This window comes from Mucilaginibacter sp. UR6-11 (genome assembly GCF_020880695.1).
Lineage (GTDB): Bacteria > Bacteroidota > Bacteroidia > Sphingobacteriales > Sphingobacteriaceae > Mucilaginibacter.
This window is the reverse complement of record NZ_JAJIWO010000010.1, coordinates 57,672-115,342: the sequence shown is the minus strand read 5'-3', so window position 1 is coordinate 115,342 and position 57,671 is coordinate 57,672. Positions and strand designations below refer to the sequence as shown.

General features: G+C 43.3%; 54 protein-coding genes (2 of these 54 cut by a window edge). 36 read left to right on the top strand and 18 right to left on the bottom strand.

Annotation, left to right across the window (positions count from 1 at the left end; translation table 11 throughout):
* The 4 genes from LJ658_RS18950 to LJ658_RS18935 form a co-directional block, all read left to right on the top strand.
* Nucleotides 1-51, top strand: the end of a protein-coding gene (locus LJ658_RS18950; RefSeq protein WP_230548124.1) for an RNA methyltransferase. The gene continues 480 nt to the left of window position 1, outside the view; 51 of the gene's 531 nt are visible here — the last part of the coding sequence; the start codon falls outside the window, past its left edge; its stop codon occupies nt 49-51.
* Nucleotides 52-99: 48 nt separating this feature from the next.
* Nucleotides 100-759, top strand: a complete 660-nt coding sequence (locus LJ658_RS18945) for a YdeI/OmpD-associated family protein (RefSeq protein ID WP_230548123.1) — start codon at nt 100-102, stop codon at nt 757-759.
* 91 nt (nt 760-850) lie between these two features.
* The gene (locus LJ658_RS18940; RefSeq protein ID WP_230548122.1) at nt 851-1,222 is read left to right on the top strand and encodes a BlaI/MecI/CopY family transcriptional regulator; all 372 of its coding nucleotides are present in this window, start codon (nt 851-853) and stop codon (nt 1,220-1,222) included.
* Nucleotides 1,219-2,643, top strand: coding sequence for a M56 family metallopeptidase (locus LJ658_RS18935; RefSeq protein WP_230548121.1), 1,425 nt, complete (start codon nt 1,219-1,221; stop codon nt 2,641-2,643). Before LJ658_RS18940 ends, LJ658_RS18935 begins: the two co-directional genes overlap by 4 nt.
* Nucleotides 2,644-2,719: 76 nt before the next feature.
* Here the strand turns inward: LJ658_RS18935 and LJ658_RS18930 are convergent, their stop codons facing one another.
* Nucleotides 2,720-4,201: a glutamate synthase subunit beta gene (locus LJ658_RS18930; RefSeq protein ID WP_230548120.1), complete on the bottom strand. Its 1,482-nt coding sequence runs from the start codon at nt 4,199-4,201 to the stop codon at nt 2,720-2,722.
* Nucleotides 4,202-4,206: 5 nt separating this feature from the next.
* Nucleotides 4,207-8,730: a glutamate synthase large subunit gene (gltB, locus tag LJ658_RS18925; RefSeq protein ID WP_230548119.1), complete on the bottom strand. Its 4,524-nt coding sequence runs from the start codon at nt 8,728-8,730 to the stop codon at nt 4,207-4,209.
* A gap of 391 nt (nt 8,731-9,121) precedes the next feature.
* Between gltB and LJ658_RS18920 the strand changes: the two genes are divergently transcribed.
* The 11 genes from LJ658_RS18920 (at nt 9,122) to LJ658_RS18870 (ending at nt 19,711) form a co-directional block, all read left to right on the top strand.
* Nucleotides 9,122-9,613, top strand: coding sequence for an HAD-IIIA family hydrolase (locus tag LJ658_RS18920; RefSeq protein WP_230548118.1), 492 nt, complete (start codon nt 9,122-9,124; stop codon nt 9,611-9,613).
* A 19-nt stretch (nt 9,614-9,632) separates the two neighbouring features.
* Nucleotides 9,633-11,144, top strand: coding sequence for a hypothetical protein (locus tag LJ658_RS18915; protein ID WP_230548117.1), 1,512 nt, complete (start codon nt 9,633-9,635; stop codon nt 11,142-11,144).
* Nucleotides 11,145-11,358: 214 nt separating this feature from the next.
* Nucleotides 11,359-12,210 carry an ATP phosphoribosyltransferase gene (gene hisG / locus LJ658_RS18910; RefSeq protein WP_230548116.1) on the top strand — a complete coding sequence of 284 codons (852 nt, stop codon included), beginning with the start codon at nt 11,359-11,361 and terminating at the stop codon, nt 12,208-12,210.
* Nucleotides 12,211-12,303: 93 nt separating this feature from the next.
* The gene (hisD, locus tag LJ658_RS18905) at nt 12,304-13,590 is read left to right on the top strand and encodes a histidinol dehydrogenase (RefSeq protein ID WP_230548115.1); all 1,287 of its coding nucleotides are present in this window, start codon (nt 12,304-12,306) and stop codon (nt 13,588-13,590) included.
* 73 nt (nt 13,591-13,663) lie between these two features.
* A complete protein-coding gene (gene hisC / locus LJ658_RS18900) occupies nt 13,664-14,710 on the top strand; it encodes a histidinol-phosphate transaminase (RefSeq protein ID WP_230548114.1) in 1,047 nt (348 codons plus the stop codon).
* The gene (gene hisB, locus LJ658_RS18895; protein WP_230548113.1) at nt 14,707-15,849 is read left to right on the top strand and encodes a bifunctional histidinol-phosphatase/imidazoleglycerol-phosphate dehydratase HisB; all 1,143 of its coding nucleotides are present in this window, start codon (nt 14,707-14,709) and stop codon (nt 15,847-15,849) included. The genes hisC and hisB overlap by 4 nt, the downstream gene beginning before the upstream one ends.
* Nucleotides 15,850-15,858: 9 nt before the next feature.
* Nucleotides 15,859-16,449, top strand: coding sequence for an imidazole glycerol phosphate synthase subunit HisH (hisH, locus tag LJ658_RS18890; RefSeq protein ID WP_230548112.1), 591 nt, complete (start codon nt 15,859-15,861; stop codon nt 16,447-16,449).
* Between the two features lie 4 nt (nt 16,450-16,453).
* Nucleotides 16,454-17,203, top strand: a complete 750-nt coding sequence (locus LJ658_RS18885; protein WP_230548111.1) for a HisA/HisF-related TIM barrel protein — start codon at nt 16,454-16,456, stop codon at nt 17,201-17,203.
* 108 nt (nt 17,204-17,311) lie between these two features.
* Complete coding sequence (hisF, locus tag LJ658_RS18880) at nt 17,312-18,064, top strand: imidazole glycerol phosphate synthase subunit HisF (RefSeq protein WP_230548110.1); 753 nt, start codon at nt 17,312-17,314, stop codon at nt 18,062-18,064.
* Between the two features lie 77 nt (nt 18,065-18,141).
* Nucleotides 18,142-18,729: a bifunctional phosphoribosyl-AMP cyclohydrolase/phosphoribosyl-ATP diphosphatase HisIE gene (gene hisIE / locus LJ658_RS18875; protein ID WP_230548109.1), complete on the top strand. Its 588-nt coding sequence runs from the start codon at nt 18,142-18,144 to the stop codon at nt 18,727-18,729.
* Nucleotides 18,730-18,805: 76 nt separating this feature from the next.
* Nucleotides 18,806-19,711 (top strand): WD40 repeat domain-containing protein, encoded by a 906-nt coding sequence (locus LJ658_RS18870; RefSeq protein WP_230548108.1) that lies wholly within the window; start codon nt 18,806-18,808, stop codon nt 19,709-19,711.
* 45 nt (nt 19,712-19,756) lie between these two features.
* Here the strand turns inward: LJ658_RS18870 and LJ658_RS18865 are convergent, their stop codons facing one another.
* Complete coding sequence (locus tag LJ658_RS18865) at nt 19,757-20,518, bottom strand: C40 family peptidase (RefSeq protein WP_230548107.1); 762 nt, start codon at nt 20,516-20,518, stop codon at nt 19,757-19,759.
* 124 nt (nt 20,519-20,642) lie between these two features.
* Nucleotides 20,643-20,996, bottom strand: a complete 354-nt coding sequence (locus LJ658_RS18860) for a 4Fe-4S dicluster domain-containing protein (protein ID WP_230548106.1) — start codon at nt 20,994-20,996, stop codon at nt 20,643-20,645.
* A gap of 102 nt (nt 20,997-21,098) precedes the next feature.
* Here LJ658_RS18860 and LJ658_RS18855 point away from each other — a divergent pair, with 102 nt between their 5' ends.
* From LJ658_RS18855 to LJ658_RS18830, 6 genes are all read left to right on the top strand, one after another.
* Nucleotides 21,099-22,145, top strand: a complete 1,047-nt coding sequence (locus tag LJ658_RS18855) for an acyl-CoA reductase (RefSeq protein WP_230548105.1) — start codon at nt 21,099-21,101, stop codon at nt 22,143-22,145.
* A 75-nt stretch (nt 22,146-22,220) separates the two neighbouring features.
* Complete coding sequence (locus LJ658_RS18850; protein ID WP_230548104.1) at nt 22,221-22,424, top strand: fructose-6-phosphate aldolase; 204 nt, start codon at nt 22,221-22,223, stop codon at nt 22,422-22,424.
* A 4-nt stretch (nt 22,425-22,428) separates the two neighbouring features.
* A complete protein-coding gene (locus LJ658_RS18845; RefSeq protein WP_230548103.1) occupies nt 22,429-23,112 on the top strand; it encodes a cell division ATP-binding protein FtsE in 684 nt (227 codons plus the stop codon).
* Nucleotides 23,113-23,265: 153 nt separating this feature from the next.
* Nucleotides 23,266-23,838 carry a nucleotide exchange factor GrpE gene (locus tag LJ658_RS18840; RefSeq protein ID WP_230548102.1) on the top strand — a complete coding sequence of 191 codons (573 nt, stop codon included), beginning with the start codon at nt 23,266-23,268 and terminating at the stop codon, nt 23,836-23,838.
* Between the two features lie 156 nt (nt 23,839-23,994).
* Nucleotides 23,995-25,158 (top strand): molecular chaperone DnaJ, encoded by a 1,164-nt coding sequence (gene dnaJ, locus LJ658_RS18835; protein ID WP_230548101.1) that lies wholly within the window; start codon nt 23,995-23,997, stop codon nt 25,156-25,158.
* Between the two features lie 251 nt (nt 25,159-25,409).
* Nucleotides 25,410-26,333, top strand: coding sequence for an exopolyphosphatase (locus tag LJ658_RS18830; protein ID WP_230548100.1), 924 nt, complete (start codon nt 25,410-25,412; stop codon nt 26,331-26,333).
* 1 nt (nt 26,334) lies between these two features.
* Here LJ658_RS18830 and LJ658_RS18825 read toward each other — a convergent pair whose 3' ends face one another.
* Genes LJ658_RS18825 through LJ658_RS18815 form a run of 3 tightly spaced genes read right to left on the bottom strand, consistent with a single transcriptional unit; the run spans nt 26,335 to nt 28,755 of the window.
* Entirely contained in the window at nt 26,335-26,601 is a 267-nt protein-coding gene (locus LJ658_RS18825; RefSeq protein ID WP_230548099.1) for a hypothetical protein, read from the bottom strand.
* On the bottom strand, nt 26,598-27,998 hold the full coding sequence (locus tag LJ658_RS18820; RefSeq protein WP_230548098.1) for a radical SAM protein: 1,401 nt from the start codon (nt 27,996-27,998) through the stop codon (nt 26,598-26,600). Before LJ658_RS18820 ends, LJ658_RS18825 begins: the two co-directional genes overlap by 4 nt.
* The gene (locus LJ658_RS18815) at nt 27,991-28,755 is read right to left on the bottom strand and encodes a prolipoprotein diacylglyceryl transferase (protein WP_230548097.1); all 765 of its coding nucleotides are present in this window, start codon (nt 28,753-28,755) and stop codon (nt 27,991-27,993) included. Before LJ658_RS18815 ends, LJ658_RS18820 begins: the two co-directional genes overlap by 8 nt.
* A 96-nt stretch (nt 28,756-28,851) precedes the next feature.
* Between LJ658_RS18815 and LJ658_RS18810 the strand changes: the two genes are divergently transcribed.
* Nucleotides 28,852-30,849, top strand: coding sequence for a M1 family metallopeptidase (locus LJ658_RS18810; RefSeq protein WP_230548096.1), 1,998 nt, complete (start codon nt 28,852-28,854; stop codon nt 30,847-30,849).
* A 253-nt stretch (nt 30,850-31,102) separates the two neighbouring features.
* Here the strand turns inward: LJ658_RS18810 and LJ658_RS18805 are convergent, their stop codons facing one another.
* From LJ658_RS18805 to LJ658_RS18790, 4 genes are all read right to left on the bottom strand, one after another.
* Complete coding sequence (locus LJ658_RS18805) at nt 31,103-31,675, bottom strand: nucleoside triphosphate pyrophosphatase (protein ID WP_230548095.1); 573 nt, start codon at nt 31,673-31,675, stop codon at nt 31,103-31,105.
* A 327-nt stretch (nt 31,676-32,002) separates the two neighbouring features.
* Complete coding sequence (locus tag LJ658_RS18800; RefSeq protein WP_230548094.1) at nt 32,003-33,613, bottom strand: protein-disulfide reductase DsbD; 1,611 nt, start codon at nt 33,611-33,613, stop codon at nt 32,003-32,005.
* Nucleotide 33,614: 1 nt separating this feature from the next.
* Nucleotides 33,615-34,064 (bottom strand): protein-disulfide reductase DsbD N-terminal domain-containing protein, encoded by a 450-nt coding sequence (locus tag LJ658_RS18795; protein ID WP_230548093.1) that lies wholly within the window; start codon nt 34,062-34,064, stop codon nt 33,615-33,617.
* 30 nt (nt 34,065-34,094) lie between these two features.
* Nucleotides 34,095-35,153: a PLP-dependent cysteine synthase family protein gene (locus LJ658_RS18790; RefSeq protein ID WP_230548092.1), complete on the bottom strand. Its 1,059-nt coding sequence runs from the start codon at nt 35,151-35,153 to the stop codon at nt 34,095-34,097.
* Between the two features lie 148 nt (nt 35,154-35,301).
* Between LJ658_RS18790 and LJ658_RS18785 the strand changes: the two genes are divergently transcribed.
* On the top strand, nt 35,302-35,772 hold the full coding sequence (locus tag LJ658_RS18785; protein WP_230548091.1) for an Lrp/AsnC family transcriptional regulator: 471 nt from the start codon (nt 35,302-35,304) through the stop codon (nt 35,770-35,772).
* A gap of 114 nt (nt 35,773-35,886) precedes the next feature.
* On the opposite strand, the gene LJ658_RS18780 is transcribed toward LJ658_RS18785, so the two are convergent.
* Complete coding sequence (locus LJ658_RS18780; RefSeq protein ID WP_230548090.1) at nt 35,887-37,098, bottom strand: PQQ-dependent sugar dehydrogenase; 1,212 nt, start codon at nt 37,096-37,098, stop codon at nt 35,887-35,889.
* Nucleotides 37,099-37,312: 214 nt separating this feature from the next.
* Here LJ658_RS18780 and LJ658_RS18775 point away from each other — a divergent pair, with 214 nt between their 5' ends.
* The 6 genes from LJ658_RS18775 (at nt 37,313) to LJ658_RS18750 (ending at nt 43,534) form a co-directional block, all read left to right on the top strand.
* Nucleotides 37,313-38,593: an erythromycin esterase family protein gene (locus tag LJ658_RS18775; RefSeq protein WP_230548089.1), complete on the top strand. Its 1,281-nt coding sequence runs from the start codon at nt 37,313-37,315 to the stop codon at nt 38,591-38,593.
* A gap of 17 nt (nt 38,594-38,610) precedes the next feature.
* Nucleotides 38,611-39,825, top strand: coding sequence for an erythromycin esterase family protein (locus LJ658_RS18770; protein ID WP_230548088.1), 1,215 nt, complete (start codon nt 38,611-38,613; stop codon nt 39,823-39,825).
* A gap of 29 nt (nt 39,826-39,854) precedes the next feature.
* Nucleotides 39,855-40,427, top strand: coding sequence for a hypothetical protein (locus tag LJ658_RS18765; protein WP_230548087.1), 573 nt, complete (start codon nt 39,855-39,857; stop codon nt 40,425-40,427).
* Between the two features lie 98 nt (nt 40,428-40,525).
* Nucleotides 40,526-41,284 carry a hypothetical protein gene (locus LJ658_RS18760; protein ID WP_230548086.1) on the top strand — a complete coding sequence of 253 codons (759 nt, stop codon included), beginning with the start codon at nt 40,526-40,528 and terminating at the stop codon, nt 41,282-41,284.
* A gap of 221 nt (nt 41,285-41,505) precedes the next feature.
* A complete protein-coding gene (locus LJ658_RS18755; protein WP_230548085.1) occupies nt 41,506-42,882 on the top strand; it encodes a sigma-54 dependent transcriptional regulator in 1,377 nt (458 codons plus the stop codon).
* A gap of 130 nt (nt 42,883-43,012) precedes the next feature.
* The gene (locus tag LJ658_RS18750) at nt 43,013-43,534 is read left to right on the top strand and encodes a DinB family protein (protein WP_230548084.1); all 522 of its coding nucleotides are present in this window, start codon (nt 43,013-43,015) and stop codon (nt 43,532-43,534) included.
* Between the two features lie 292 nt (nt 43,535-43,826).
* Here LJ658_RS18750 and LJ658_RS18745 read toward each other — a convergent pair whose 3' ends face one another.
* A complete protein-coding gene (locus LJ658_RS18745; RefSeq protein WP_230548083.1) occupies nt 43,827-44,345 on the bottom strand; it encodes an SHOCT domain-containing protein in 519 nt (172 codons plus the stop codon).
* An 83-nt stretch (nt 44,346-44,428) separates the two neighbouring features.
* Here LJ658_RS18745 and lepA point away from each other — a divergent pair, with 83 nt between their 5' ends.
* The 3 genes from lepA to LJ658_RS18730 all read left to right on the top strand — a co-directional run bounded on the left by lepA (nt 44,429) and on the right by LJ658_RS18730 (nt 48,169).
* Nucleotides 44,429-46,216, top strand: a complete 1,788-nt coding sequence (gene lepA, locus LJ658_RS18740; protein WP_230548082.1) for a translation elongation factor 4 — start codon at nt 44,429-44,431, stop codon at nt 46,214-46,216.
* A 171-nt stretch (nt 46,217-46,387) separates the two neighbouring features.
* The gene (locus tag LJ658_RS18735) at nt 46,388-47,269 is read left to right on the top strand and encodes a bifunctional 5,10-methylenetetrahydrofolate dehydrogenase/5,10-methenyltetrahydrofolate cyclohydrolase (RefSeq protein ID WP_230548081.1); all 882 of its coding nucleotides are present in this window, start codon (nt 46,388-46,390) and stop codon (nt 47,267-47,269) included.
* Nucleotides 47,270-47,293: 24 nt separating this feature from the next.
* Complete coding sequence (locus tag LJ658_RS18730) at nt 47,294-48,169, top strand: FkbM family methyltransferase (protein WP_230548080.1); 876 nt, start codon at nt 47,294-47,296, stop codon at nt 48,167-48,169.
* A gap of 51 nt (nt 48,170-48,220) precedes the next feature.
* Here the strand turns inward: LJ658_RS18730 and LJ658_RS18725 are convergent, their stop codons facing one another.
* Entirely contained in the window at nt 48,221-48,559 is a 339-nt protein-coding gene (locus LJ658_RS18725) for a Rieske (2Fe-2S) protein (RefSeq protein ID WP_230548079.1), read from the bottom strand.
* Between the two features lie 6 nt (nt 48,560-48,565).
* Nucleotides 48,566-49,330 carry a hypothetical protein gene (locus tag LJ658_RS18720; RefSeq protein ID WP_230548078.1) on the bottom strand — a complete coding sequence of 255 codons (765 nt, stop codon included), beginning with the start codon at nt 49,328-49,330 and terminating at the stop codon, nt 48,566-48,568.
* A 132-nt stretch (nt 49,331-49,462) separates the two neighbouring features.
* Here LJ658_RS18720 and LJ658_RS18715 point away from each other — a divergent pair, with 132 nt between their 5' ends.
* Nucleotides 49,463-50,086, top strand: coding sequence for a 7-carboxy-7-deazaguanine synthase QueE (locus LJ658_RS18715; RefSeq protein ID WP_230548077.1), 624 nt, complete (start codon nt 49,463-49,465; stop codon nt 50,084-50,086).
* Nucleotides 50,087-50,124: 38 nt separating this feature from the next.
* Nucleotides 50,125-52,023, top strand: coding sequence for an OmpA family protein (locus LJ658_RS18710; protein WP_230548076.1), 1,899 nt, complete (start codon nt 50,125-50,127; stop codon nt 52,021-52,023).
* Between the two features lie 52 nt (nt 52,024-52,075).
* On the opposite strand, the gene recQ is transcribed toward LJ658_RS18710, so the two are convergent.
* The gene (recQ, locus tag LJ658_RS18705) at nt 52,076-54,268 is read right to left on the bottom strand and encodes a DNA helicase RecQ (protein ID WP_230548161.1); all 2,193 of its coding nucleotides are present in this window, start codon (nt 54,266-54,268) and stop codon (nt 52,076-52,078) included.
* 312 nt (nt 54,269-54,580) lie between these two features.
* Between recQ and LJ658_RS18700 the strand changes: the two genes are divergently transcribed.
* Complete coding sequence (locus tag LJ658_RS18700) at nt 54,581-55,666, top strand: mannose-1-phosphate guanylyltransferase (RefSeq protein ID WP_230548075.1); 1,086 nt, start codon at nt 54,581-54,583, stop codon at nt 55,664-55,666.
* 36 nt (nt 55,667-55,702) lie between these two features.
* Here LJ658_RS18700 and LJ658_RS18695 read toward each other — a convergent pair whose 3' ends face one another.
* Together LJ658_RS18695 and rlmB are read right to left on the bottom strand one after the other, a co-directional pair.
* Nucleotides 55,703-56,074 (bottom strand): DUF1801 domain-containing protein, encoded by a 372-nt coding sequence (locus tag LJ658_RS18695; protein ID WP_230548074.1) that lies wholly within the window; start codon nt 56,072-56,074, stop codon nt 55,703-55,705.
* A 38-nt stretch (nt 56,075-56,112) separates the two neighbouring features.
* Nucleotides 56,113-56,880: a 23S rRNA (guanosine(2251)-2'-O)-methyltransferase RlmB gene (gene rlmB / locus LJ658_RS18690; RefSeq protein ID WP_230548073.1), complete on the bottom strand. Its 768-nt coding sequence runs from the start codon at nt 56,878-56,880 to the stop codon at nt 56,113-56,115.
* 278 nt (nt 56,881-57,158) lie between these two features.
* On the opposite strand from rlmB, the gene dnaB reads away from it, so the two are divergent.
* On the top strand, nt 57,159-57,671 hold the beginning of the coding sequence (gene dnaB, locus LJ658_RS18685) for a replicative DNA helicase (protein WP_230548072.1). Its footprint extends 1,047 nt past the window's final position; 513 of the gene's 1,560 nt are visible here — the first part of the coding sequence; the start codon lies at nt 57,159-57,161; its stop codon lies off the right edge, out of view.

Below are 57,671 nucleotides of genomic sequence, written 5' to 3'. Positions count from 1 at the left end.
GTGTCGGCAGGTATTGTATTATGGGATTTCTTTGCTAAATTGGCTAGATAAACCAACAGCGTTACTAATTCTTCAAACTTTGTAACGCTCATTATAAACATGAGCCCGCTGGCAAAAAAATTATTGATCAAACCGGGGGCGCACTGGTTACTCTTCAATGCGCCCGCTAATTATTTCAGTATGCTTGAACCGCTGCCCGATGGCGTGCTGATTACCTACCGGGCCGAGGGCCAATTTGACGGCGTACAGTTATTTGTAAAAAAACTGGCCGAACTGGCCTCATCGCTAAAAATTGTGACGCCTGTTTTACAGCCCCAGACCATATTCTGGATCATTTATCCCAAAAAAAGCTCGGGCGTTAAAAGCGACCTGGAAATGATGGGCGGCTGGACCGAAGTAGAGAAATATGGATTAAGGATAGTAGCATCAGCAGCTATTGACGACACCTGGACAGCTTTGCGGTTTAGGCCACAGACTGATGTAAAAATATCAGAAAGCCGGAACGATAACATTAAGCAAAACGATTACAGCGCCTATATTGATGTTGATAATAAACAGGTAAAATTACCGGCCATCATCGCTGATACCCTTGAAAAAGAAACCGCGGCAATGGATTTTTATCAAAGCTTATCCTACTCCAACAAAAAAGAATATGTGCTGTGGATATTAACTGCCAAACAGGACAAAACGCGCCACGATAGACTGATTAAGATGGTGGAGAAATTAAATACCGGCAAAAAGAATCCGTCGGAGAAGTAATATCAAATTTTTTCAAAATAATTCAGTCATCTCTTGTTTTATTGATATTATACTCTACATTTGTAGAATATAATATATAATTGTAGAGCAAATGAAGTTATCCAAGAAAGAAGAAGAGTTGATGGAGTATTTATGGTCCATAGAAAAAGGCTTTATGAAAGATATTCTTGACTGTTACCCTGATCCTAAACCTGCCACTACCACAGTTGCGACCTTACTTAAGCGTATGACAGATAAAGGTTTTGTTAGTTATACTACTTATGGAAATTCAAGACAATATCATCCGCTTAAGGCTAAAGCCGAATACTTTTCTACCCATGTAAACGGCTTGATTAAGAACTTTTTTAATAATTCGGCCTCGCAGTTTGCTTCATTTTTTACGCGCGAAACCAATCTCTCTGAATCTGAGCTGGAAGATCTTAAGAAAATCATTGATCAGGAAATTCAAAAAAAGAAAAAATGATATCATATCTCGTCAAATCCGCTATTTGTATGATAATACTGCTGGTAGTTTATCATCTGTTTTTAGAAAAAGAAAAGATGCACCGTTTTAACAGGATATTTCTGTTAGCGAGCGTTGTGTTTAGTTTGATAATCCCGGCAACAACCATCAAACTGCCTGCTGCAAGAGTACCCGCTATTATCCCTTCCGTTTATGTTATCAACGAGCTTAAGCTTCAAGAAGCGCCCTCTATTGAATCTGCCACCCTGGAAAAAGCAGCCATTGTAAAGCAATTTATTTTAACTGATTACCTCTTAATGGCTTACTACATTATTGTAACCATTTTGCTGGTACGTTTTGGCGTGAATCTTTGGGCTCTTTATAACAATATCAAGAAAAATGAGAACATAAGTACCAAAGATGGCACATTGGTCTTACTAAGCAAAAAAATCATTCCGTACAGTTTTTTCAACTTTATCTTTTTAAACACAACCGAATACACCGGCGGTTTAATTGATCAACAACTTTTATTACACGAGATAACCCACGTTAAACAGCGACATACGCTGGATATTGTATTTATTGAGTTGCTAAAAATCATTTTCTGGTTCAACCCACTGTTTATTATCTATAAAAAAGCGATACAACTTAACCACGAGTTTTTAGCTGATGAAGGCGCCATGTCTGCATCATTTAATTTAAAAGATTATCAATACCTGCTATTGTCGAAAGCTGGTATATATCAGTCGCTTAGCCTAACCAGTAACTTCAATCATTCTATAACCAAAAAACGTTTAATCATGATGACAAAAACCACCTCCAAATTAACAGCAACATTAAAAGGTACTGCCTTGTTGCCGGTTATGACAGCTTTAGTACTTATATTTTGCTTACAGGCAGAAGCACAAAAATTACAGCCTGATGAGCAAGCTGGAAAATCGAATAAAACAAATCTGGAAAAATTGAAAACCACGACGGCTACTGAACCCGGGCAGGTATCGCGCGATAGTGTATTTATACATTTTACCCGCCAGGACGGCACAAAATACACCAAAACGTTAAATGAAGTTTCGCCAGAGTTACAAAACTCATTTAAATCGATGCTTTATACAAAAGCCCGCGTAGTTGCTAAAAAATACCCGACTGCCAGCCAATTAAACTCCTGGAAAGATGCCGATAATTACGGCATTTGGATTGATGAGAAACATGTTAACAATAAAGAGATCAATAAGTACAAAGCAGAGGACTTTGTGCTTTACTACAATAGCAAGCTAAATGGCCCGGCAAAAAAGGGGCGTAAGTATGCCTACCAGGTTGATCTTTATACATTAGCCAAATACAATGAATTAAAAGCAATCAATGAAAAAGAAAAACCCAGAACAAGGGTTGACATAGTTGCTGTAGACCGTAAATATATCGCGTATAAAAATGTCGGTAGATAAAATATGAAGCACGACAAAGCCCTCTTTCATAATTGAAAGAGAGCTTTGTTATTTAGTTCGGAGCTAAGTAAGCTGCTTAATTAAAAACCTGGTCAAATTGATTTACTGAATCTTTGCTTTCCAGTACAGAATGACCCATTAAAAACTCATCAACCTTGCGGGCACATTCGCGGCCTTCTGATATGGCCCAAACAACCAGTGATTGTCCGCGGCGCATGTCGCCGGCTGCAAATACTTTGCTTACGTTGGTGCGGTAAATTCCCTCTTTAGCGTTTACATTTTTACGTGCATCCAACTCAACGCCAAGGCTTTCTAACATGCCTGTGTATTGCGGATTTAAGAATCCCATCGCCAGGAATACCCGCTGACAAGGGATCTCACGCTCTGAGCCTTCCACTTCACTAAATTTAACCGGCCGGCCAAGGAAATCAGTCTCCCAGCTAACATCAGCTATGCGTAAAGCACGCAGGTTACCATTCTCATCTCCTAAAAACTCTTTGGTATTAATACCCCAATGACGCTCAACGCCTTCCTCGTGCGAGGTGGTAGTCTTCAGCACCATCGGGTAAGTTGGCCACGGCATGTGCGGTGTACGTTTCTCTGGCGGCTGGAACATCACCTCAAACTGCTTGACAGAGTTTGCTTTTTGGCGGTTTGAGGTACCAACGCAGTCAGAGCCGGTATCACCACCACCTATTACAACTACGTCTTTCCCGGTAGCTAAAATATCTTCGGCTGTAATTGGCGAGTTGCCAACACGTTTATTTTGTTGTTTCAAAAAGTCCATCGCGAAATAGATGCCCTTCAACTCACGACCAGGAATAGGCAGGTCGCGCGGAATGGTAGAGCCACCGGTTAAAACTACCGCGTCAAAATTACGCGTCAGCTCATCAGCAGCAATGTCTTTACCTATTTCGGTATTGGTTTTAAATACAACGCCGTCTTTTTCCATTACTTCCAAACGGCGGTCTATCACCCATTTTTCCATCTTAAAATCGGGGATGCCGTAACGCAGCAAGCCACCAATTTTATCATCACGCTCATATACCGTTACTTCATGGCCGGCTTTGCTTAACTGCGCAGCGGCCGCTAACCCCGCAGGGCCCGAACCAACTACCGCAACTGTTTTACCTGTTTTAATTAATGGAGCGACCGGTTTAACCAGGTTTTTCTGATAAGCAATTTCGATAATATGTTTCTCAATCTCTTCAATAGCTACCGGTGGCCTGTGAATGCCCAATACGCAGGCCGATTCGCAAGGAGCCGGGCAGATGCGGCCGGTAAACTCGGGAAAATTATTGGTCGATGCCAATATCAGGTAAGCTTCTTCCCATTTATGGTGATACACCGCGTCATTAAACTCAGGGATGATGTTACCCAGCGGGCAGCCTGAATGACAGAAAGGGATGCCGCAATCCATACAGCGGGCTGATTGTTTATTTAATTCTTCGTCTGAATATAAACTTTCAAATTCATTGTAGTTTTTTACACGTTCTGCAGGCGATAATTTTTCAGGCATCTTCCTGTCATACTCCTGAAATCCTGTTACTTTTCCCATCTAAATTATTTGCTGATAGTTTGATATTCTAGTTTCTCAATTACTTTTTTGTACTCTTTTGGATAAACCTTCACAAAATCTGTCGACGCTTTGTCCCAGTTTTTGATGATGCTCTGCGCCAGTTTGCTGCCGGTTAGGCTAACGTGCTTGCGTAACAGGGCCAGTATTTGCTCCTCATCCTTAACAGACAGCGGATCCAGGTCAACCATCTCTGTATTGCAGTTTTCGGCAAAGCTACCGTCCGGATTATAAACCCAGGCAATACCGCCACTCATACCTGCCGCAAAGTTGCGGCCCGTTTTGCCAAGGATCAAAGCACGTCCACCGGTCATGTACTCGCAACCGTGATCGCCAATACCTTCAACCACCGTGGTTGCGCCCGAGTTACGTACCGCGAAGCGTTCGCCCGCCATACCGCCTATAAAGGCCTCTCCGGCAGTTGCGCCATAAAGGGCAACATTGCCGATGATGATATTTTCTTCGGCCGGATAGCTTGCCTCCGGCGATGAATAAACAGCCAACTGAGCTCCTGATAAACCTTTACCAACATAATCATTGGCCTCGCCTTCCAACTCAAAGGATACCCCTTTGGTTGCAAAAGCACCAAAACTTTGCCCGGCAGATCCTTTGAATTTATAGTTGATGGTATTATCCGGTAATCCGGCTGAGCCGTATATTTTTGATATTTCGTTTGATAATAAAGCGCCTATGGTACGGTCAGTATTTTTAACATCATACGTTCCAAAAACAGGTGTCTTGTCCGCCAAAGCAGGTTTAGCATCTTCCCACAATTTCCAGTCGATGATCTCGGCCATACCATGATCCTGCTGCTCGCTGTTATACAACGTAACATCTTTTGGATTGGTAACCGGGTGCAGAATGCTTGAAAGATCGACCTTTTTAGCTTTCCAGCTCTTCAGGCCATCTTTAACTTTCAGGAACTGAACGCGGCCAACCATTTCATTGATGGTACGGAAGCCTAACTCGGCCATGATCTCGCGCAGCTCTTCAGTCATAAAGCGGAACAGGTTAACGATATGCTCAGGCTTACCTGAGAATAATTTTCTTAATTCTTCGTCCTGCGTAGCAACACCTACCGGGCAGGTATTTAAGTGACACTTACGCATCATGATACAGCCACCGGCAACAAGAGCGGCAGTTGCAACGCCCCACTCCTCTGCACCCATCAGGGCGGCAATGGCCAAATCACGACCGGTTTTTAACTGACCATCTGTTTGCAATACCACCCGGCTGCGCAGTTTGTTGCGTACCAGGGTTTGGTGTGCTTCGGCTAAACCCAGTTCCCAAGGCAGGCCGGCGTGTTTTACCGAGCTTATTGGCGATGCACCTGTACCACCATCGTAGCCGGCGATCAGGATAACATCAGCATGTGCTTTGGCAACACCTGCTGCAATAGTACCTACACCCGCTTTTGATACCAGCTTAACGTTGATACGTGCGGCGCGGTTAGCATTTTTCAGGTCAAATATCAGCTGCGCTAAATCTTCGATCGAATAAATATCATGGTGTGGCGGTGGCGATATTAAGCCAACACCCGGAGTTGAGTGACGGGTTTTCGCGATCCAGTCGTCAACCTTATGGCCCGGTAACTGGCCGCCTTCGCCAGGTTTTGCACCCTGCGCCATTTTAATTTGCAGCTCATCCGCATTGGTCAGGTAGTTTGAGGTAACCCCAAAACGGCCTGATGCCACCTGCTTGATAGCCGAGCGCATTGAGTCGCCGTTAGGCAAAACTTCGTAGCGCATCTCGTCCTCGCCACCTTCGCCGGTATTGCTTTTGCCGCCTATGCGGTTCATGGCGATAGCCATGGTGCTATGCGCCTCGTGAGAGATAGAGCCAAATGACATGGCACCGGTAGCAAAACGTTTCATGATGCTTTCGGCCGGTTCAACCTCATCTATGGATATGGCTTCGCGATGATGCGCAAAATCAAGCAATCCACGGATGGTAAAATGTTTCTCGCTTTGCTCGTTGATAGCTTTAGCGTAGTTTTTATAAACATCGTAGTTATTACTACGTGTAGCATGTTGTAATAAGTGCACGGTAGTTGGGTTAAACAAGTGCTCTTCGCCACGGCGTTTCCACTGGTAAATACCACCTTCGGGCAATAAACGGCTCTCGTTTTTAGCGCCAAAGCCTATGCGGTGTTTACACAGCGATTCGCGTGCGATCTCGTCCAGACCTAAACCACCTATCCGGGTAACCGCACCGCAGAAATATTTGTTGACAACGTCTTTATTTAAACCTAAAATTTCAAACACCTGCGATCCGTGGTATGACTGCAGGGTCGAGATTCCCATTTTAGAGAAGATCTTCAACAAGCCGTCATTAACAGATTTGACATAGTTCTTCAACAGATATTTGGTATCCAGGCTGGTATCCAAAGCGCCGCTTTCTTTTAAATTCTCAATAGTCGCCTGCGCCAGGTACGGGTTAATTGCGGTAGCACCAAATGCCAGTAAACAGGCAAAGTGATGTACTTCCCAAACGTCGCCGGTTTCAACAACGATACCTACCGCGCCACGCAAACCTTTTTTGATCAGGTGGTGGTGCACCGCAGATACCGCCAATAATGAAGGTATGGGGGCGTGCTCAGAGTCCACTGCACGGTCTGACAGGATCAATACTTCAAAGCCGTCGGCAACAGCGTCCTCCGCGTAGCGGCAAACCCTTTCAATACCTTTTTGTAACGAACCAGGAAGCCCGTCAGCATTAAAATAGGTTTGTAATGTTTTAGCATGGAACATGCCGGTATCAATGCTCCGCAGTTTCTCCAACTGGTGATTTTTTAATATCGGGTGTTTAAGCGTTACACAATGGCAATGCATTTTATCTTCATCCAGCAAATTACCGTTGTTACCTATAAAGGTGGCCAGGCTCATGACCAAACGCTCGCGGATCGGATCTATCGGCGGGTTGGTTACCTGCGCAAAAAACTGCTTAAAGTAGCTTGATAAATGCTGCGGCTTGTCTGACAGGATAGCCAGAGGCACATCAGTACCCATTGATCCTATCGGCTCTTTACCATCAAGGGCCATTGGTTTAATAATGGTGTCAATATCCTCACGGCTATAACCAAATACCTGCTGATAACGGAAGACAGAATCGGCGCTCAGGTTTGCAAATGCTAAACGCGGCTCGGTTAAATCCTCTAATTTTATCTTATAATTCTCTAACCAGCGGCCGTATGGCTGGCGCGAGGCTATTTGTTGTTTAATTTCTTCGTCGGTAATGATAACCCCCTGCTCGGTATCAATCAATAACATTTTACCCGGCTGCAGGCGGCCCTTGCGTAAAACGTTTTTTTCATCGATCTTCAATACACCGGTTTCAGAGGCTGCAATAACACGTCCGTCGCTGGTAATGGTGTAACGTAATGGCCTTAATCCGTTTCTGTCCAGCACTGCTCCTACCAATTTACCATCAGTAAAGCTGATAGCGGCCGGTCCGTCCCATGGTTCCATTAATGTAGCATGGAACTCGTAAAACGCTTTTTTTACCGGGTCCATCTGTTCGTTACCATCCCAGGCTTCCGGGATCAGCATCATCATTACATGTGGTAATGAGCGGCCGGTATGTTGCAGGATCTCGATGATGTTATCCAAACAAGCCGAGTCTGACTGATTATTATCCACCACCGGTAACAACATCTCCATCTCCTCATTGGTAAAATAAGCAGACGCGTATGATTTCAGGCCCGAATAGAACCAGTTTAAGTTACCGGTTAAAGTATTGATCTCGCCATTATGCGCTATCATCCTGAACGGCTGGGCCAGTTTCCAGGACGGGAATGTATTGGTTGAAAAACGTGAGTGAACCACGGCCAAACCTGACGCCATACGCGGGTCTGTCAGATCTGCATAGTACTGGCGCAGCTGGTAGGTAGTTAACTGTCCTTTATAAATAATGGTTTTACAAGACAATGAAGGGAAATAAAAATCGCCCCTTGCGCCCGGTATGGTTTCTGTAACGGTTTTGTTGATGTATCTTCTTAAAACGTACAGCTTACGTTCAAAATCCTCATCAGTGGTGATATGGTGCGGCCTTGAAATAAACAGCTGCTCAATATCCGGCTCGGCACTGCGGGCAGTTTCGCCTATTACAGATGAGTTAACGGTTAATTTACGATAGCCTAATTTATGTAGCCCTAATTTTTCAATAGCATTATCAATTGCCGTGCGGCAGGCTTTTTTAAGCGGAGAATCTTTAGGTAAAAAGATCATACCTACGCCATACTCTCCCGGCTCAGGCAGGCTGATCTCCAGGTTAGAGCATTCTTCCATAAAAAACTCATGGGGCAATTGTAACAGTATACCCGCGCCGTCACCCGAGTCGGGATCGCATCCGCAGGCGCCGCGGTGTTCCATGTTCTCTAACATGGTCAACGCGTCATCAATTATCTGGTTAGATTTATGACCATTAATATTGGTTATAAATCCTGTTCCGCAAGAGTCGTGTTCAAATTCCGGCCTGTAAAGACCCTGTTCTGTGCTGTCGTTCTGATCCATCGCTGTACAAACGGGTTTATAAGTGTTCGTAACCACGAAAATACAGAAACCAAAGCATTTTTGCGATATAATTATAAATTTTTGGTATTATCTTAATTATTGGCAGATAATTTGTATATTAATTTTGAATTTAATAAAATTAAGCCAAAATCAATTAAATTATCGCAAAATCGATGACCTATATCATATATATCCGCAATATGTAATCCTATTGGTTTGATAGACGAAATTGCATTTTCTTTTAAATTTAAGGGCAAAATGTAATTAGGACGAGATCAGGAATCACCGTATTTAATTTTTCCCGCTAAAAAATGAGATGTGACAGGCGGCGCCCCGCCTCCTAAAAAACGTTAAAATTTGATTTCGTATTTTAGCCGAAATTTAATAATTAATGTCTGCAAAAAATAAAGCTGTTTTTTTAGATCGCGACGGGGTTTTGAACCGTGAAATGGGCGATTATGTGCGAAGGGTTGAGGATTTTCATATCCTTGATAATTTTGATGCCTTAAAAATTTTACAGGATAAAGGCTACCTGCTTTTGGTGGCTACCAACCAGGGCGGACTGGCCAAGGGCTGGTATACCGAAGAGGAGCTGGCTAAAATGCACAAGCTGTTAAAAGAAACTTATCAGAGCCACGGTGTTGAACTGACAGACTTTTTTTACTGCCCGCATCATCCAAACTTTACCGGCGACTGCGATTGCCGCAAACCAAAGCCGGGGCTGTTATTACAAGGTATAACTAAATATAATCTTGACCCCGCCAGATCCTATTTTATCGGCGACCGCGAACGCGACGTTGAAGCGGGCACTGCCGCCGGCGTAACGGGTATATTAATTGACAGCGACCAGCCCATAAGTACGGTGTTGGATTTGATAGTTTAAATGTAAACGGACCAGCAATATGCAATCAACACGTTTTTTGAAACATATAGATACGGTCATAGCCGCCATAATAGGTTTCTATGCTATCCATCTGTTTACCAGCTATAGCGGTGTTGGTATCTCGCCTGATTCTATTATGTATGCCAGTACAGCTAACAGCATACAGGCGCATTGGTCGCTCCTGACATTTAATGGAACACCGCTAACCTTTTTCCCGATTTTTTACCCTTTCTTTTTAGGGGTGATACAGTTTATTACCCGGGTTAATCCGTTTATAGCAGGATCCGTTATTAACTCATGCCTGTTTGCTTCGGTCATATTTGTAACCGGTTGGATGCTGTCAAGGTTTATTGCGCATTCAAATATTTATAAACTGCTGATCCTGGCCGCCATTATATTAAGCCCTGCCCTGCTGGAGATCTACAGCTTTTTATGGTCTGAGACCCTGTTTATTCTGGAGGTAATGTTATTTATATTGGCTTATCACCATTATATGCGCCTGCATAGCACCTTCTCTTTGTTAATAGTGGTTGTTATCGCAGCCGTTGCCTGTATTACCCGCTATGCAGGTATTACATTAGCCGGCGCAGGCGGGTTAATGTTATTGCTGGATGATCAGCTTACTATCCGCAGAAAAATAAAACACCTGTTAATATTGGGCCTCGGATCGATATCATTGCTTGCCGGGAACTTATTCCTTAACAGCCTTAATACGGGTTTAAGCACGGGGAAACGGCTACCCTCTGTTACCCCATTCAGTCAAAACCTGTACTATGCCGGCACGGTTATAAACGACTGGGGTGCGCTGGGTAGTTTTGCAGATCATTATGCTATCCCGATAGCGGCAGTTGTGTTACTATCGCTCATCGGCATTTTATTGTTTAAAACCCTTAAAGGAAAAATAAACAGCTACGAAAATATAGTGATAGCCTTTACCATAGTTTATGGCCTGTTCATTATTTTACTGGCAACTTTCTCGCGTTTTGAGCGCATAAACAGCCGGTTGTTATCGCCCATGTTTATACCCTTATTAATATCGTGTACCAGCTGGGTGCCTGATGTTATTGGTTTGGTGAAATCGAAAGCAAAATATGTATTGTCCGGCGTGGCTATCATCATGATGCTGGCCTTTGAATACTTTACTTTGCAAATAGACCTGAAACGCTATGATGACGAAATGGATTATGGTGTACCGGGCTACTCGGACGATAGCTGGAACACCTCTCCCTTTATAGCTTTTTTGCGGGCGCACAAGGATATTTTTAAACCGGGCATACCTGTTGTAACAAATGCAGATGAGGCCGTTTATTTTTTTACCGGGATGTCGTCAACCCTGGTACCGCATCGTTATTATAAAACTGATGTAGACAGGTTTTATGAAAAAAAGCAATACTACTACATTTGGTTTAAAACTTTAGATAATAGCGAACTGATCAATATCCATGACATTGAAAAAGTACATCAACTAAAAAAGTTATATGATTTAAAGGATGGGGCGATCTATGAATATACCGGCGAAAAGGCCAAATAAATAGCCTGCTGATTACTATTTATTTTGATTTTAAAAACAACTGCCTATATTTGCGGCGCTTATCTATAGTTTTACTATATAAAAATGGGACTAACACAACTACATCATCTTCATCTGCACCATCACCACGCTGTGGTGATTAGATAATGTATGTTTCTACGCGAAATAACAACCCCCGTTTATAATTTTTATTATAGTCTCTTAATTTCAATCAGTGAAAACACTTAAAATAGCGATCCAAAAATCGGGTCGGCTCAACGAAAAATCCGTTGAATTATTAAAAAATTGCGGCTTAAATTTTGAAAATTACAAAAGCTCGCTTATTTCCCCGGTTTCTAATTTTCCGCTTGAAATTCTTTTTCTGCGCGATGACGATATCCCCGAATATGTACAGGATGGCATTGCCGATCTGGGCATAGTAGGCGAAAACGTAATTGAAGAAACCGAAGTAAGTGTAACTTACCTGCAGCGTTTAGGTTTTGGTAAATGCTCATTAAAAATAGCTATAACCAACAATAGCGATATTACCAAACTTAGCGATATTGAAGGTAAATCAATAGCAACTACCTACCCTGTTATACTGGGTAAGTTTTTGCAAAAACAAAACATACACGCCGATATCCGCACCATTTCAGGTTCTGTTGAGATTTCTCCGGGTTTAGGATTAAGCGATGCCATTTGCGATTTAGTATCAACCGGTGGCACATTAAAAAGTAACGGCTTAAAACCATTTGCTGATGTCATGTCGTCAGAGGCGGTTTTAATTGGTTCAAAAGGCAGCGAAAGCAATGATTTGGTACAGGAGTTGATGCAACGTATACAATCGGTATTACGTGCCAAAGAAACCAAGTACGTTGTACTAAATGTTCAAAAGGACAACTTAAAAGGCGTGCTGGACCTGTTGCCGGGGGTTAAAAGCCCGTCGGTATTACCATTGGCCGAAGAAGGTTGGGTAGCGGTACATACGGTGATCCCGGAGCGTGATTTTTGGGACCGCATAAGCCAGCTGAAACAAGCAGGCGCGCAAGGCATTGTAGTAATGCCTATTGAGAAGATAATATTATAAGCCCCACCCGACCCTCCCCGGTAGGGAGGATTTGAGAAGAGCTGGTAACACCAAACTAAGGGTCTTCCCTACCGGGGAAGATTTAGAGGGATTATGAAGATATATAATTATTCAGACTTAAGTAAAAACGATATCACCAAACTGGTTCAGCGCAATGTTGATCCGGCTAATGAGATCCGTACAATAGTTGAAGAAGTACTGGCCACCGTGCAGCAAAACGGCGACAGCGCTCTGATTGATTATGCGGCTAAGTTTGACAAGGTAACCTTAACGAAGCTCTATCTTGATAAGGGCGAGCTGGAAGAGATCGCATCGGCTGTATTGCCCGAGCAGAAAGCGGCCCTGGATATTGCCTATAATAATATTTACAAGTTTCATCAAACCCAGCTTAAAACCGAGGATAAAGTAACCACCATGCCCGGTGTAACGTGCTGGCGCGAATTAAGGCCGATTGAAAAAGTTGGCTTGTATATCCCCGGGGGCACGGCAGTTTTACCAAGCACCTTTTTAATGCTGGGGATACCTGCGCGCATAGCCGGGTGCCATGAAATTATTGTATGCTCGCCGCCGCAAAAAAACGGCAGGCTTAACGCATTTATTGCGTATGTGGCTTTGTTGCTGGGCATTGATAAGATCTACATGGCCGGTGGTTCGCAGGCTATCGCGGCCATGGCCTATGGTACCGAAACTATTAGCAAAGTTGACAAGATCTTTGGGCCGGGCAACCAGTTTGTAACCAAGGCTAAAACCATTATCCAGTCTACCACTACTACTGCTATTGATATGCCCGCGGGCCCGTCAGAAGTACTGGTAATTGCTGATGAAACAGCTAACCCTGAGTTTATTGCTGCGGATTTATTAGCGCAGGCCGAGCACGGTATTGACAGCCAATCTATTTTAGTGACCACATCGGCACAAATAGCCGAAGCTACCCTGGTTGAAGTTGAAAAACAAACCGCTGTATTACCACGTGCAGAGATTGTTAAACAAGCGCTGGATAAATCATACATCATCATAACAAAAACTTTGGATGAAGCCATGCGGTTCAGTAATGAATACGCGCCCGAGCATTTGATCTTAGCAACCGATAACTGGCAGCAGATTACTGATAAAATCATCAACGCAGGCTCAGTTTTCCTGGGTAATTTAACACCCGAGAGTGTGGGCGATTATGCATCGGGCACCAATCATACCCTGCCCACCAGCTCTTATTCAAAAGCTTATTCGGGTGTCTCGGTTGATTCGTTTGTGAAGAAAATTACGTTCCAGCATATCACGCCAGATGGCATAAAAAACATCGGGCCATCGGTGGAGATACTGGCAGATTTAGAAGGCTTGCACGCGCATAAAAATGCGGTAAGTGTGAGGATGAAAGAATAACGCAAAGCTGATTTGCATACGTAGAGATTGCTTCGTTCCTCGCAATGACGAACGGAAATAACAATTTAAGACCATGTTTAATTTAAACAATATATTAAGAGAAAATATAAAAAACCTAACCCCCTACTCGTCCGCGCGTGATGAGTTCCAGGGTGAGGCAAGTGTATATTTAGATGCCAACGAGAATGCTTTTGGTTCGCCGTTGGATGAGCCATATAACCGTTATCCTGATCCGTTGCAATACAACGTTAAAAAACGTTTAAGCGAGATCAAAGGCGTACCGGTACGTAATATATTTTTGGGTAACGGTAGCGATGAGGCTATAGACATCCTGTTCCGCAGCTTTTGCAACCCGGGTGTTGATAATGTGATATTAGTGCCCCCAACCTATGGCATGTACGAGGTATCAGCCAACATTAATGATGTACAAGCAAAAAAAGTATCGCTTACCGAAGATTTTCAGTTAAACCTGGAAGGCATAGCCGAAGCTATCGATCAAAACACCAAACTGATCTTTATCTGCTCGCCAAATAACCCTACCGGTAATTCCATCAACCGTGATGATGTGGAAACCTTGCTGAATAACTTTGACGGCATTGTGGTGGTTGACGAGGCTTATATCAACTTCAGCCGCCAAAAAACTTTTATCCAGGAGCTGACTGAATATTCAAACCTGGTTGTACTCCAAACCTTATCAAAAGCCTGGGGATTAGCCGGTTTACGTGTAGGTATGGCCTTCGCCAGCGAAGAGATCATCGAAGTGATGAACAAGGTTAAACCGCCGTATAATATTAACGAATCATCACAGCAATTGGCTTTAAAAGCTTTGGCTAACGTTGACCAGGTAAACGGCTGGATCAAAGAAACATTATTACAACGCGATAAACTGGTACTGGCTTTAAAAGAGCTGGATTTTGTGCTGGATATCTACCCGTCAGACGCTAACTTTATCCTTGTTAAAACAACCGACCCGAAAGATATTTATAACTTCCTGGTACAAAAAGGAATTATTGTGCGCGACCGTTCAAAAATTGATCTTTGCGAAGGCAGCCTGCGTATCACGGTAGGTACACCCGCCGAGAATGAAACATTGATCGACACTTTAAAAAATTTTAAATGAGCAAGCTACAGAAACTACTTTTTGTTGACCGCGACGGCACCATGATCAAAGAGCCGGTTGATGAGCAGATAGACTCGTTTGAGAAACTGGAGTTTTATCCCGGGGCTATCGAATACCTGTCGAAAATTGCCACCGAACTGGATTATGAACTGGTGATGATCACCAACCAGGATGGTTTGGGTACCGCTTCCTATCCGGAAGATACCTTTTGGCCGGTACATAACTTTATCTTAAAAACGTTTGAGAACGAAGGCGTAAAGTTTTCGGCCGTCTATATTGACCGCACCTGGCCCGCAGACAATGCGCCTACCCGCAAACCCGGTACAGCTTTGCTGACGCAATATTTTGATACGACTAAATACGATCTGGCTAGCTCGTTCACCATCGGCGACCGCCGTAACGATGTTTTGCTGGGTAAAAATTTAGGCGCTAAAGCTATCTGGTTAAATAACCAGTCGAACCTTGGCAGCAGCGAAGCGCAGAACAACGCCGATATAAAGGACGTGGTGGCTTTAGAAACAACCCACTGGAAAAAGATCTACGAGTTCTTAAAATTGGGCGAACGCGTCTTTGAAAACAAGCGCACCACTAAGGAAACCGATATCTACGTAAAAATAAACCTTGACGGTACCGGCGAGGCTAAAGTATCTACCGGCCTGCATTTCTTTGACCACATGCTGGATCAGATCGCACGTCATGGCAGTATCGATTTGGAAATCATCGCCAAAGGCGACTTACATATTGATGAGCACCATACCATTGAAGATACGGGCATTGCTTTAGGCGAGGTTTTTGCTGCTGCTTTAGGCAATAAAAAAGGCATTGAGCGCTATGGCTTCTGCTTGCCGATGGACGATTGCCTGGCACAGGCCGCTATTGATTTTGGCGGACGCGCCTGGCTGGTTTGGGAAGCTGATTTTAAAAGGGAAAAAGTAGGTGATGTACCGACCGAGATGTTTTATCACTTTTTTAAATCATTTACCGACGCGGCAAAATGTAACTTAAATATCAAGGCCGAGGGCCAAAATGAGCACCATAAAATTGAGGCCATATTTAAAGCATTTGCCAAAGCAATAAAAATGGCCGTAAAGCGTGATATAAACAATATGGTTTTACCATCAACAAAAGGGTTATTATAGCGTAAAAACATGATAGGCATAATAAGATACGGCGCCGGCAATATATTCTCATTAACAGCCGCTTTAGAGCGGTTGGGCATCGCCTACGGAATGGTAAATACCGAAGCGGATTTAGCGCAGTATGACCGTTATATTATCCCCGGTGTAGGCCATGCAGGCGCAGCCATGGATAAATTGGAAAACTCTGGTTTGGTGCCGGCTATCAAGGCACTCCAGAAACCTACTTTAGGGATATGTGTGGGGATGCAATTGCTCACTTCATATTCTGAAGAGGGTGACTCTGACCTACTTGATATCTTCCCTATAAAAACCTTAAAGTTTGCCGGCAGTCCGGATCATAAAGTACCACACACCGGCTGGAACCGGGTTTATCCTGAAAAGGAAAATCCACTTTTTCAAGATATTCCCCTTGGATCACATTTTTACTTTGTACATTCATACTTTATTGAGTATGATAATAGTTATACATTGGCTGCTACAGATTACAGTATAAAATTTTCGGCATCAATTTGGCGTGATAATTTTTATGGGGTGCAGTTTCACCCTGAAAAATCAGGCGTTTATGGTGAGACATTATTAACGAACTTCTCAAAATTTTAAAGACATGTATATAATCCCCGCTATTGATATTCTAGATAAGAAAGTTGTCCGTTTACGCGAAGGCGACTATGAGCAAGTAACCAGCTACGATGTTACTTTAGAAGAAATGATAGAGAAGTACCAGTCAAACGGAACCAATCTAATCCATATTATAGACCTTAACGGCGCAAAAAACGATTTTTCTAATCAGCAATATTTATTTGATGTAATTAAAAAAACCGATATGCAGGTACAATACGGCGGCGGTATCCGCAGTATTGAAAAAGTTAAAGAACTGGTTGACGCAGGCGTGCACCGCGTTATTGTAGGTACCCAGGCTTTAACCAATCCCATGTTTTTAGATGAATTAAGCAAAGCGATCTGTGGCCGTGATAAATGCTCGGACAATGTGGTTGTGGCTATAGACGTTTTAGACGAGGTTATTAAATACTCAGGCTGGATGGAAAGCTCGCCTATTAAGCTGATGGATTATGTTGACAGGTGTTTATCGCTTGGCTTCTTTCGTTTTTTATGTACCGATATTAGCAAGGATGGTAAATTAGGCGGTGCCGGTGTCGAGCTTTATGGAAAGCTCCTCGACCATTCACCTTTCATCAAACTGATCGCTTCCGGTGGTGTAAGCTCTATGGCCGATATTGAGCAATTAAACCGCTTAAAAGTAGAATCGGTAGTAGTTGGTAAAGCTATTTATGAGGGTAAGATCAGCATCGAAGAAGTTAAGAACTGGAATTTAGAGTCACTCATCTCCATATAAATTGCGAGCGCAGCGAGCATTGTTATTGGCTATTTGTCATCCTGAGCATAGCGAAGGATCTTATACGATTGACAAGATGCTTCGTTCCTCAGCATGACAAACTAAACTATGCTTGCTAAAAGGATCATCCCCTGTCTGGATGTTAAAGACGGAAGAACTGTTAAAGGCGTAAACTTCGTCGACTTACGCGATGCCGGCGACCCTGTTGAACTGGCCTGGAACTATTCACGTCAGGGAGCGGATGAATTGGTATTTTTAGATATCACTGCCACACACGAGCGTCGTAAAACGATGGTTGAGCTGGTAAAATCCGTCGCGCGTCAAATAAACATACCTTTTACCATTGGTGGCGGTATCAACGAAATAGCTGATGCTGACGCCCTTTTAAATGCAGGTGCCGACAAAATCTCCATCAATTCTGCGGCGGTGCGTAATCCGGCTTTAATTGATGAATTAGCCAAGGCATTTGGTGTCCAGTTCGTGGTAATAGCTGTAGACACCCGCTTAAATAACGGCATTAACACTGTTCATTTAAACGGGGGTCGCATCCCAACAGAAAAAGAAACTTTAAGCTGGATATTAGAGGCGGAGAGCCGTGGCGCAGGTGAGATCCTGCTTACTTCCATGGATCATGACGGCACGAAAGCAGGCTTTGATAACGGATTATTAAAAAAGGTAAATGACGCGGTGAATATCCCGGTGATAGCATCGGGAGGCGCCGGTTCGGTACAGCATTTTATTGACGTATTTGAGCAGACGAATGTTGACGCTGCTTTAGCTGCATCGGTATTTCATTACGGCGAGATATTAATCCCTGACCTGAAAGATATTTTAAGGGGCAGGAATATTGAAGTAAGATAAATAAATAACCAGTTGTCATTTTGAAACGTAGTGAGAAATCCTCGTACCTCGTTCGAAATGATAGTATATTATAACAAATGAATATAGATTTTAACAAAACAGATGGACTGGTGCCGGTGGTTATTCAGGACGAGCAAACACTCGAAGTGTTGATGCTGGGTTACATGAACCAGGAAGCGTATGACAAAACCGTACAGGATAATATCGTCACTTTCTATTCGCGTTCAAAACAGCGTTTATGGACAAAAGGCGAAACCAGTAACAATTTTCTGCATGTTAAAAGCATCCATTTGGATTGCGACAATGACACGCTGCTAATAAAAGTTAAAGCCGACGGCCCAACCTGCCATACTGGCAACCGAACCTGTTTTAAAACCGAATACAATCAAAACTTTATATTGCAATTAGAGCAAATAATTGCCGACCGGTATGAAAATCCGCAGGAAGGATCATACGTAAATAAGCTGCATAGAAAAGGCTTAAATAAGATAACGCAAAAAGTTGGCGAAGAAGCCGTGGAGACCGTAATAGCCGCCCTGGCAGAAACCGAAACTGATCTGATAAACGAAGCTTCTGATCTTGTATTCCACCTTATTGTACTATTACGCGAAAAGGGATTGACAATTGGTACAATCGCCAAAAATTTAGAAGAAAGACATAAATAGTGATTGAAGGTTAGAGATTGGAGATTGATTTGAATCTTCGCTAATCTTTGATCACCAATCACTAATCGCTACACTCATGATCAACGTAGAAAAAGCCGCCGAACTTACCGGGCATAGCAATCCTATATTTGCGTTAACACTATCGCAAAAACCGGATATTTTGTTTACCGGTGGTAATGATAAAGGCGTGGTTGAGTGGAGCTTAAAAAGCAATGAATTTATTAAAGTAATGTTTCCGGTGGCGGCGTCAGTTTACGCTATTCATTGCCCGGGAGGTTATCCGTTAATGATGACCGGGCTTCGTACCGGCGATGTTTTGATATTTGATTTTATCAAACAGCAATTACTCCCGGCGCTTAAACATCATAACAAACCCGTATTTGATATCAAATCAGTTTCGGGTAAAAAGGAGTTACTGGTAGCGTCAGAAGACGGCACAGTTTCCATCTGGAGCCTGGATACGTTACAGTTAGTCCATACTTTAAAAGTTTCGGGTGATACCATCCGTTGCATCAGTATTTCGCCGGATGAAAAGCAGGTGGCTTTTGGCTGCCGTAATAATGAGGTAAAGATCTATGATCTGGAGGACTATACCTTGATCCACACCTTACAGGGCCATACCATGCCGGTGTTTTCGCTACAATATTCGCCGGATGGCAGTTACCTTGTATCAGGTTCGCGGGATGCCCAGCTTAAAATTTGGAATACAACAACCTTTGAATTAACAGAAAATATCCCGGCGCATCTGTTTGCCATAAATCATATCGCCTTCCATCCTGTCCAGCCTTATTTTGCCACGGCAAGTATGGACAAAAGCATTAAAATCTGGGGATCAGACGATTTTAAACTCTACAAGATCATCAGCCGCGAAAAAGGTTATGATACGCACCGTCTGTCGGTAAATAAACTGGCCTGGCATAACGGGCAATTACTATCCACCGGCGATGATAAGCGGGTGATCATCTGGAACATAGCTTTCTAAAACTGCACGATGCCCGGTCAGACTAAATTTTAAATCAGCAGGAAATTAAAAAATCCGTTTGATGGATGCCAGTTTATGGGTGTAGCGCCCCTGCTCTTCAGAATAGATACCCTTCTCATCAATCACGTTTATCTTAACCTTGCCTGACGCATGAATAATATGTTCGCGGTTAAGTAAGATCCCGACATGGGTAATCATACCCTCGTTATTTTCAAAAAATGCCAGGTCACCAATTAAAGCGTCATTCAGGGATGGAACGGCTCTGCCCTGCTCTTCCTGTAAACTGGCGTCGCGTTTTAACTGGATGCCTTTTAGTTTAAAAACCAATTGCGTAAAACCAGAGCAGTCTATACCAAAATGGGTACGGCCGCCCCATAAATAAGGGGCATTAATAAATGATTTGGCAACAAGGTCAATACTTTCTTTCTGCCCTATCTGGCCTATAATTTCAAATTTCTCCCGTTCTATATAGCAGGTTGTTCCGTTTAAAAAAGCAAGGGAGCTGCCGGCTGGCAGATATAAAATGCTGTTATCCTTTATTTTCCAGGCCTGGGTAACGGGTTTGTAGGTTAATTTTGGCGGATTTAGCAGCAGTTGCTGATAATTTAAGTGCCCAAGCATGATAAATTGCAAACGGTTTACCCAACCTTCATAATTATCGGCAGCAGTTATAATTTTCGCCCAACCTTCTTTCCATTCTAAAATTTCAAAAGCTTCGCCAAATAACACCTGCGATACCTGTTCGCTGCGCTCGTTAGGTTCGGCACGCATTGGTATCACCGCTAAATTGCAAATTCCGTATTCCATTTTTAAAATATGAGCCTGCTTGTACGTTAATATTTTTTAAAGGTTTCATCACAAAAAAGGGAATACATATGATGTATTCCCCGTTTATGATAAATATCGTTAATATTATTAAATATCTTTTTTACTACTCATTCATGTGCAGCCAATCTTTTTTAGCCAGTAATTCTTCGCGGGTTTCGCGCACATTTTCATCGTCCACGCAGCAATCAACAGGGCAAACTGCGGCGCATTGAGGCTCGTCATGAAAACCTACACATTCGGTACACTTGTCGGGCACTATGTAATAAATATCGTCAGATAAGGCTGCCTGTGTTTCTTCAGCATTTAAAGTAACACCGTCGCCAAAATCAATAACACCTTTTAAACCCGTTCCGTCCGAAAAACGCCAGGCCGCACCCGCATCATAAATAGCATTATTAGGGCACTCAGGTTCACAAGCCCCGCAGTTTATGCATTCATCGGTGATTATAATCGCCATATTTTTAAAATAATCTTATATTCTCAATTACCTTTGTCCAAATAACAAAGTCTGCAAATATAACAAAAAAAGAAATCGAGAGTTTGATTACTTACCATATATATGTCAAAATTCACCACAACAGAGCTGATTACCGCATTTTCTAAATTAGGCCGGCAACTGTCTAACCCGGACGAACCACTGCTAAAACTAATCAATACCGAACATATTTATAATGCCTGGTTCACACCAGAAAATGTTGAACAAGCCATAAAAACCATCGGCAAAATGTTAAATGAAGCCGATCTGGCTACCTGGCTAAATAAATACGACCTGTCAAAAAACCCATCCCCTAAAAAAATCGGGCTGATATTAGCGGGCAATATCCCGTTAGTTGGTTTTCATGATGTTTTATGTGTTTTGGCAACTGGTAACCATGCTTTAATAAAAGCATCGGTGCAGGATGCAAGATTAATTAAACAGGTGTTAGAGATGCTGACAACGATAGACACCCGCTTTGCAAACCAATTTAGCTTTGTAGAAAGACTGATTGATTTTGACGCCGTAATTGCCACCGGCAGCAACAATTCATCGCGTTACTTTGAGTATTACTTTGGTAAAGTGCCAAACATCATCCGTAAAAACCGTAACAGTTTAGCCGTGATAACCGGTAATGAAACCAAAGAGCAGTTATATAACCTGGGGCACGATATTTTTGATTATTTTGGTTTGGGCTGCCGTAACATATCTAAAATATTAATACCAAAAAATTATAACCTGGCTACCTTTTTTGAAGCTATTGAGCCTTATAAAGACATCATTAACCATAATAAATACAATAATAACTATGGTTATAACCGCTCTATATTTTTAGTAGGCAGCGAAAAACATCTGGATAATAATTTTCTCATCCTTAAAGAAGACGACAGCATGGTGTCGCCGCTGGCGGTACTGTATTACAGTTATTATGACGACTTAAATGCGGCTGAACAATTAATAACAACCGAAAACGAAAACCTGCAATGTGTTGTTAGCACGGTACCGTTAAATGTAAAAAGCCAGGTGGTTGATTTTGGCCAAAGCCACCAACCCCGGTTATGGGATTATGCAGATCGCATTGATACGATGGATTTCTTGGCAAATCTTCATACATTTGAGGTTGTAAGGTAAAAAGTAAAAGGTAAAAGTAAATTGGCTATCCAAGTACGTTTTACCTTTCGCCTCAAACCTTTAACCTTTTAAAAAATGTATATTATAAAAGTTAAAGGCGTTGCCAAAATACCTGATTATGTACAGCTAAGGGACGACCAGTTTACCCTGTTGGCTTACTTCAGGGTTGACAGGCCCGATAAATCATTAGATAAAGTTGGCCTTACTGATAAGGCCGAATATATAATGAACATTGTTAAGGACCTGCCGTTTGGACAGATCTTAAAATTAGAACTATAAAAAAATGATAGGAAACTCCATTATTAAGCTAAATAATGTTGATATATTTCAACAAAAGCACCTGGTATTATCAAACGTTAACCTGCATATTGATAAGGGTGATTTTGTGTGGTTGATAGGCCAAACCGGCTCGGGCAAAAGTAGTTTGCTTAAAGTTATTTATGGCGACCTTGCCCTTAATATCGGCACCGGCCACGCCTGCGGTTATGAACTTGATAAAATCACCGAAAAAGATATTCCGTTTTTGCGCCGCAAGCTGGGTATAGTTTTCCAGGATTTTCAATTATTAACTGACCGGACCGTTGAGCAAAACCTGCAATTTGTAATGCGCGCCACCGGCTGGAAAGACGCCCAGCTCATAGCCGATCGTACGCTTGACGTATTGGAAAAAGTTGGCCTGCGCTCAAAACTTAAAAAAATGCCGCATGAACTGTCAGGAGGCGAGCAGCAGCGTGTAGTAATAGCCCGTGCACTGCTTAATGATCCCGAGATAATTTTAGCTGATGAGCCAACCGGCAACCTTGACCCGGACACATCAGAAGAAATTGTTTTACTGTTAAAACAGATCAGCCAATCTGGTACGGCCGTAGTTATTGCTACACATGATTACCACATTATCCGCACCTTCCCGTCCCGGATTATTAAATGTGAAAACGGTAAAGTTTTGGAAGACGCGCAAATAGTTTAAAGCTAATACGGCGGCAGGCGCAGGTGCGGGCACATACTAACCATCTGCCAGTGCTGCTGCTATCGCTATGTCATTCCTGCCTAAAAAATAAATTTCGCTGTCAGCTTGTCGGTTTTACACTAATGGCAAGGTACTTGATTGGCACTATAAGCTATGAATTTTAACGATATGTTGAAGAAAAAAAAGATTGATAACCCAGAAACACCCGAGGTTTTAAATGACGCTATGGACAATGATTATGCAGAAACGTCAGAGAATATTGCTATTGACGAAAAATCGGCAGAAGATCTGTTAAAAGAAGAATTGTCATTGGCTAATGATAAATATCTGCGCCTGTATGCAGAATTTGACAATTTCAGGCGCCGTACTACCAAGGAACGTGTTGAGTTATTGCAAACAGCCGGAAAAGAGGTAATAGTATCATTGATACCTGTGCTTGATGATTTTGAACGGGCAGTAAAATCAATGGAAAATGCAACTGACATTAATGCTGTTAAAGACGGCGTTGTGCTGGTTCAAAATAAATTAAACAGTATCCTTACGCAAAAAGGCTTAAAACCAATGGAATCAGTGGGGCAACCGTTTGATGCCGATCTGCATGAAGCCATAACCAATATTCCTGCTCCTTCTGACGACCTGAAGGGTAAGGTAATTGATGAAATGGAAAAAGGTTATTATCTGAATGATAAAGTTATACGCTTTGCCAAAGTAATAGTTGGGGCGTAAGTATAATAATTTGAATTATGGAATGAGTGAATTAGTAAATGTTAAAAGCATTTGTTATCACTCATTCTTTACATATATATAAACGCAATTAGTAAGCGCTTGATCAGGAATATTCACTAATTCAACCACTCACTAATTCACTCATTAAAAAAATAGATGTCAAAAAGAGATTATTACGATATACTGGGCGTTTCAAAAGGTGCCGACGCTGATGAGATAAAGAAAGCTTATCGTAAAATGGCTATTAAATATCACCCGGATAAAAACGAAGGCGATAAACAAGCCGAAGAGAAATTCAAGGAAGCTGCCGAAGCTTACGAAGTGTTGAGCAATCCTGAAAAGCGCCAGCGCTATAACCAATTTGGCCATGCTGCCAACGCACAATCTGCCAATGGCGGCGGTTACGGCGGCCAGGGAATGAATATGGAAGACATATTTAGCCAGTTTGGTGATATTTTTGGCGGCGGCGGCGGTTTCGAAGGCTTTTTTGGCGGTGGCGGCGGCAGGCAAAGTGGCGGCCGTCGGGTGGCCCGTGGCAGCAACCTGCGCATTAAAGTAAGGCTGACCTTAGAGGAAATTGCTAACGGCACCGAAAAGAAAATAAAAGTAAACAAGCAAATAATCTGTAAAACCTGCGATGGTACCGGGGCGAAAGATCAGTCATCTTTCCAAACCTGTAAAACCTGCGGTGGCCAGGGCGCTGTCAGAAGAGTAACCAACACCATATTGGGCCAGATGCAAACTACCAGCACCTGCCCTACCTGTAATGGCGAAGGCTCAGTAATTACTTCAAAATGTAGTGTTTGCCATGGTGACGGCGTGGTACGCGGCGAAGAAACTATCAGCCTGAACGTGCCGGCCGGTGTTAGCGAAGGTATGCAGTTAAGCATGAGTGGTAAAGGTAATTCGGCCCCGCGTGGCGGAGTACCGGGCGATTTGATCATCCTGATTGAAGAGATACCACACGAAACTTTAAAACGCGACGGCAATAACGTTATTTACGATCTGCACATCACCTTTATTGATGCGGCCCTGGGTACAAGTATTGAAGTACCTACCATTGATGGCAAAGCCAAGATCAAAATAGATCCAGGAACGCAGGGTGGTAAGATATTACGTTTAAAAGGCAAAGGCGTACCTGAGGTTAATTCGTACCACCGCGGCGACCAGCTGATCCATATCAATATCTGGACACCAAAAGCGTTAAGCAACGAAGAGCGTGCACTGTTGGAGAAATTACAAAACTCGCCAAACTTTAAGCCTAACCCGGGCAAAAACGAGAAAAGTTTCTTTGAACGGATGAAGGAATATTTTGAATAAGTAAAACCCGGAAACCGGAAGTCCGAAAGGAAATAAAAAGCTCAGAATCTTAACGATTTTGGGCTTTTTTAATTTTAAGGGGACGATGAATTATTAAGGTATATCGACAACAAAATAGAAATTAACAAAAGTTATCAATCACCTAACCGAAATATTACCTTAAACATACACCGGCTAATTTGTTATTCATTAATTTTAGAACAATAATTTCTTGTTACTAAACAATTTAAGGAATTATTTATTTTAGATTTATGAGCAAACGCATTGCCGTGATGGACCTCGGCACCAATACCTTTCACTTACTGATTGCCGAAGGCAACGCCACCGACTATAAAGCCATTGTCCATGAACACGATTCGGTAAAGCTGGGCGAAGGTGGTATAAATAAAGGCGTTATACAGCCCGCCGCTTATGCACGGGGTATTGCTACCATGCAAAAGTTCAAAGATAATATTACGAAAAACGGCGTAGAGTCCGTTATCGCCGTAGCCACCTCCGCCATACGCAACGCATCAAACGGACAGCAGTTTATTGACGAGATTGCAGAAAAAACCGGTATCTGCATTGAGCTGATAGATGGCGAACAGGAAGCAGCTTACATCTACCAGGGCGTAAAGCTGGCAGGCGGCCTGTCAGACCAAACATCACTGATCATGGATATCGGTGGCGGGAGTGTTGAGTTTATAGTAGGCAATAACCATAGCATGCTCTGGAAACAAAGTTTTGAAATTGGCGCAGCCAGGCTAATGGACAAGTTCCACCGCACTGACCCTATCCCTGCCGACGCAATTGGCGCGCTTAACAGCTACCTGGAAGAACAGCTGATCAGCCTGATAGCAGTAACCAAAAAATATCCGGTTAGCAAACTTATCGGTTCGTCAGGCGCATTTGAAACTTTTGCTGAGGTGATAGAATTGCAAAAGGGAAACACCTTTAGCCTGGATATAAAAAACTATGATTTTGATTTTGGCGAATTGATTGCAGTAACCAATAATCTGATAGCTTCATCACACGCCGAAAGGGAAAATACAAAAGGCATTATCCCCATCCGGATAGATATGATCGTGGTGGCATCATTGATCACCCGCTTTATTATTCACCGGCTGGATATCAGCGATGTCAGCATGTCAACCTATTCTTTAAAAGAAGGCGTGCTGGCAGAGTTAATGAATTGATTTACATTTTCAGAAAATTCACGCAAGTTGAAAAACCGATTAACAGCACCAGCAAACAACTAAAAAACCAAGCCCAATTTCTCTTTACCAAAGCGGTGAATATGCAGGTCACTACATGAACAAAGATCAGCATGGCATATAGTAAAATTCCTCCGTCTGTAAACCTGCTCAATAAAAAATAAGCAACCAACAGACCGAGATTGATACCGACGATGTGCATTGCACGGGTAGTTTGAGATGGCTCGTTATTATTCAATTGTTCGGTCATACGGCATCCATTTCTGTTTTTAGCTGGTTTAAATATGAAATTTTATCATCACGGTAAAAAATATTCATCGTTTCAAAAGGTATTATACTCATATCCTTATTAACAATATGCACACATGATTTTTTGATGGCCCGTACATCAAAATTTTGCGCATCGATAAATTGCATAATAATCACCCTGAACAAATTATCGTAGCCCAGGTTTGGTGCATCAATATCAGGCAGGCAGCACATTAATGATTTTAAATGATCGTTTGCTTTATCTACCGAATTACCTGTACTAAACATATTTAATAAATGCCCTTTCAGTTTTTCATCCTGCTCATAAACTATCGTATTTTTTGAATTATCAAGCAGATCGTCGGGATTTATCATTCGCGTTAACGGGAAAACCCGCCCGTCTATTTTTAACGCGTATCCCATTACAAGCGCATCCGGATTACAAGGTACCGGGATCAGATCATTGGCATTAAATATGGACGTTTGCTCTAATATGGCAGAGCGCACCTCAGTTAGCGTGTATCTGTCTGTTTCCGGGTTAAAATTTTCAAGCCTTCCGGCTTGTTGTGTGGGTTGAAACGTTACCCCGCGAACACAGGGTTGCCTAAGCGCATATTCAATAATTTTACCTATTTCGTCAGTATTTAATCCTTTTTGCAGAGTTACAACCAGTGTCGTTGATAAGGAATATTTGTTTAAATTCTCTAAAGCTTTGATTCTTATATCGCGCAAATCTTCGCCGCGCAATTGCTCAAGCGCCTCTTTTTTAAAGGAATCAAACTGCAGATAGATTTCAAAATCGGGCATGTAGCCAGCCAGTCTTTTTACAAAGCTTTCGTCTTTAGCTATTCTTACACCGTTGGTATTTAACATCAGGTGTTTGATAGGCTTTGTCTTGGCCATGTCCAGGATCTCAAAAAATTGGGGGTGTACGGTTGGCTCTCCGCCACTTATCTGTACCACATCTGGCTCTCCTTCGTTAGCAACAATAACATCAAACATCTGCTCTATTTCCCCGAGCGACCGATGACGCCCATAACTGGGAGATGACATAGCATAACATGTTGGACAGCTTAAGTTACATCTATCGGTTACTTCAACAACGGTAAGGCATGAGTGCTGCTCGTGATCCTGGCAAAGACCACAATCATACGGACAACCAAAATGCGTCTTAGTATTAAACCTAAGCGGTATCTCACTTCGCTTGGCGTAGTTGCGACAATTTTTATAATATTCAATATCAGTGGCGATAAGCACTTTTTCAAAACCGTGATGCTTACAATTTTTAAGCATGTATACATTATTGTCCTGGAATACTATTTTAGCGTCAACGCGCCTTAAACAGGTTGAGCAGATGCTCAGGGTAAAATCATAATAGATATACGGGCGTTCAGGCATTCTTCAATAAGTGTTTAGGATAAATAAAAACTTTATAATAGTATACAATACCAGATAAACAAACCAGTTGTATTACTGACATCCCGAAACTAAAAAAATAATCCGGTTTAATAAACTCAATAAAAAATCTAAAGAGAAGATAGCTTGATAAAAATACCTTGAACCGGGCACCGTCAGAAAAGGCGTGTCTTTTTTCAAACGCGGCTAACGAAACCCATAAAATCAACCAGAACAATATCTCATATAAATTGGTGGGATGCCTGGGCACGCCATCGCCAAAATTAATCGCCCATGGTAACGATGTGGCTATGCCATAGGTACCATCTTCCAATCCTGCAAAGAAACACCCCAATCTGCCAATGATCATGGCTGAAATTAAAGGATAAACCATCAGGTCACCTGACGAAACAGTAACACCAATTTTCTTTTTTACCAACTCAACGCCTATAAGCCCACCCAACATACCTCCTACGATGGTTTTATTTCCCATCAAGTACATTAAATTCAGATCAGACAGCAACTGTGGGTTCTCTAAAACGCCCACAAGATGTGATCCAACTAAAGCGCCCGTTGCCGCGCCGATAAAAATAATAAACCTATTGCTTTCACTTATTTTATCAACAGTCTTGCTTCTTAGATAAACATAAAATTGATAACCAACTATATAGGACAGGGTTTCACAAATAAAATGGATTGGCACGACTGCCCTGCCTATATGTAAATTGAAAGGGAACATTTGTACGAATATAGGTAGCATTTGTGTGGTAAGCAATCAGATTAACAACTCATTTCTTGGTAACTTATTTTAACTATTGCACTGCCCTTTGTATATTGCTGTCCTTAACTGATACGCATGAATCTAAAATTTACCTTGTTAGGCGCCGCTGCCTTATTTGCTATTACCACACAAGCGCAAAGAAAGCCCCGCAATACCTCAAATGATACCATAAGCTCGAACTACATTCCGTCAGGCCTGTTTTCACCGTCTTTCCATACCGAAAAAGGCAATGAGTTTCATGCTGTAAATGGCGATCCCGGTCCGAAGTACTGGCAAAACCGGGCGGATTATATCCTCAAAGCTGCTATTGACACGGTTACCAAAACCTTAACCGGCGATGAAAATATCACCTACACCAATAACAGCCCCGATGCTTTGCAATATCTATGGCTGCAGATGGACCAGAATACCTACAAGAAAGACGCACGCTCAAACTTTGTAACCGGCAACCAACCAAAAGCTGATCAACATACTACCGGTTACCAGATAGAATCGGTTAGTTTATCCCAAAACGGTAAAATAGAAAAGGTGCCCTATGTGGTTACCGATACCCGTATGCAGATCCGTTTGCCCAGGGTAATTGCGGCAAATGGCGGCAGGATCAACATTTTAATTAAATATCATTATACTATCCCGGGCGCCTTTGGCGGCCGTACCGATTACACCGATACCAAAAACGGCAAGATCTATGAAATTGCCCAATGGTTCCCCCGCATGTGTGTTTATGATGATGCACAGGGCTGGGATACGCTGCCGTTTTTGGGCAGCGGCGAGTTTTATTGCGAGTATGGCGATATCGACTATAGCGTAACCGTGCCCTGGGATATGATCGTAGCCGGATCAGGCGAACTGGTTAACCCCGCTGAGGTTTTAACCACTACTCAGGTTAGCCGTTATAACCAGGCCCGCAATAGCGACAAAACCATTATGATAAGAACGCCAGCCGAAGTGACGCAGGCTTCGTCACGCCCGGTAAACAAGGGTACCCTGACCTGGCATTTTAAAATGTTCAATACCCGTGACGTCGCTTTTGGAGCCTCCAAAGCGTTTGTATGGGATGCAGCAAGAATCAACCTGCCCGGCGGTAAAAAGTCGCTGTCCATGTCTGTTTACCCGGTAGAGAGCGCAGGCGATGACGCCTGGGGACGGTCGACCGAATACCTGAAAGGCGCCATCGAGCATTTCTCGGCAAAGTGGTTTGTATACCCTTACCCTTGTGCGGTTAATGAGGCCGGGATTGCAGGCGGCATGGAATACCCGGGTATCCTGTTTGACGGGATCACGGATAAAGGCAAGGAGCTGTTCTGGGTCACTGCGCACGAAATTGGCCACAACTGGTTCCCGATGATCGTGGGCTCAAACGAACGGCGCTATGCCTGGATGGACGAAGGCTTTAATACCTTTATAGACGTTTACGCTTCGGATGCATTTAATAAAGGCGAATACGCACCCAAACGCGATGGCGAATATGCGCCGGGCGGCGGTAACCCCGCAGATGAGATCATCCCCACCATCATTGATCCTGAAGCGCCTACCATCATGACTGCGCCTGATGCTATCTCAGAAAAGTACCGGCACCCCATCACCTACTTCAAACCGGCATTTGGTATGATTTTGCTGCGCGAGCAAATTTTGGGCAAAGACAGGTTTGACTATGCTTTCAGAAATTATATTCATAAGTGGGCCTTTAAACACCCGCAGCCTGCCGATTTCTTCAGGTCGATGGAGAACGGCGCCGGCGAGGACCTGTCCTGGTTCTGGAAAGGCTGGTACTATAATAATTACAGCCTTGACCTGGCCCTGGCGACCGCCAGGTATGTTGAAGGCGACCCCAAAAACGGCATACAGGTAACGGTGGTTAACAAAGAGCCAATGGCTATGCCTTTTACGGTTGAAGTGAAACTGAAAAATGGCAGCAAACAACGCCTGTATCTGCCGGTTGAAACCTGGCTGCAAAATAAAGCAACCACCTTTACGATCAACACCACTACACCGGCCGAGTCGGTTACCATCGACCCGGATAATGCGTTGCCGGACGTGAACCGGAAGAACAACGTTTTGAAAGTAAAGTAATAAAACTACCGGGTGATCCACAAAAAAAGTGGATCACCCGGATCACCTTTTTTGGATAACAAGCTGTAAATAAACACTTTAACAAATCAAGCGGATCACTTTGGATCAGTAGTAAAACATCAGCAAAACCTAAATAAAAGGTTGACATTCAGATACTTATGCAATTTTTGAAGCTAACTTAAAAATAAAGCGGATCACTAAAAAGTGGATCATACCTAAGCAAATTAGGTATGATCTTAAAAACCCATGTCGCTTATAGGCTCAACTGTTTTAAAGCCTGGTAAAGCTTCTCGGTAGGTAAACCTACTACATTGGTGTATGATCCGTCAATTTTAACAATGGCGGTCACCCCTACCCATTCCTGTATCCCGTATGACCCGGCTTTATCCATCGGTTTGTATTTGATTACATAGTTGATAATTTCCTCGTCCGTAAGCGTGCGGAACGTTACATCAGATACATCATAAAAACTATGATACTGCTGCTTGTAAAACAAACACACGCCGGTTATAACCTGGTGTACTTTGCCAGATAGCATCTGCAGCATTTCAATGGCATGCTGTTCGGTCTCCGGCTTGCCTAATATGTGGCCGTCAATACTCACAATAGTGTCGGCAGTCAGCACAACTTCTTCGCTAACTGTTTCATCAAACGCGGTAGCTTTTTTTTGGGCGATATAAACGGCGATCTCTTCGGGCGTTAAATGATCAGGATAAGACTCGTCAACCTCTTTTAGCACAATGCGAAAATCAAGGTCCATCAGCGTTAATAATTCCTGCCTGCGCGGCGATTTGGATGCCAGTATGATCGAAGGAAAATTTTTCATTTTATTTTTTTGAGGATAGGCCCTCCCTGCAAAGAAATAAGAAATAAACGACAATTTAGTACCCCATCAAACGATTGAAGGCGCACCCTGAAAAAAAATCTTGCAGATTCAAAACATTTGGAAAGTTTGCACTTTATCAGCTTATCTTAAAACAAATGTAAATGAATATTCGCCTGCCGGATTTTATAAGCCGCTTAGCAGACTTTAAGAAAAGCATCCGCTTCACAAGATGCTTTCAGTTTTAACTAGTAACTAACTTACTAAAGAACGATTGAAGACTTTTTGCTCTACTATAGTATCATATATAAGCTCATTCATTGCAGTGTGTCATTGATGATAGGCCTTTAAGCCGCTCTGTAAAAACCCGGCATAACCGGCAGCGTCATAATTGGCGCCTTCGGGGGTAACCAACGGTTCTTGTTTTTCCGGATCAAGCAAAACATAAAACGGCTGTGAGTTGGCTGCAAACTTGCTGGTTTGTAAATAGCTCCATTTATTGCCGATAGTTTTAATGGCCCGGCCCTCGGGTGTGGTCATTTGTTCGGCCGCGGCGAGGTCGGTTTTATCATCAACGTAGAGCTGTATCAGTACATAATCCTGGTTGATGGTTTGCGATACCTGCGGATCGGGCCAAACATTTGCCTCCATTTTACGACAGTTCACACAGGCATGGCCGGTAAAATCAATCATCACCGGTTTATGAACTTTTTTAGCATAGGCCAAACCTTCATCATAATCAAAATACGGATCAAAACCTTTGGGTTTATCAAAAAGGTCGGCATACTTATGTTTAACTGTATTTACTGAACCGGTAACCGCACCCTGGCCGTTTCCTGATGAAAGATCAAAATCCTGGGTAGACATTGGCGGCAAAAATGCACTAACCGACTTTAGCGGCGCTCCCCATAAACCGGGAACCAGATAAACCGTAAATGCAAACACTATTATGGCCAAAAACAGGCGCGGAACAGACACATATTTTATTTCGCTGTCATGCGAGAACTTTAATTTTCCCAACAGGTAAAATCCGCCTAATGCCGCTATCACGATCCATAACACCAGGAAAACCTCCCGGTCAAACAAATGCCAATGGTAAGCCAGGTCTACATTGCTTAAAAATTTAAGCGATAAGGCCAGCTCTAAAAACCCTAAAACTACTTTCACACTGTTTAACCACCCGCCTGATTTTGGCAAAGACTGCATTAATGAAGGGAACATCGCAAAAACGGCAAACGGAATAGCTAAGGCTACCGAAAACCCGAACATACCAATAGCCGGCCCCAACAGCGCACCCGTGGTAGCTGCCTGAACCAATAAAGTCCCGATGATAGGGCCGGTACAGCTAAAGGATACCAGGGCAAGTGTCGCGGCCATAAAAAACAAACCGGCAAAACCACCCCTGTCCGCATTGGCGTCCATTTTATTTACCCATGAGCTGGGCAGCGTTATTTCAAACGCGCCTAAAAAGGATGCGGCAAAGGCAACCAATAATAAAAAGAAAAAGAAGTTAAACACGCCATTGGTCGACAGGCTATTTAGGGCGTCTGCGCCAAAGATCACCGTGATAATCAGTCCCAATACTACATAGATCACGATAATAAATAACCCATATAAAGAGGCTTTGCCTACGGCACCTCCCTTTTTCTCTCCGCCTTTGGTAAAAAAGCTAACCGTTAATGGTAGCATCGGGAAGATACAGGGCATTAACAGCGCGGCAAAACCACCTGCTACGCCGGCAAGAAATATCGCCCAAAGCGATCGTTTCTCCGGCCGGGCGGCTTTGGCAATAGTTGTCTCAGCGGTTTGCTTTGCAGCCGGTTTGACTACTGTAGCAGTAGTATCCGAACTAAAGGCCACTCCGGCAGTATCCGGGGTTTGCGCGGCAGCAAACAGTACCGGGGTTATGAATAAGAAAAGAAGGAAGATTATCTTTTTCATCTTATTTTACCGGTATGCTAAATTCAACCGTTTCGGGCGGCAGGCATTGCTTGTCGTTACAGGTCATATACTCTAGTTTTCCCTTTACGGTAACCTGTCCGGCTTTAAGCTTTATTTTTTGCTGAAAGATCACCTCATGCTCAAAAAAGCCGACATCCATATTGAATACTTTTTCGTTGCGGGTTATAGGCGTCGGCTCTTTGGTGGCGCCATCTAAACTATAGGCGCCGGAAGCAAACGTAAAAGTGGTTTTAACCGGGCCGCCATCTTTAACAAACTGCGAGTAAAGGTGCCAGCCTTCGTCAATAGACGCTTTCATAAAGACCACCGCTTCTTTTGCGTTGATCTTTTTTGCACCATAACTCCATTTTACAGGGGCTAAAATCTGGGCTGATGTTTGTAAAACAAAACCGGTTATCATTAACAGGGGTATTATTAATAGCTTTTTCATTTTTGTCAGTATCTGGTGTTTGAATTTATTTTATTGAAACGATTCATTTAAACGGGGTATTGGCTGATAACCGGTAAACTCGGTATCGGTAGCGTAATAGCCCTCTTTTACAGGTTCCTCGCGGATCAGGTCAGTGCTCAGGTATTTTTTATTACTGTCGCAAAGCAGGGTAACAACCACCGCTTTCGCGCCCAGCTCTTCTTTAAGCTTTATCGCCCCTATTACATTGGCACCGGATGATATGCCAACGGCCAGTCCCAGCTGTTTACTTAATTTTTGCGCCATAATAATAGCGTCGCCATCATTAGCCTGGATCACGCTATCCAACTCATCCAGCTTTACGATAGCCGGAATAAATTCATCAGAAATGCCCTGGATACGATGGCTGCCTACTTTATGGCCCGTAGTTAGCGTCGGCGATTCTGCAGGCTCAAGCGGGTGGATCCTTACCTTCGGATTGAGCATCCGTAGCGCCCTGCCTACTCCCATAACCGTACCACCGGTACCAACACCCGCCACAAAAGCATCGGGCATTAAACCATTTGATGCCAGTTGGCGCCAAATTTCTCTGCCGGTTGTTTTTTGATGTGCTTCCGCATTAAACTCGTTTTCAAACTGGCGCGGCAAAAAAACATTCTTATCAGCTTTGGCCATTTTCTCTGCCAGGCTGATGCTACCTAAAAAACCACCCTCCGCTTTGCTTACAGGAATAACTTCGGCACCCATGCTTTTGATGATATCTACCCGTTCCTGGCTCAGCCAGTCGGGCATAATAATTTTTACCGGGTGACCAAGGGCTTTACCAATAGCGGCAAAAGCAATACCTGTATTTCCGGATGTGGTTTCTACAATGGTATCGCCCTTTTTTATGTTTTTGTTTTTATAAGCCTGGTACATGATATAAAGGGCCATCCTGTCCTTAACACTGCCGGTAAGATTGTAATGCTCGCACTTGGCATAGATTGTACCTGCGTTACCTTTATAGGTATAGTTTATAGCAATCATAGGGGTATTACCCACCATGTGCCATAAATTTTTAAAGGTGTCTTCGCTACTAAATTTCACCTCTGTTTCCGCTACCAAATCCATATATTTTAATTTCGGTAAAAATCCATATCCTAAACGGTTATTACAATAATTCATCAAAAAGCTGAAAATTTTATGGTTTTGATAACAAAAAACGTATATATTTACAGTTTAGAGTTTCATATTTTTAATTAATTGATATTATTTTCAAATGCTAGTTATCAGCTCACTTGACCGTACGGATATTGAGATCTTAAAATTGCTACAGATCGACGCCTCCCAAACCAATAAAGAGATTGCTTTCAAACTTCGAAAATCCATTGCAACGGTTCACGAACGGATCCGGAAATTAAAGGAACAGGGTTATATCAAAGGAATAGTGGCTATACTTGACCGGAAAAAGATCGACAGAAGTTTGATTGCTTTTAGCCAGGTGCTGCTTAACGATCATGCCGCTGATACCCTGGCAGGATTTGAAAGCGAAGTGGCAAAGTTTCCCGAAGTGATGGAGTGTTTCCAGATGACGGGCGCGTTTGATTTTATTTTACGCATAGCCACCACTGACATGGATGCCTACCATGATTTTTACCGGCATAAACTGGCAAAGCTGCCCAATATAAAAACCGTTGAAAGCTTCTTTGTGCTTTCGCAAACCAAAAGCGATACCGCCTACCCGCTTTAACCAGGGGGGCAATGAGTTTGGCCTGGCGCCCCTACTGTTGGGATATACCTTATAGCAACGTGCCCCGGCGGTTATAAAACCGGCCGGGGCACGAAATATTAGCTTATTAAAATACTATTGTTTAGCTATCCGGTACAACTTCCCGCTGTCTGTGCCGGCATAAATGGCGCCGTCTTTACCGGTAGCTATGCAGCGCCAGCGTTCATGGCGGTTCTCTAACAGGCGCTCCTCGCCTACTACTTTATTGTTTTTGATAACCAGGCGGATGATGTGCGAACCGCTTAGCGCGCCTACAAAAAGGTTATTTTTCCACTCAGCTATGTTGCCGGTATAAAACATCATGCAGCCGGGCGATATAACGGGGTCCCAATAATAAACGGGCTGTATGGTGCCCTCTTTTTGCTGGATGCCTTCGCCCACCTTCTGGCCGCTGTATTCGATACCGTAGGTCACCACAGGCCAGCCATAGTTGCCGCCCGGTTTAATTAGGTTGATCTCGTCGCCGCCACGGGGACCAAACTCGGCCTCCCAAAGGTCACCGGTAACGGGGTTTATGGCGAAACCATCCGGGTTACGGAAACCAAGGGCATAGATTTCCGGTTTAGCACCGGCAGTGCCGATGAACGGGTTGCCGGCAACCGGCTTACCTTCCCTGGTGATATGGATGATCTTGCCGGTGGTGGCGCCCAGGTCTTGCGCCTTCATGCGGATATCGCCGGCCTGGCGGTCGCCGCTGCTGATAAACAGGTTGCCCTGCCTGTCAAACACAATACGCGAGCCAAACTGGCCGCCGCTTTTTTTATAGTGGGGTGTAGCCTCCCAAATTACCTTTACATTTTCCAGTTTAGTCTCATCGGCCGATAGCTTGCCTTTAGCTACAGCCAGGGTCGAGGTGCCTTCTTCCGTCGGTTCAGAAAAGGTCCAGTATACCATGCGGTTTTTTACGAAATCCGGGTCAATGTTCACATCCAGCAAACCACCCTGCCCCTGAAACACCACCGGCGGGAAACCCGTGATCGTCTTATCCAGTTTACCGGCAGTAGTAAAAATCTGCATCGTGCCCGATTTACCGCTTACCAGTAAACGGCCATCAGGCAGCACGTGCAGGCCCCAGGGCAGTGTAAGATCCGTGGCAATCACCTCGTCCTTATAAGGCGTTTGTGTTTTGACGCTGCCAATGCGGGTTTGGCCGGCGAAGGCGGGCTTGTAGTCGCTGTTGGCTTTGTTTTTTTCAACCGGTTCGCCGGTTTGGGCCATACAGGTCAGGGCGGTTACCGAGATAAGGATGGCACCTAATGCCAAAGGCTTATAAAATTTTGCTATCATAAAATCAATTTTGGTTAATGCTATGTAAGTTACAATGTTATCAGCCGTTTGTTTAAATACAACACGTTTTTTACAGTTGCGGACCGGAGGTTAGCGATCAGAAATTTAGTGCCTATGCACTTAACTTATCGTCGCCCTCCGGTTCTTTTAAATATTAGTTTGTTTTTTTGGATATTCAAATCTACTTTTAGATAATCAACCTATCAACCTGTATATGGCAGCAGATACTTCAATATGGCCTGTAACTAAGCTTAGTGTATCAAGGCGTATTGTCCATATCATTTTAAATATTTCTGCGGTTATTATTTTCAATCCATTTTCTTATGGCCAGGCGGTTAAAAATCAACTCCCCAGGTTTAATTTAAGCGCTTTAACATCAACCTATTCAAAAAATTACCTGGCTTCCATTTTCGACAAAAAGATATCAGATACTGTTCAGATAGTTGGCCTGGGCGAAGTTAGCCATGGGGGCTATGAACCCATGGCGTTTAAAGCCAATCTGATCAGATACCTGATCGAAAGCAAAGGCTATCGAAAAGTCCTTTTTGAATTTTCTGATATAGGGGATATCAGAGCAATGAGAAACTATTTAACGCATCAAAATACCAATGACACTTCTTATATCAACAAGTGGGTTAAAAACGGAACTTTTATTAATGCATTTGCATCTGTTTTGCCGGGCTTGCTTAAATGGATAAAACAATACAACGATAACCACCCGAAAGATATGGTGCAGATTATGGGCTTTGATATCCGCGCAGAGCAGTTGGTTATAAATTATGTTCTCAATAAATATATCATTCCCGATAATTATAAAGAAAGCCAGCTATATGTGTACCAGTTAAATTCGGGGATCCCGGATGCTGATAAAATAGCGCTGCTTAACAAATGGTTCACGTCAAACCAGCCGGCACTCAGGGCCAAACTTGCCGGGGAGGATTTTAACTGGCTGTCTTTCTATATCCATAATGTGGTTAACAGTTTAAATTACCTTATCAGGAATTCAAAATCTAAGTCGGAGAAATCTGACGCTGCAAATTTATTCCGGGATAGCGTAATGTCAGAAAATGTCAGATACCTGAACGCAAACTCCAAAAGCATAATTTGGGCGCACAACGGCCACATCATCAGGGCCGAAAAAAAGTATATGGGAAATTACCTGGATCAATATTTTAAAGGCCGGTATTACGTGATTGCAACCGATTTCTCAAAATTTGCAGCAGTTGATGTTACCAATCAGGACACTACGCAAAATAACAGCAAAAAATATGTAACCAGGATCTTTAAATCCGGGCCTACTACTGCCGCTTATAACATCCAGGATAAATATGGAATTTCAGAAGGGATTTTCTTTCGTCAGGATTTGATCAACATGAATATAAAAGAAAATGTCAATGTAATTGACGTAGGCGGGCTTCATGTTTTTGTTCCGGAATATCACAATCTTTTTGATGCCCTAGTGGTATTTTCTATCATTTACCCAACTCCTAAATAAAAATCAAACTATGCCTTATGAAAAACCTGCTTATTTCAACTGTCCTGTTATTTGGTTTTGGCAACGTCAACGCGCAAAAGATCCAGGAAATCGCATCAAAAAATATAGATCAGGCCATCCCGTTGTTTGACCAAATTTCGGACTTTAAAAATACAGACGAAGTTAAACTTGTAGGTTTAGGCGATGTTGGCGAATATGTAAAGGAATCAAAAAAGTTAAATACAGCCTTTTCGGCTTACCTGATCAGTAAAAAGAAATTCAGGAATATCGTATTACAAACCGACAATTGGTTGCTTCAGCCATTAAATGCTTATCTAACCTCTTCCGCACCCGCGGATAGTGCCGTATTTATACCCCTGTTCATTAATGCCATTCCCGCCAGGGGACAATTCGCGAACACCGATTTTATGTCGCTCTTAACCTGGATAAAAAAATACAATTTAGCCCACCCGCAAGACATGGTCAATATTTTTGGCGTTGCTCCCAATAAAATAATTCCGCCATCGTATTTTTTATCAACCTATGTTTTTGCAGTCGACCAACCTTACGGTAAAAAATTGAGTGAAAAATGGAGCGAAAGCATCGCACCGGATTCCATAGCTTATTCGGACATCAAAATTTGGGTAGAAAGTCTTAAAAACAAAAAGCTTTCAAAGATGCAGCAGGACCTGGTTAGCAGCTGTAATGAGGATTTGCTGCATAACACGTTAGTGGTTCAAATTGTGTCTGTTGACCAACGGATTCCGCCAAGATACCTCAACGAAAGGTCACGGTACGTCGCCAACCAAATCTTAAAAAAGCTCGGCAAAAAAACCATTTTCTATGCGTTAAACACCGAAGTGGCCAAAGCTGATCTGAAGTGGAGTTTTTCTCTCGATAATCATCCTTTTTTTTCAACAGGGAAATATCTCGGCGAGGATTTAAAAGAAAATTATTATGTCTTTATCACAGATTTCGCTGATATAGCCCGGATACCGGTGGTTTCTTATTCGGCAAAAAAAATTAATGTTGAGGTTTTATCCGGCCCGGAGCAGGCCAAAACCTTGTACAAAAAAAATGACTATTTTGATCGTAAAAAAGACAGCGATCTTTTAAAAGGATATCAGCCGATATTACTGTCTACATCAAAAGAAATAATTACCAATACCGTTGTTGACCGGGATAGCTATGCCACAGATGCTTTATTTTTGTTTTCACAGCTATCAAAAATTGAAACGAACGTTCACTTTTAACAGTTTTTATAAACCTAAACAAGGTAACCATGTATAAACTAATCTTCGCAGCAGCGGTTTGCTTCATCTGTAATCTCAAAGCTCACGGGCAGTTAATTGTAAGAAACTTCGGATTTGAACAATATGATTCAAAAGGAAATGTGATTAGCTGGGATCCTATTAATACCAGGCAACAATACTCCCTCAATACAGATACCACTGTTGCCCACACCGGCAAACGAGCATATTCTGTCGAAGCGAAATCTGATACGGTAAAAGACCGGGGGGTGGGCGGCGCCGGTACCATGTATTTATCGTCGGCCTTTAAATTAAGAAGAACGGTCAAAGTTTCTGCTTTTATTAAAACGGAAAATTTAAGAGAGGGTGCTGCGGGAATACTGATTATGCTCAATGGGGAAAAAGGACCCATATTTCAGGCAGACACCCATGATAAAAGCCCGTCGGGAACTACCGACTGGTCAAAGTATGAACTGGAGCTGCCTTTAACCGCCGACGTAAAATCAGTAAGCTTTGCGTTTATAATGACCGGCAAGGGCAAAGCCTGGTTTGATGATTTTCAGGTATTAATTGATGATAAAATAGTTGATAACAGCACCTGGTAAACAACAAGATAATTTAATGTTCTGCCACAGGTACCCCTTAAAGCCAAAAAAACAAAAAGACCAATTACGGGAAGATGAACCTATTTGAATTAAGACCGATGTTTCTGTTATCATTTAATCCGTATGCGTGCCTGCGCTGTTTTCTGATGGTGCTGGCTTCGATCACCGGCACTTTTACGTATGGGCAAAGTACCTATGGAATTGTCAGCAGTAATTTGAAACCTTTAAGCGGAGCGACAATTAAAAATTTAAGTTCGGGGAGGCTTGCCGTCAGCGGCATGGAGGGCAACTTCGTACTAACATTAACCAGGGGGGACACAATTTTAACCAGTTATATCGGCCTTAAAACGGATACCCTGATCTTCCATAATCAAAGCCCGCTATTGATTAGCCTTAAACCCTTACCCAACACCTTAGGCGAAATAACCATCAGAGATCACCAGGTCAGCGCGCTGGATAAATTCAGGAAGAACCGGCAGGATTACAAACAAATATACCGCATCGGCGATGACAGCCATATCATCTCTGCGCTTGGCGGCTTTGCCTTTGCCGGGATAGCGATAAATATAGATGCGCTGTACAGTCATTTCAGCAGAGAAGGCAAAAATGCGCGCCGGCTTCAAAAAACACTGGTAAGGGATTATCATGATGACATCATAGACACCCGCTTTACCAGGAGCCTGGTAACCAAATATACCGGCTATGAGGGGCAGCAATTAGATAATTTTATGATTGATAACCGTCCGACCTACGAGTTTATCACCCATGCGTCAGAGTACGACATCATCAAATACATACAACAACAAGCCAATAAAAACACAACGCCAAAAGACACCACCATTATCGTTCAAAAATAGAAAAAAGGCGTTTAAGAGGCTACGCGGCAGCTTATAAGGCAGGTAACATTAACCGTCGACGCTAAGATTTGCAACCTCCGCTATCCCAAATCTCCAACCACTTGTCCCCAATCAATAAAAAATAACACCATCCAAAACAACTACTCTTTAAAAGTGTTTAGTTTCCTATACAAATCCTATATTAGTAACGTTATTATACAGAATAATTCTATACCAAAAGCATGGCCAAAATTTTAATAATAGACGATGAGCGGGCGATCCGCAGTACGCTGAGAGAGATACTTGAATATGAAGATTACGAAGTAGAAGACGTAGACAACGGAATTGACGGTTTAGAGCTGATCCGCAAAAATGATTACGACCTTGTACTTTGCGACATAAAAATGAGCCGCATGGATGGCATGGAGGTTTTAAGCGAGGGCCTCGCCATTAAACCCGATCTGCCTTTTATCATGATATCGGGTCATGGCACGGTCGAGACCGCTGTCGAGGCCAGTAAAAAAGGCGCCTTCGACTTTATTTCAAAACCGCCTGATCTTAACCGCCTGCTGATTACCGTACGCAACGCGCTCGACCGCGGCAGCCTGGTTGTTGAAACCAAAGTATTAAAACGAAAGGTTTCAAAGGTCCGCCCTATTTTGGGCGACTCGACCCCCATTGCCAAGATCAAAGAAACTATTGAACGGGTTGCCCCTACCGATGCGCGGGTATTGATAACCGGCGCCAACGGTAGCGGTAAGGAACTGGTGGCACGCTGGCTGCATGAGAAATCAAACCGCTCAAACGCTCCGTTGATCGAGGTTAACTGCGCGGCTATCCCCTCAGAACTGATTGAAAGCGAACTGTTCGGGCATGAAAAGGGCTCGTTTACCTCGGCTATTAAACAACGCATCGGCAAGTTTGAGTCGGCCTCAGGCGGAACACTTTTTATGGACGAGATTGGTGACATGAGCCTGTCTGCGCAAGCAAAAGTATTACGTGCCTTACAAGAGAACAAAATAACCCGCGTTGGCGGCGAAAAGGAGATCGATGTTGATGTGCGCGTAGTGGCGGCAACCAACAAAGACCTGCTGAAAGAAATTGAAGCCGGCAACTTCCGCATGGACCTTTACCACCGCTTAAGCGTTATCCTGATCCACGTGCCGCCGTTAACCGAGCGGAAGGATGATATCACACTGCTTACCCAAAGCTTCTTAGAAGAGATCTGCAGCGACTATAACATGCCGTCTAAAAAGATCTCGGAAGGCGCGCTGGAGGCCCTGAAGGCTCTTCCCTGGACGGGTAACATCCGCGAGCTGCGCAACATGGTTGAACGTTTAATTATTTTAAGCGATAAGACCATTACCGAAGATGACGTGAAAGCATTTGCCAACCCGTCGGCTCCGGTAGCTGCAACGGCACAGGCCGCCGCACCGCAAACCGACTTCAACCAGTTTAAGAACTTCCAGGACTATAAGGACTTTGCCGAGCGCGAGTACATTAAATTTAAGCTTGAGAAAAACAACTGGAACGTCTCAAAAACCGCGGATGATATCGATATCCAGCGGAGCCACCTGTATAGCAAGATAGAGAAATACAGCTTGAAGCGCGGAGAATAATTTAACGCATAACGCTGATTTACAAAAAGGCTTCCGGAATTGAATAAACTCCGGAAGCCTTTTTTTTGTTATAATCAAAAAACAATAGTTTAATTTAGTATCCTGATTTAAACTGTAATCAAACCACATCATGAAAAAATTAACCTTATTAATGGTAATGTTTACCATTACCTGCACATCGGTGTTCGCACAAATAACCCGCGAACAAAGCGTTGCCGAATGGAAACGCGCCAAAGCTTACACCAAAGCGTATCTGGACGCCATGCCGGCTGATGGCTATAGCTTTAAAGCTACGCCCGAGGTACGTACGTTTGCGCAACAAATGCTGCACCTAACCGACGCAACCTATTACTTCATCAGTGCGGCCAGCGGCAAGGCAAGCCCTATTGGCAAAGTATCGGTAGAGAAAACCGTGGCACAAACCAAGGAAGCCACAACCAAAGCAGTTATGGATGGCTATGATTTTGCGATAAGCACTATCGAAGGCATGACCGATGCAGACATGTCTCAACCGGCATCAGCCGAAGGCGTGAAAGCCACCAAAGGCCTGATATTAGCCAAGGCATTTGAGCATCAAACCCACCACCGCGGCCAAACCACCGTATACCTGCGTTTAAAAGGCGTAACCCCTCCGGGTGAGATGTTGTTTTAACACCGCAGCCCCTTAAATGCAAATGCCCTTTCAACTGGTTTTGAAAGGGCATTTTATTTGTTGGTGATCCACTTAAAAATATGGATCACCCGGATCACCTGTTTTTGTTAACCAGCTGAAAATAAAATATTTATATTTTTGAGCGGATCACTTCGGATCAGCCTTATTCGTCAGGGCTTTTAAGCGTACTTGCTGATTAATTTATTGATAATCAATCTATTAAAAACAGGACATTTTTTACCATTTTTTGCTGAGCGGATCACCTGAAGCGAATCACCCCCGGGGCAAATTATTACTGGTTCAATACCTTCTTTTTTTGCGCGTCATACTCCTCTTTGGTGATTGCTCCCGAGTCCAGCAGCGACTTTAACTTCCTGATCTCATCGGCAACGGAGCCTGTAGCTGCGGGTTTGGCGTCATTGGCAGCTTTGCAGGGTTTAACTTCGCAAGCTTCAATGGCATCATCAATAAAAACAGTATAGCGCATCGGTCCGCCCGGGTTAACACTGAACATATATTTATCCACACCATTTATCTTCATTTTGCGGATGCTTTTTACCGTGGCCCCCACGTTGGCAAAATCTTTAGGCAGGTTACGCGTACTGCGCGGGTTAGGTATTAACCCATGATCTTCAAAATACATGAATGTACCGTCGGATTTAGTGCCCCGCCCCAATCTTACAGTATCCCCTACATGATAAGTTACGCCGTTTGATGCTTTATACTCGGTAACCGAGGTACCACCGAAAAGGCCTTGCGCTTTGGTCAAAATCGGAATGAGCAGCGCGGCAATAAACAACAATTTCTTCATGGTTTGTCTTTGATGCAAACAAGATAGCTAAATCCATTAAACCATACTAATTTATCACCCAAAAAACCTATTTTTGCGGCTGAATGAAGCACATACGTAATTTTTGTATAATAGCCCATATTGACCACGGTAAAAGTACCCTTGCCGACAGGTTATTAGAATATACCGGCACCATTACCCAGCGCGAAAGCCAGGCACAATTGCTGGATGACATGGACCTGGAGCGCGAGCGCGGGATCACCATAAAGAGCCATGCCATACAAATGGACTATGAGCTTGACGGGCAGAAATATGTTCTGAACCTGATTGATACCCCCGGCCACGTGGATTTCTCGTACGAAGTATCCCGCTCTATTGCTGCCTGCGAGGGAGCATTGCTGATCGTTGATGCGGCGCAGGGCATCCAGGCGCAAACCATATCCAACCTTTATTTAGCTTTAGAGAACGACCTGGAGATCATCCCGGTACTCAATAAAATGGACCTGCCCGGCGCTATGCCCGAGGAGGTTAAGGATCAGATCGTTGAGCTGATAGGCTGCAAACGCGAAGAAATTTTAGCCGCATCCGGCAAAACCGGTTTAGGCGTGCATGATATTTTACGCGCCATTGTCGAGCGTGTCCCTGCCCCTGTCGGCGATCCTGAAGCGCCTTTACAGGCCTTGATCTTTGATTCGGTTTACAACTCGTTCCGCGGTATTGTAGCTTATTTCAAGGTGGTTAACGGCGAGATCCGTAAAGGCGACCGGGTAAAATTCTTCGCTACCGAAAAGCAATACATCGCCGAGGAAGTTGGCACGCTTAAACTAAAACAACTACCCAAAGACGTCATTAAAACCGGCGACGTAGGTTATATTATATCAGGCATCAAGGAATCGCGCGAGGTTAAAGTTGGCGATACCATAACTACCATTAACCGCCCCTGCGAAAGCGGCATACAGGGTTTTGAAGAGGTTAAGCCGATGGTATTTGCGGGCATCTACCCGGTAGATACCGAGGATTACGAAGAGCTGCGCGAGTCGATGGCTAAATTGCAGCTAAACGATGCCTCACTGGTTTTCGAGCCGGAATCGTCTGCCGCTTTAGGCTTTGGTTTCCGTTGCGGTTTCCTGGGCATGCTGCACATGGAGATCATCCAGGAACGTTTAGAGCGCGAGTTTGATATGACGGTTATTACAACCGTTCCCAACGTATCATACCTGGCCTATTCTACCAAAGGCGAAGAGATTGTAGTAAACAATCCGTCCGACCTGCCCGATCCAAGTAAAATTGACCGGGTTGAGGAACCGTATATCAAAGCTACCATCATCACCAAGTCTGAATTTGTAGGGCCGGTAATGTCGCTTTGTATCCAGAAACGCGGGTTCATTAAGAACCAGTCGTACCTGACCTCTGACCGGGTGGAGCTTGTCTTCGAAATGCCAATGGGCGAGATCGTATTTGATTTTTATGATAAGCTAAAAACGATATCAAAAGGCTACGCGTCGTTTGATTATCACCAGATAGGTTACCGCACCAGCGACCTGGTACGTTTGGATATCAAATTAAACGCCGAGCCGGTTGATGCCTTATCATCATTGATCTTCCGTGGTAACTCATACGATTTTGGTAAAAAGATCTGCGAGAAGCTGAAAGAACTTTTACCGCGCCAACAATTCGAGATCATTATCCAGGCATCTATCGGCGCCAAGATCATTGCGCGCGAAACAGTTAAGGCCCTGCGTAAAGACGTTACCGCCAAATGTTATGGTGGTGATATATCGCGTAAGCGTAAACTGTTAGAGAAACAGAAAAAAGGCAAGAAACGCATGCGCCAGGTTGGTAATGTGGAGATCCCGCAGAGTGCGTTTATGGCGGTGTTGAAACTGGATTAGGCCCCTGAGGATTGTTTCGCCGCCGTCATTGCGAGGAACGAAGCAATCTCTACACATGCTAATCAATTGGGAAAATTACATTCATGGCGAAAGCCTTATTTAAATAGCCAGGTACGATACCTATCTCATTAGAGATTGCTTCGTTCCTCGCAATGACGCTTTATTAGTATTATGCAGCTTTTAGACGGAAAATACGTATCAGAAAAATTAAAGGTTGAAATAGCTGCCGAGGCAGCTCAAATTTTAGCGGAGACCGGGCGCAAGCCGCATTTGGTAGCCGTATTAGTTGGCCATGACGGCGGCAGCGAAACCTATGTTGCCAGCAAGATCAAAAACTGCGAGAACGTGGGCTTTAAATCGAGCCTGGTGCGTTATGAGGATACCGTTACCGAAGAAGAACTGCTGAAGAAAGTAGAAGAGCTGAATGCCGATGCGGATATCGACGGCATCATCGTACAACTCCCCCTGCCCAAACATATCGACCCGGAGAAAGTAACCGAGCGGATTGATTACCGCAAGGATGTCGACGGTTTCCACCCCGTTAACCTGGGCCGGATGCAGCGTAATTTACCATCATTTATCCCGGCTACACCTTATGGTATTACTTTGATGCTGAAAGAATACGGTATTGATACCGTTGGCAAGCATTGCGTGGTTGTTGGCCGCAGCAATATTGTTGGTTCGCCCATGAGCATTTTGATGGCGCGTAACACCACTCCGGGCAACTGTACCGTAACCATTTGCCATAGCCGCACGCCAGATATCAAAAAGTTTACGCTGGATGCCGACATCCTGATCGTTGCCATCGGCAAAAAGAATTTTATTACGGCCGACATGGTAAAAGATGGCGTAGTGGTAATTGACGTAGGTATGAACCGCGAAACATCAACCCTAACGAAATCTGGCTTCAAGCTTTATGGCGATGTTGATTTTGAAGGCGTGGCGCCAAAATCATCTTATATAACTCCCGTACCGGGCGGTGTTGGTTTAATGACCATTATTGGATTATTAAAAAATACGTTAGCTTCGGCTAAGAAAGAGGTATATATATAACATTGCCAGTCAATTCTTTGCATTATGAAAAGAATATTATCAGGTTTTATTTATGTTACAGCTAAAATCATCGGCAGGAAAAACCTGGAAAAAATATTGATTTATAGCGCGAAAGCAATCAAGGTCAATTTACACATCCACGGTCTTGTGCAGATAGGTGCTGTGAACGGCTTTATCTCTGAGGTGAATGGCGAACATTTTTTTCTTGAAGAAATATTGCCGGAGTTACTGGATAAAAAAGATAATAATACATTTTTTGATGTCGGTGCAAATGTTGGCAATTATGCTTTATCATTAAAAAAATACTTTCAAGATGCCGTCATTTATTCGTTTGAGCCTGTTAAGCAAACCTTTGATGCCTTAGTAAGGAATACCAACAATACAGATATCAAATTATTTAATATTGGATTTGGCAGCACTACCGGCAGCGGAGAGCTATATAATACCGTTAACGGCGATAACTCCGAAATAGCTTCGATTTATAAAGATGCGTTTGATGAAATACATCAAATTGAGGGCGACACCGTAATTATTCCTTTTGAAATAGATACGCTGGATAATTTTTGTGAGAAAAACCGCATCATTAATATAGATTTTTTAAAAATAGATGTCGAGGGTCATGAATTTCCGGTACTGGAAGGCGCCAGGAAAACAATATCCCAAAATCATATTAAAATTATCCAGTTTGAATTTAATACCCACAATGCTTATTCAAGATTTTTTTTGCGGGATTTTTATAAAATCCTGCCTGACTTTAATTTCTACAGGCTAAATAAAAATAATATTGTACTTCTGGGCGACTATAACCCGGTAAACGAAATATTTACGGCCCAAAATCTCCTGGCGATTCATAAAACAATATCTCCAAAAATAAACAGCAAACATATTTTATCACTGTAAGTATAATTTATAAAGGAGTCCTTTTTAAAATCATTGGTGATTGCGTCAGGTTTATTTAAACGCCTGCTTCAGCTTCTCAAAAAAAGAGGTTATCCCTATGTAAATGCCATCTTCGCGTATTTCAACGGGATAAGTATCCACATAGTCATTCTGCCCGGGGTCGCCCTTACCGGTATGGATATCATAGGCGTAACGATGAATGGGACAGATGATTTTTCCGTTTTTGCACCAGCCGCCGCTCAGTTCGCCGCCGGCATGCGGGCAGGTTGATGAGAGCGCATATACTTCTCCCTCATAACCTATCAGGCAGATACCCCTTCCTTTAATTTTTACTTTTTTTATAAATGGCTGGGTAGTATAACGGATATCAGGCGCTTTGTACCAATCCATAATGTACTAAAAATCGATCTTCAAATTCATGACAGACGGGTCCTTAATCGCATCATCCATGGTGGTGATGAGCGTAACCCTCCTGCGGTCGGCAGACACGATAGCTTTGGGGTTATTGACCTTCTTTACCGGTTTGGCAAAATTAAGGATCACTTTGTAGGGCATATCTATCAGCATAGCCTTTGCCATAACCAGGGTACTTTGTGTTTTCTTTAAAAACGCGTTAAACTTCGTCTTATCAACTATACGGTAAAATTTATGGGGCGTAACCTCATATTGGTAATAGTCCTGCCCGGCAACCAGTTGCTGGGCATCAAACCCGCGCGCCTGCTGGTTGTTTTTTGTCACCGATCCTAATTTACCATCCATCGGTATTTTTGAAAGGTGCTGCAGATAGTATTGCAGATCAGCAGCATCCTTAGCCGAGTGGGTAATGCTCATCTTCATAACGTTTTTTTGAAGATCCATCTTTATCGACAAATTGCTGTTATGTGCCATGGCCAGCTCGTCTTTGGTCAGCTTTTTCTCCAGGCTGTCGGGCATGGCTGCCAGAAAGCTCATGGTAGTATCTTTTACCAGGTTAAACTGGGGCGTTGATTTTGCCGAGTCTGTCAGCAAATTTTTAAACACCGATATTGCCCGGCCCATATCAAACCCGTAGACAACGTTACATGAGCCATCCAGCTTAAAGTCATAATGCTCCTCTATATCCACACACGAGGTGAAGCTGAGCATAATAACCAAAATGAATAGCATGTAAAGTTTCTTCATTAAATCAAATGTAGGTAATTGAGCTGAAAGGTAAAAGGTAAAAGGTTTTTTACCATTAAGCATCACCCCAATCTCACCTTTCCCCTTTAACCTTTTACCTTTCCTCTTAAAACCTTACCTTTGCGCCCTATTATGGCACACCAGGTTCCGGACGACGGCACATTGCTTCCTTTAATGGAAGAGTTTTATACGATACAGGGCGAAGGGTATCATACCGGCAAGGCCGCGTATTTTATTCGCCTTGGCGGCTGTGATGTGGGCTGCCACTGGTGCGATGTTAAAGAAAGCTGGGATGCCGAACTCCACCCGCTAACCGCTGCCGACACGATAGTTGAAAACGCGCTGCGTTATCCCGGCAAAGCGGTTGTGGTAACCGGCGGCGAGCCGTTGATCTACAACCTGGACTACCTTACCGCGCAACTACAGGGCAGGGGCATTAAAACGTTTATTGAAACGTCGGGCGCTTACCCCCTTTCGGGTCACTGGGACTGGATCTGTTTATCACCTAAAAAATTTAAAGGGCCGACGCTGGAGGTTGCCCGGCACGCAAATGAGTTAAAGGTTATTATTTTCAATAAATCCGACTTCTTATTTGCCGAGCAGCATGCCGAACTGGTGCCGCAGGGTTGCAAACTTTATTTGCAGCCGGAGTGGTCAAAATCAAAAGAGATGACGCCGCTTATTGTCGATTATGTAATGAATAACCCTAAATGGGAAATATCATTACAGACCCACAAATATTTAAATATCCCTTAATAGTTGTAACTTAGAGTATAAACTATTGTATCCTAAGGATGAGAAATGTAATACTTCTGGCTTTATTGCTTTTTCTAACTGTTTTTGCCTATGCGCAGCAGCAATATTCAACCACCAATACTGAGGCTATAAAAAACTTCGCGCTGGCTAACCAGAGCATTGACGAGCATTTGTACGCCGAGGCTATTCAGCAACTGCAAAAAGCCATTAATGCCGACCCCAATTTTGTTGAGGCCCATGCCCAGCTGGGTGATATGATGCACCTGCAAAAAAACAATAAAGGCGCGGTTGAAGAATTTAAAAAGGTAATAGCCATCAACCCCGAATTTAGCCGGGCGGTTTACCTTAAAGCCGGCGATATGGAAATATCAGAGGCGCTTTACCAGGATGCGATTAAGCATTTGCAAAAATATTTAACCTATGTCGGCATAACCGATCAGAACAGGTTTTACGCGCAGAAACTGATCAAAGACTGCATCTTCGCTACCGAGGCTTTGCAACATCCTATCGCCTTTAAACCCATTAACATGGGGCCCAATATCAATACGGCCAATGATGAATATTCGCCGGTATCAACCGCTGATGATAAAACCATTATTTATACCCGGCAGATTGCTTTAAATGAAGATTTTTACCAGAGCACCAAAGTAAATAACGAATGGCAGAAAGCGGTTTACTTAAGCGATAAGATCAATACGCCTAATTATAATGAAGGCTCTGAATCGGTATCACAGGACGGGAAGTTCCTTTTTTTTACGGGCTGTAACCGCCCAGACGGCCGTGGCCGCTGCGATATTTATGTTGCGCAAAAAAAAGGCGACGACTGGGGCAGGCCCTTTGATTTGAGTCCGCCCGTTAATACCGGCGGCTGGGAATCGCAGCCCTCTATAAGCGCCGACGGCAGGACGCTTTACTTTGTTAGTAACCGCAAAGGCGGGTATGGCGGCTATGATATCTGGAAATCAACCCTGGGCCCCAAAGGCTGGGGCGAGCCCGAAAACCTTGGCCCAAACATCAATACTTCATTTAACGAGCAGTCGCCGTTTATACACCCGGACGACAGTACCTTATATTTTTGCTCGAATGGATGGCCGGGCATGGGCAACCAGGACCTGTTTGTGAGCCGTTTAAGCAAGGACGGTAAATGGCAGATACCCAAAAACCTGGGCTACCCTATTAATACCAACGGCGATGAAAGCGGGCTGAGCCTTACCGCTAACGGCAGCTACGCATTCTTTTCATCAAACAAACTGGATGGCTATGGCGGATTTGACATTTATACTTTTGAATTGCCGCTGGAATTGCGCCCGCGCATGGTTACCTATGTAAAAGGCTTTGTAAGTGACGCCAAAACCCGGCAGCCGCTGGAATCAGCCGTTGAAATACTGGCGCTGGATGACAACCGGGCTGTTTATCAGGATTACAGCTCGGCAGACCGGGGAGACTTCCTGGCGACTATAGCAGCCGGCAAAAATTACGGCTTGAATATATCCAAACCGGGCTACCTGTTTTACTCCGAGAACTTTTCGTTAGTAGGGCATACTTCGGGCAATCCGTTTAACATTACCGTGCTGCTTGAACCTATCGAAGTAGGAAATAAAGTAATCTTGAAGAACATATTTTTTGACACCAATAAGTATGACCTTGAGCGCGAGTCGCGGGCCGAGTTGCAGAAGCTTATTGAATTTTTAGCTTTAAACCCTACCGTACATATTGAAATATCCGGCCATACGGATAATGTGGGTAATGACGAATTAAATCAAAAGCTGTCAGAGAACCGGGCAAAATCAGTGTATAATTATTTGCTGAGCGGCAAAGTTGATCCGGCCAGGCTGGTTTATAAGGGCTATGGCAAAACGCAGCCCATTGCGCCCAATATAACCGATGAGGACCGGGCAAAAAACCGGAGGACAGAATTTAAGATCACCGCTAAATAACAGCGGAAATAAGGTCAATAAAAAAGGGAGGATAATTATCCTCCCTTTTTTATTAGTTTCCTAATTCAGACATAAACTTTATCCGCATCAGCTGTACTTCTTCGCGGGTATAATCATCGCTGCCCAGTTCGGCCAGCGCGTCATCTATCGAGTCAATTTCAGCCGTACGGAAATAATCAAATACTTCTTCCTGCTTATCCTCGTCTATAACCTCGTCAATATAATAGTTAAGGTTTAGTTTGGTGCCTGAGTTTACAATGGTTTCTACCTCTTTTAAAACCTCTTCATAGGTAAGCCCCTTTGAGGCTGCTATGTCATCAAGATTTAAATGACGGTCGATATTCTGAATAATGAACACCTTAAGCGCCGATTTATTGGCGGCGCTTTTAATCACCATATCAATAGGGCGGTCGATATCATTATCCTCTACATATTTTTTGATCAGATCAATAAATGGCGCGCCAAATTTCATGGCCTTGCCGGCGCCAACGCCCGAAATCTGTTTCAGCTCGTCCTGCGTTATCGGATAATGGGTACACATCTCCTCTAACGACGGATCCTGGAACAATACAAACGGAGGTAAGCCTTTTTGCTTGGCTATCTTCTTGCGCAGGTCTTTCAGCATCTGCAGCAACTCGGTATCCAATGCGCCGCCATTTTGCTTCGGCCCGTCTTCCGAGTCATCATCATCGGCAGGCTCAATAACCCGGTTCAGTATAAAACGGATACTATGCGGATTATCTAAAAACGAATGGCCCAGTTTGGTTAAACGCAACAAGCCATATTGGTCGATATCTTTTGACAGATAATTGTTTAGCAAGGCCTGGCGCAGCAATGAGTTCCATAAAATTTCGCCGTCGTTTTTCCCGGTGCCAAAAAGCTCCAGTAAATGATGTTCGTAGTTATGGATCTGCTGGGTTTCAACGCCCATTAAAATATTGATGATGTGATGATCGTCAAACTTCTCGCCTATCTGCTTAATGATACTAAGTGCTTTATGCAACTGCTCCTCGGCATCAAAATGCGTCTTCGGCGCACAGCAGTTATCGCACATGTTGTTACAGCCGGCTTCGTTAAAATTCTCGCCAAAATAATGTAATAACTGTTTACGGCGGCAAACCGATGATTCGGCATAGTCAATAACTTCTTTCAGGATCTGGGTACCGATTTCGCGTTCGGCCACCGGCTTATCCTTCATAAATTTCTGAAGCTTATCAATATCTTTCTGCGAGTAAAAAGCCACACATACTCCTTCGCCCCCATCACGGCCGGCACGGCCGGTTTCCTGGTAATAGCCTTCCATGCTTTTAGGCACGTCGTGGTGGATAACGTAACGCACATCGGGTTTATCTATACCCATGCCAAAGGCTATGGTAGCAACAATAACATCGACATCCTCCATCAGGAACTTGTCCTGCGTATCGGCCCTTACTTTCGGATCAAGCCCGGCGTGGTAAGGTAATGCCTTGATGCCGTTTAATGAAAGCGCTTCGGCTACCTCTTCAACCTTTTTGCGGCTCAAACAATAGATAATGCCTGATTTGCCCTGGTTCTGCTTAACGTATTTTACGATCTCTTTTATGACATTACGTTTTGCACGTACCTCATAAAAAAGGTTTGACCTGTTAAAAGATGACTTGTAGATAGTGGCATTGTTCATCTGCAGGTTTTTCTGTATATCCTGCTGAACCTTTGGTGTAGCTGTAGCCGTTAATGCAATGATTGGGATATCATCGCCTATATTACTGATCACCTGGCGGATCTTGCGGTATTCGGGCCTGAAATCGTGCCCCCATTCTGATATACAGTGCGCCTCATCAACCGCAACAAATGATACCTGGTTGAGGCGTAAAAAATCTACATTTTCCTGCTTGGTTAAAGACTCGGGCGCTACGTACAGTAATTTGGTCTTACCGCTCAATACATCCTCTTTAACCCTCACAATATCAGCCTTTGTTAAAGACGAATTTAAAAAATGTGCAATGCTGTCTGATCCGCCGAAGGCCCTTAACTGGTCCACCTGGTTTTTCATTAAAGCAATAAGCGGCGAAATTACTATGGCAGTACCTTCACTCATTAACGCGGGCAACTGGTAACACATAGACTTACCACCACCTGTAGGCATAATTACAAAAGTATCATTACCGGCTAAAATGTTGGTTATAATCGCTTCCTGCTCACCTTTAAAATTATCGAACCCGAAAAAATTCTGGAGGTTATCAAAAAGCGATTTCTTTGTTTCTATCATTATAGGGTATTCGTGATTTAAAAGTTTAAAGTAACAAAAACTTATGAATAAACGATAGATTTACTTTAAAATTTTATACAAAAATGATTATTGGAAAAAACCATCATTTAATGTCCTAAAAATGACCCGGACATAGTAGCTCAGCCGGCCCTAAAAAACAATTTGCCGGATGAAAAACAATTTGTTTATTTATTCTTTTATAGCTATGACGGTTTAAGCTGTTAATTAATTAGTATTGCTTAACTATTATTTAACACCTAAATGCCCACATTTGCTACGGATAACACCAACTAATTTCTACATTTCGACATGAATAAAAACTATTATGCCATAATTATGGCGGGCGGCATTGGAAGCCGTTTCTGGCCCATCAGCCGAACATCACATCCAAAACAATTTATAGACATATTAGGCACCGGGAAAACTTTAATACAGAATACGTACGACCGGTTTTTAAAAATATGCCCCAAAGAAAATATTTTTGTAGTTACCAATGAGATCTATACCTCCCTTGTAAAACAACAATTGCCGGATATGGAGGATAACCAGATACTGACAGAGCCGGTAATGCGCAATACCGCACCCTGCGTGGCATACGGCAGCTTTAAAATAGAAAGCATGAATCCTGACGCTGCTATTGTTGTGGCGCCTTCTGATCACCTGATATTGGATGAGGCCGCGTTTGTGGCCAGTATTGAAAAATCATTAAAAACCGCTGCAGATCACCAATGCCTGGTAACATTGGGCATTAAACCGTCAAGGCCTGATACCGGCTATGGCTATATCCAATACACCGAAAATACCATTGACGGCGATTTTCATAAAGTAAAAACCTTTACCGAAAAACCAACGCTTGAAATTGCCAAAACCTTTTTACAAAGCGGCGACTTTTTATGGAATGCCGGGATCTTTGTATGGTCGGCTAAAGCCATTGTTAGGGCGTTTGAACAATATCTGCCCGAGATGAATGATATTTTTGCCGAGGCGCGCCCGCATTATAATACCGACGGCGAGCGTTCGCATGTAAACCAGGCCTACCTGCAGTGTACCAACATCTCTATCGATTATGGTATTATGGAAAAAGCCGATAACGTTTATGTACTGCCGTCTGAATTTGGATGGTCTGATTTGGGCACCTGGGCCTCTATTTATGAATTGGCCGACAAGGATTACGTAGGCAACGCGGTTATCCCGTCAGAAAGGGTGATCATGTATGATTCATCCAACTGTATGGTTAATGTACCTGAAGATAAGCTGGTGATTTTACAGGGGTTACATGATTATATCGTCGTTGAATCAAACAACACCCTGCTGATCTGCCCGCGCGACCAGGAACAGAATGTTAAAAAAGTTGTGGCTGATGTTAAGCAGCAATTTGGTACCAAATATATTTAACGCCCGACGTTGAGATTTGACAACTTTAAAAAGTTGTCAAATCTTTACCAAGCCCGACCGGTATAAATTTAAAGCCTGTTGAAGCAGGTCTTCAATTACTTTTACAGGCAGATCCCCGTCCGCATCCAACAGCATTATCTTCATCCTTGCCCTTTTCTCAATAATCAGATCAGGATGGTTCAGGTGCTTACCTTCCACAAAGCCTATATAAGGCTGGTGCGTAATTTTATGCACCCATAAATAACAAAACATTTTTCCTTTATAACAAAAAAACGGCATGCGGTATTTCCACGCAGCCGTTATGTTTTTGTCTTGTTTTAGGATGATGGTTCTTAATGCCAGTAAAGTTTCGTTTACCGGCTCTGCGTGTTGGAGGTAGAAGTTGTCGAGATCGCTTATTGCCGCCATTTTATTAACATGCTATGAACCTAATCACCAATCTCCAATTAACCAATCACCATTCTCTGCCTTATCGCCTCATACAAAATAACTCCAGTAGCAACAGATACGTTCAGTGATTCGATTTCGCCATACATCGGGATCTTGGCTAAATGATCCGCAATGCGGATGATCTCGCTGCGTACACCGTCTTCTTCCGATCCCATGATGATCGCGGTAGGCGCGGTATAATCTGGCTTGTAGATATATTCCTGGGTCTTTTCGGTACAGCAAACCAGTTGCAGGCCCGACTCCTGTAAAAATTTGATGGTTTGCATAAAATTGTCATGCCTGCAAACCGGGATGGTATACAACGCCCCCGCCGAGGTTTTAATAGCGTCAGGATTGATCTGCGCCGAGCCCTTAGCCGGAACAACGATGGCATGCACACCGCTGCACTCAGCCGTACGGGCTATAGCGCCCATATTGCGTACGTCGGTAATAGAATCTAAAACCAAAATCAGCGGCACCTCTCCTTTCTCAAATATTTGCGGGATGATATCTTCTATCTTCTGATAAGTAATAGGCGATATAAAAGCGATGACCCCCTGGTGGTTCTTCATCGTAATGCGGTTAAGCTTTTCAACCGGTACCTGCTGGGCGGTTATATTGTACTCGGCTAATAACCCCCTAAGCTCGTTTAGCAGTTCGCCGCCTATACCACGCTGGATGTATAATGATTCGATTTCCTTACCTGCCCTGATAGCTTCAATAACCGCGCGGATACCAAAAACTACCTGGTTACTTTCGCGCGGTTCTCTGTTATTATTATACATCTTATAATTAAATTAAGGCTGTAAAAATAGCCATATTAATTAACTTTGTACCGGCTGGTATTTAGGGGATTTTCGATTATAAATTTTAGGTTTAATAATCAAAATATTTTATCAACAACACTACCAAAACAGCGTTTTACAGTCGGAATTTATTTTTACCAACAATCGGCTGTTAATAACAAGCATTAAAATTTTAACGATTTGGGCATTTTAACCGTTGCAAAAAAAAGATGTCAACGATGGCTACATCCGCCGTTTTTTAGTATATTTTTGAACAAATGAATTTTGAAAACGATAACCCGAATTACAAACCGAATACTACTGATAAACGTAGCCGGATAACCAACCCCACTCCCTATACCGGTTTAGGCAAATTGCCCCCGCAGGCAACCGACCTTGAAGAAGCCGTGCTGGGTGCTTTAATGCTGGAGAAAGATGCGCTTTCGTCAGTTATTGATATTTTAAAACCCGAAGTTTTTTACCGCGATAACCATCAGCGGATATTTAAAGCGATACAGTACCTGTTTGAAAAAACATCGCCGGTTGATATCCTGACCGTTACCTCGCAACTGCGCAGCCAGGGCGAACTGGAAATGATAGGCGGCGCCTATTATATTACTGAGTTGACCAATCGTGTTGCATCAGCAGCTAACATTGAGTTTCACTCGCGGATCATCATTCAAAAATTCATTCAGCGCGAGCTGATCCGGATCTCTACAGAAATAATAAGCAGCGCTTACGAGGATACTACCGATGTGCTGGACCTGCTGGACAAGGCCGAAAAGAACCTG

Bases quoted from the DNA above. Each gene is read 5' to 3' on its own strand.
- LJ658_RS18945 (WP_230548123.1), top strand. From the start codon at position 100: ATGAGCCCGCTGGCAAAAAAATTATTGATCAAACCGGGGGCGCACTGG.
- LJ658_RS18940 (WP_230548122.1), top strand. From the start codon at position 851: ATGAAGTTATCCAAGAAAGAAGAAGAGTTGATGGAGTATTTATGGTCC.
- LJ658_RS18935 (WP_230548121.1), top strand. From the start codon at position 1,219: ATGATATCATATCTCGTCAAATCCGCTATTTGTATGATAATACTGCTG.
- LJ658_RS18930 (WP_230548120.1), bottom strand. From the start codon at position 4,201: ATGGGAAAAGTAACAGGATTTCAGGAGTATGACAGGAAGATGCCTGAA.
- gltB (WP_230548119.1), bottom strand. From the start codon at position 8,730: ATGGATCAGAACGACAGCACAGAACAGGGTCTTTACAGGCCGGAATTT.
- LJ658_RS18920 (WP_230548118.1), top strand. From the start codon at position 9,122: ATGTCTGCAAAAAATAAAGCTGTTTTTTTAGATCGCGACGGGGTTTTG.
- LJ658_RS18915 (WP_230548117.1), top strand. From the start codon at position 9,633: ATGCAATCAACACGTTTTTTGAAACATATAGATACGGTCATAGCCGCC.
- hisD (WP_230548115.1), top strand. From the start codon at position 12,304: ATGAAGATATATAATTATTCAGACTTAAGTAAAAACGATATCACCAAA.
- hisC (WP_230548114.1), top strand. From the start codon at position 13,664: ATGTTTAATTTAAACAATATATTAAGAGAAAATATAAAAAACCTAACC.
- hisB (WP_230548113.1), top strand. From the start codon at position 14,707: ATGAGCAAGCTACAGAAACTACTTTTTGTTGACCGCGACGGCACCATG.
- hisH (WP_230548112.1), top strand. From the start codon at position 15,859: ATGATAGGCATAATAAGATACGGCGCCGGCAATATATTCTCATTAACA.
- LJ658_RS18885 (WP_230548111.1), top strand. From the start codon at position 16,454: ATGTATATAATCCCCGCTATTGATATTCTAGATAAGAAAGTTGTCCGT.
- hisF (WP_230548110.1), top strand. From the start codon at position 17,312: ATGCTTGCTAAAAGGATCATCCCCTGTCTGGATGTTAAAGACGGAAGA.
- hisIE (WP_230548109.1), top strand. From the start codon at position 18,142: ATGAATATAGATTTTAACAAAACAGATGGACTGGTGCCGGTGGTTATT.
- LJ658_RS18870 (WP_230548108.1), top strand. From the start codon at position 18,806: ATGATCAACGTAGAAAAAGCCGCCGAACTTACCGGGCATAGCAATCCT.
- LJ658_RS18865 (WP_230548107.1), bottom strand. From the start codon at position 20,518: ATGGAATACGGAATTTGCAATTTAGCGGTGATACCAATGCGTGCCGAA.
- LJ658_RS18860 (WP_230548106.1), bottom strand. From the start codon at position 20,996: ATGGCGATTATAATCACCGATGAATGCATAAACTGCGGGGCTTGTGAA.
- LJ658_RS18855 (WP_230548105.1), top strand. From the start codon at position 21,099: ATGTCAAAATTCACCACAACAGAGCTGATTACCGCATTTTCTAAATTA.
- LJ658_RS18850 (WP_230548104.1), top strand. From the start codon at position 22,221: ATGTATATTATAAAAGTTAAAGGCGTTGCCAAAATACCTGATTATGTA.
- LJ658_RS18845 (WP_230548103.1), top strand. From the start codon at position 22,429: ATGATAGGAAACTCCATTATTAAGCTAAATAATGTTGATATATTTCAA.
- LJ658_RS18840 (WP_230548102.1), top strand. From the start codon at position 23,266: ATGAATTTTAACGATATGTTGAAGAAAAAAAAGATTGATAACCCAGAA.
- dnaJ (WP_230548101.1), top strand. From the start codon at position 23,995: ATGTCAAAAAGAGATTATTACGATATACTGGGCGTTTCAAAAGGTGCC.
- LJ658_RS18830 (WP_230548100.1), top strand. From the start codon at position 25,410: ATGAGCAAACGCATTGCCGTGATGGACCTCGGCACCAATACCTTTCAC.
- LJ658_RS18825 (WP_230548099.1), bottom strand. From the start codon at position 26,601: ATGACCGAACAATTGAATAATAACGAGCCATCTCAAACTACCCGTGCA.
- LJ658_RS18820 (WP_230548098.1), bottom strand. From the start codon at position 27,998: ATGCCTGAACGCCCGTATATCTATTATGATTTTACCCTGAGCATCTGC.
- LJ658_RS18815 (WP_230548097.1), bottom strand. From the start codon at position 28,755: ATGCTACCTATATTCGTACAAATGTTCCCTTTCAATTTACATATAGGC.
- LJ658_RS18810 (WP_230548096.1), top strand. From the start codon at position 28,852: ATGAATCTAAAATTTACCTTGTTAGGCGCCGCTGCCTTATTTGCTATT.
- LJ658_RS18805 (WP_230548095.1), bottom strand. From the start codon at position 31,675: ATGAAAAATTTTCCTTCGATCATACTGGCATCCAAATCGCCGCGCAGG.
- LJ658_RS18800 (WP_230548094.1), bottom strand. From the start codon at position 33,613: ATGAAAAAGATAATCTTCCTTCTTTTCTTATTCATAACCCCGGTACTG.
- LJ658_RS18795 (WP_230548093.1), bottom strand. From the start codon at position 34,064: ATGAAAAAGCTATTAATAATACCCCTGTTAATGATAACCGGTTTTGTT.
- LJ658_RS18790 (WP_230548092.1), bottom strand. From the start codon at position 35,153: ATGGATTTGGTAGCGGAAACAGAGGTGAAATTTAGTAGCGAAGACACC.
- LJ658_RS18785 (WP_230548091.1), top strand. From the start codon at position 35,302: ATGCTAGTTATCAGCTCACTTGACCGTACGGATATTGAGATCTTAAAA.
- LJ658_RS18780 (WP_230548090.1), bottom strand. From the start codon at position 37,098: ATGATAGCAAAATTTTATAAGCCTTTGGCATTAGGTGCCATCCTTATC.
- LJ658_RS18775 (WP_230548089.1), top strand. From the start codon at position 37,313: ATGGCAGCAGATACTTCAATATGGCCTGTAACTAAGCTTAGTGTATCA.
- LJ658_RS18770 (WP_230548088.1), top strand. From the start codon at position 38,611: ATGAAAAACCTGCTTATTTCAACTGTCCTGTTATTTGGTTTTGGCAAC.
- LJ658_RS18765 (WP_230548087.1), top strand. From the start codon at position 39,855: ATGTATAAACTAATCTTCGCAGCAGCGGTTTGCTTCATCTGTAATCTC.
- LJ658_RS18760 (WP_230548086.1), top strand. From the start codon at position 40,526: ATGTTTCTGTTATCATTTAATCCGTATGCGTGCCTGCGCTGTTTTCTG.
- LJ658_RS18755 (WP_230548085.1), top strand. From the start codon at position 41,506: ATGGCCAAAATTTTAATAATAGACGATGAGCGGGCGATCCGCAGTACG.
- LJ658_RS18750 (WP_230548084.1), top strand. From the start codon at position 43,013: ATGAAAAAATTAACCTTATTAATGGTAATGTTTACCATTACCTGCACA.
- LJ658_RS18745 (WP_230548083.1), bottom strand. From the start codon at position 44,345: ATGAAGAAATTGTTGTTTATTGCCGCGCTGCTCATTCCGATTTTGACC.
- lepA (WP_230548082.1), top strand. From the start codon at position 44,429: ATGAAGCACATACGTAATTTTTGTATAATAGCCCATATTGACCACGGT.
- LJ658_RS18735 (WP_230548081.1), top strand. From the start codon at position 46,388: ATGCAGCTTTTAGACGGAAAATACGTATCAGAAAAATTAAAGGTTGAA.
- LJ658_RS18730 (WP_230548080.1), top strand. From the start codon at position 47,294: ATGAAAAGAATATTATCAGGTTTTATTTATGTTACAGCTAAAATCATC.
- LJ658_RS18725 (WP_230548079.1), bottom strand. From the start codon at position 48,559: ATGGATTGGTACAAAGCGCCTGATATCCGTTATACTACCCAGCCATTT.
- LJ658_RS18720 (WP_230548078.1), bottom strand. From the start codon at position 49,330: ATGAAGAAACTTTACATGCTATTCATTTTGGTTATTATGCTCAGCTTC.
- LJ658_RS18715 (WP_230548077.1), top strand. From the start codon at position 49,463: ATGGCACACCAGGTTCCGGACGACGGCACATTGCTTCCTTTAATGGAA.
- LJ658_RS18710 (WP_230548076.1), top strand. From the start codon at position 50,125: ATGAGAAATGTAATACTTCTGGCTTTATTGCTTTTTCTAACTGTTTTT.
- LJ658_RS18700 (WP_230548075.1), top strand. From the start codon at position 54,581: ATGAATAAAAACTATTATGCCATAATTATGGCGGGCGGCATTGGAAGC.
- LJ658_RS18695 (WP_230548074.1), bottom strand. From the start codon at position 56,074: ATGGCGGCAATAAGCGATCTCGACAACTTCTACCTCCAACACGCAGAG.
- rlmB (WP_230548073.1), bottom strand. From the start codon at position 56,880: ATGTATAATAATAACAGAGAACCGCGCGAAAGTAACCAGGTAGTTTTT.